The following is a 56598-nucleotide window of genomic DNA, read 5'->3' on the forward strand; positions in this document are numbered from 1 at the left end:
CAAGCGCTTCGACTTCAAATGCCCCATCGAGGTGATGGGAGAGGTCATGCAAAACTCCATGGCAATGCGGCATGATGCTCCGGCTTCAATTCAATAACCGTGTTGCACTCAGCTCCTGCAACCGCCATCTCTAAAATTGCACTCTTACCGGTAGATGACTTCCCGGTAATCACATTAAGTCCCGGATAAAACGGGACATAGTGAACCTTGTCTTGATTATCAATGATGCCAATATACTTTACGAAGCACTTCATAGCGACTTCAGCCCCAACGTCCTGTAAATGGAAACAACTTCGATATCAGCAAAAATAGCCGCCAGCTTCTTGCTCATCTTCAAAAGATCAGCACGTGCGCTCTTTTCGTGGATCTGACTAATAGAGGTCAATGCCATGCCCTCTCCCATCGCAACCCTTTTCTCAGTCAGTAATATTTGCAACGCAGAATTGGTGAGGGACTTGAACTCCTGAACACGAACATCCAAGCCAATAAGGCGGCGATGATCATCGCACATCGTTCTCAACGTGCTTCTTTTGTTCGCTCCTTTTAAAAAAGCCTGCATGGGCGGATAGAGCAATAAGGGCAAAATCAGATAGCTGAGTAGTATGCCGTTTTCTTTTACCTCAGCTTCGTCGTGAAATGCATGCAGCAAGGGAGCCATGGCAAATGGCGTACGGTGCAATGTGTAAATATGATCAGCAGCACCCGTTGTCATTTCCACAGCCTCCAATGAAACTCGTCATCCTTGTCTTCTGGCTGGATCTCCGCCAGCAGATGATAAACACCGTTACGAAACTCAAGTGTCGTATTTTCAAAGCTACAGAGCTGTTCGGCTTCCAAGGCATGCCTTGCATGGTAAAACTTCAGCGACTCAAGCCTCAGTTCATCCGGTTCGCTAACCTTACGAACCTCGATCATTTGCTGGGCCCGGTGACTCAGGTGACTGTTCAGTTGATTGCTTTGGTAACGGGCTATATCTGGCTTCTGAAGTCGACACTCACCTAGCAGCTCAGAAATCGTCTGCTCGGCTATTAATTTATGCAAAGCCGCCTTCTTGATATAATCGTCCCCACCTACTTCCTGAATTTTCTTAACAAACGCATGCCCCATAAGGTCGGAAACATTGATAGTTCGTTTCAGGTAGTTGGTGTCGACTTCCGGAAATTTATTTGAAAACTTCATGTGCCGAGCATTGAGCTCGCTGAATTTGTCGTCAAACATCAACCGGGTTATTTTCCATCCGTTCGCCACAAGCTCAGTACTGCTCATGAACCCCAACAACTCATCAATGAACTGTTGCTGCTTGTCAGTGCGGATAGCCGTCAATTGGTTCTTTTTGAATCGATGCAGACGCCCTACCAACGTTTCCGCATTGGTGGTTATCACAACCTTTTCGAGAATCTGGATCAGATCCCCCCGGCGCGCAGAATCCATAACAAGGCGCTGAAGTTTCAGAGAAGCAGGAATGCTGGTCTTTTTTGAAGCGGCGAATCGCTCTTCTGTGCCCTGGAGAATCGCTTCCATCGCGGATACTTTGTCCGCCACTGTCCGAGTGTTCCAGCCGGCCAGAGTGGCTTGATTACCAAACTCCTGGGTGGTCAGCAAGACTAACGTCTTGTACGCCGTGTGGTCGAACTTTTCGTTCATCCAGTTTTTTAGGGTGTTCCAGAAATTCGAATGCCCATCAGTGAGGTCACCGGTATAAAACTTTACTTCAACCTGGGCCTTGCCGGGGACAGTCACATCCCCATACACCTCCAACCAAACGCACTCATCTTTCTCAAGCTCAAAACAATGATCAACCGCGACAAGCAACTGATATTGGAGCGCCTCGAAAAGCTTCGTCGCATCGACGTTCAGCTTGCTATCCATACAATTTCCACGGCCGTCTTCGAGACCCAATGATTTTTCCGTATCAATTTATCGGAGCTCGAAGAGATTTCCATTGTGAAGTGAATGCCATTGCTAGATCGCGCTTTGAACCAGCCCAGCAGACCACTGTATATAATTACAGGCTATATAAATTGGATCACATCCATGGTAACAGCACTATAAACATGGTCGCAAAGCGCTATTACTCTTCATGGATCGCTCTGAATGCTTTTATCGATTTGCTTGCTTTGATCGCTATGGCTGTCTTGCCCTGGATCGAGAGGGAAATGCATTCGGGATGGTCAGGTGATTAGGCGGTGTTCCCGAGCAGAATTCTAAGGGTATGAGCCCAACCATGACTTCATTATCCAATGCCCCTGTTCGCTGCAAGATATGAGCTTTGGAAACAGGTAATGGATGCAACACGGTGGTAAAAATGCGAAAACGTAAACCCTGAAACCCAGTAATTACGAGGGTTTTGGACTTGGTGACGCCTTCAGGAGGGGAGTGACCGGGGTTGCGAGGACGATTGGGTTTACAAAAGGCTGAAAAATAATTGGAAAAGGGGCTTGTTTACGTTTTAGATCTAGTGAATGCTATAAATACGACAGAAGAACTCAAGTCATCGGCTGGAGACCCAAGCTTCACGGGCTCTCAAGCGTCAAAGCGGTTTTTCAGGTGCTTGGAACGGTAAAACGAAAGAAGTTTACCTACCAACAAAAGAGAAACTAGCGTTTCGGTGAAGCGATCACACAGCACCACCGCACCGCGGGCCAGTGCCGGGCGAATCACCTCGGCCAGATGCTGAGCACGCGCGGCGAACACCAGCAGCAGTTCGGTATCCGGGTTCATGACTTCGTCGGCCGGGGCCAGCAGCACATCGCGAATCCGCTCTGCCAGTGGCGTACCGCCGGGCTCGCGGGTCAGCACGACCTCGACACCGGCGGCGCGCAAACGCTCGGCGAGGTATTCGCGATTGGTGCTCTTGCCGGCGCCTTCCGGGCCTTCCAGGGTGATAAACAAGCCAGTCACAGGCAGTCCTTAATAAAAGTCATTGCGTGTTTTGTGGTGCGTCGGCGTCAGGAGTCGGCGCGGATTCCTCAGTCGGAACCTGCGGCAGCGACTCGGGCGCAGTATTAGGCGATGCCGCAGGAATCGACTCCTCGGCGGCCGGTGCCGCTTCCGGCGTAGTTGCCGGCGCCGGGCTGGAGCGGTAATCGGCACGGCGCTTGAGCTGAAATTCACGCACCGCATTGTTATGCGCATCGAGATCGTCAGAGAACACATGGCTACCGTCGCCACGGGCAACAAAGTAGAGGCTGGTGCCTCCCACCGGGTTCAGCGCCGCGTGAATGGCTTCACGCCCGACCATCGCAATCGGCGTCGGCGGCAAGCCGGGAATCACGTAAGTGTTATACGGCGTCGGCTCCTTGAGGTGAGCGCGGGTCAACTTGCCGGTGTAGCGATCGCCCAAACCATAGATCACTGTCGGATCGGTCTGCAGCTGCATGCCCAGCGCCATCCGGCGCACAAAAACCCCGGCAATCTCGCCGCGCTCCTGCGGTACACCGGTTTCCTTCTCGACCAGGGACGCCATGATCAGCGCTTGATAGGGTTCTTTGTACGGCGCATCGGCAGCGCGTTTTTCCCACTCTTTGGCCAGCACTTCGTCGAGACGCTCAAAAGCCTTTTTCAGCAGCTCGGTATCGGACACGCCGCGCACGAAGCGATAGGTATCGGGGAAGAAACGGCCTTCCGGGAACAGACCTTTGTGGCCAATCTTCGCCATCACGTCGCTGTCGCTCAAACCATTGATGGTCTGTTCGATTTTTGCATCTTTCGCCAGCGCAGCACGCACTTGGTGGAAATTCCAGCCCTCAACCAGCGTCAGGCTGTACTGAACCACGTCGCCACGCTTCCACGAATCGATCAGACCGTTGACGGTCATCCCGGGCTGCATGCGGTATTCGCCAGTGTGGATCGGCGTGCCAGCAAGATTGAAACGCCAATAGACCCGTAGCCAGAAAGCGTCTTTGATGACGCCATCGCTTTCGAGTCCAAGGAAGGTACGGGTCGGTGTAGAGCCTTTCGGCACATCCAGCAGTTCTTCCTGCGTGATGTTCAGGGGCTGTTCCAGCGCGGAGTGGATCTTCCAGGCGCTGGCGCCCAACAGCAGCCCCGCCAGAACCAGTCCGGTTTCCAGCAGCAGCAATAATTTACGTCTCACAAATCAGGCATCCAGTAGGGCGCGGGCAATGGCTTGCAGTTTACGGGTGAGCGGGCCAACCGGCCAGCTCAGTGCAGCGTAGGCGCGTACCGGCCAGACGCCATATACGCTGTTGCAGACAAACACTTCATCGGCCCATTGCAGCTGTTCCAGGCCGATATCAACGGTTTGGGTGGGGATGGCCAATGACTCGGCCTGAAACAATATTTCCGCGCGCATCACACCGGCGACACCGCAGCGTTTCAGATCGGGCGTGATCAACACACCATCGCGCACCAGAAACACATTGCTGAACACCCCTTCGATCACTCGACCGGCCTGATCGAGCATCAAGCCCTCAGCGTGCTCGCTGTCTTGCCATTCGGCGCGGGCGAGTACTTGTTCCAGTCGATTGAGGTGTTTGAGTCCGGCAAGCAATGGCTGCCTGGACAGACGCGTATTGCACGGAAACAGGCGGATGCCATGTTCGGCATGCGCAGCAGGATAAGCCGCCGGCGGATTGCCTTGCAGAATGCGTCGACCCGGCGCCGCAGGGTCAGGCGCGTAACCGCGCAAACCGTCGCCACGGGTGAGGATGAGTTTAAGCACACCCTCGTCCATCGCGGCAGCGTAGCTCAGCAGTTCGTGGCGAATCATTTCGATATCGGCAGCGATAGCCAGACGCGAGCAGCCATCGGCCAGCCGCGTCATGTGTCGATCAAGCAATACTGGCTGGCCGTCACGCACGGCAATGGTCTCGAACAGACCATCGCCGTAAGCCAGGCCGCGGTCTTTCAGCGACAGAGTGTCAGCCGGTTGACCGTCGACCCAGCTGTCCATCAACCTGCGAACCGACGGAACGCCAAGGTACCGTTGGTGCCGCCAAAGCCGAAGGAGTTCGACAGCACGACATCGATGTCCATGTTGCGCGCGGTGTGCGGCACGAAATCGAGATCACAGCCTTCGTCCGGCTCATCAAGGTTGATGGTTGGCGGCGCCACCTGGCTGTTGATTGCCAGGATGCTGAAGATCGCCTCGACCGCTCCGGCCGCACCCAGCAGGTGGCCCGTCATGGACTTGGTGGAGCTGACCGCCAGTTTATAGGCGTGCTCACCGAACACCGACCTGATCGCGTTGGCCTCGGCAAGGTCGCCGGCCGGGGTCGAGGTACCGTGGGCATTGATGTATTGCACTTGATCGGCGTTGATCTTCGCGTCGCGCAAGGCGTTGGTGATGCAGCGAGCTGCACCCGCGCCGTCGGCAGGTGGCGAAGTCATGTGGAACGCATCGCCACTGGTGCCGAAACCGATCAGCTCGGCGTAGATGGTCGCGCCGCGCGCCTTGGCGTGTTCGAGTTCTTCAAGCACCAGTGCACCGGCACCGTCGGACAGTACGAAACCGTCACGCCCCTTGTCCCAGGGACGGCTGGCGCGAGTTGGCTCGTCGTTGCGGGTCGACAGCGCACGGGACGCGCCGAAGCCGCCCATGCCCAGACCGCATGCGGCCATTTCGGCACCGCCGGCAATCATCACGTCGGCTTCGTCGTACATGATGTTGCGCGCCGCCATGCCGATGCAGTGCGTACCGGTGGTACACGCTGTAGCAATGGCGTAGTTAGGCCCCTGTGCGCCCAGATGGATGGACAGGAAACCGGAAATCATATTGATGATCGAGCCTGGCACGAAGAATGGCGAGATTCGACGCGGGCCCGTCTCATGCAAAGTACGGCTGGTTTCTTCGATATTGGTCAGACCGCCGATGCCCGAACCCATGGCCACGCCAATGCGCTCGCGGTTGGCGTCAGTGACTTCCAGGCCAGCGTTGCGTACGGCTTGAAAGCCAGCCGCGAGACCGTACTGAATGAACAGGTCGAGCTTGCGCGCTTCCTTGACCGACAGGTATTCCTCGACATTGAAGCCCTTTACCGAGCCGCCAAAGCGGGTGGAATAGGCAGAAAGGTCGGTGTGTTCGATCAGACCAATGCCACTGCGGCCAGCCAGAATGCCCTGCCAACTGCTTGGCACATCCGTGCCCAGTGGCGACAACATACCCATACCGGTGACTACGACGCGTCTACGCGACACAGCACTCTCCTTTTTCAAATGACGACTTTGCATCAGGCCTAAAGAAAAAACCGCACGCCGTGATGGCAGTGCGGTTTTTCCATGACAGCAAGCAACGATTACAAGCTATTAAGCCTGGTGGTTTGTAACGTAATCGATTGCAGCTTGTACAGTAGTGATCTTCTCAGCTTCTTCGTCAGGGATTTCGGTCTCGAATTCCTCTTCCAGAGCCATCACCAGCTCAACGGTGTCAAGGGAGTCGGCACCCAGGTCTTCTACGAAGGAAGCGGTGTTAACCACTTCTTCTTCTTTAACACCCAGTTGCTCGGCAACGATTTTCTTGACGCGCTCTTCGATGGTGCTCATACCTTGTTTTCACTCCTAATGGACAAATTCAGGCAGCTGGCCAGTGGGTAAGTGTATAGAAAGACTTTTCAGTTTTTCAACTGAAAGCTTCACTCCTCAAACCCTGCAGCCCTCTGCCTATAAATAGATTGCAGCTTTATAACGGATTTTAGACAGCTCGTATGACATTTTTTTGAAGCAATCCGTCACATTTTACTTACATGTACATCCCACCGTTCACCGGGATTGTAGCCCCAGTAACGTATGCCGCACCGTCGGATGCAAGAAAAGCGACCACAGACGCGATCTCTTGAGCTTGTCCCAGACGACCCAGCGGAATCTGCGTCTGCAAGGCTTCACGCTGTGCTTCAGGCAGTTCGCGGGTCATATCGGTGTCGATAAACCCTGGGGTTACCGAGTTGACCGTAATCGAACGCGAACCGACTTCACGCGCCATTGCACGGCTGAAACCTTCCAGACCGGCCTTGGCGGCTGCATAGTTTACTTGGCCTGCGTTGCCCATGGCACCCACCACCGAGCCAATACTGATAATTCGACCCCAACGGGCTTTGGTCATGCCGCGCAGAACGCCCTTGGACAGGCGATACAGACTGTTCAGGTTGGTATCGATCACGTCGTACCATTCGTCATCTTTCATGCGCATCATCAGGTTATCGCGGGTGATGCCGGCATTATTGACCAAAATCGCCGGTGCACCGAACTGCTCCTGAATGGTCGCGATCACTTTGCTGACGGATTCGTCGCTGGTGACGTTGAGTTCCAGACCGGTACCCTGAATGCCGTGCTCTTTGAGCGTGGCGGCAATCGCCTCGGCACCCTTGGCGGAGGTTGCGGTACCCACAACGATGGCGCCCTGACGGCCCAGTTCCAGTGCGATAGCCTGGCCGATACCGCGGCTTGCACCGGTGACCAGTGCAACTTTACCTTGCAGACTCATGCAAGTTTCTCCTGATTCAGGCCTGCGCTGCACGAGCGGCAGCGAAGGCGTCTGGGGTATTGAGGTTGGAAGTCGAAACGCCTTCGGCGCAACGTTTGTTCAGACCAGCCAGTACTTTGCCCGGACCACATTCGACCAGATTGGTCGCGCCCTTGGCGGCCAGTGTCTGTACGGACTCGACCCAGCGTACTGGCTTGTAGAGTTGTTCGAGCAGATCACGCTTGAGGGTTTCCAGATCGGCCGGCACTTGTGCGCTGACGTTCTGTACCACCGGGATCTGCGGCGCCTGCCAGTTAATGGCGGCAATGGACTCGGCAAAGCGCTCGGCAGCCGGACGCATCAGCTCGCAGTGCGACGGCACGCTCACCGGCAGCGGCAGGGCACGCTTGGCGCCACGCGCCTTGCAGCCCTCAATGGCGCGCTCGACGGCAGCCTTGGCACCGGCCACTACAACCTGACCCGGGGAGTTGAAGTTGACGGCGCTGACCACTTCGCCCTGTGCCGCTTCAGCACAGGCCGCCAGCACGTCAGCGTCTTCCAGACCCAGAATGGCAGCCATGCCGCCCTGCCCGGCCGGAACCGCTTCCTGCATCAGCTGGCCACGGCGCTCAACGAGCTTTACCGCATCAGCCAGACTCAGGCTGCCGGCAGCCACCAGCGCGCTGTACTCACCCAGGCTGTGACCGGCAACAAATGCCGGACGCGCACCACCTTCAGCCAGCCACAGACGCCACAAGGCGATCGATGCGGTCAGAATGGCCGGCTGGGTTTTGTCGGTTTGATTAAGCAGCTCTTCCGGCCCCTGCTGGGTCAGTGCCCACAGGTCATAGCCCAGAGCAGCGGAGGCTTCTTGGAAAGTTTCGAGGATCAATGGATGTTGCGCGCCCAGCTCGGCCAGCATGCCGAGGGACTGCGAACCTTGTCCTGGAAAGACGAATGCGAGGGAAGCAGACATGTAACAAGCCCCTAATGATCTTGTCGTCGGAAAATGACGCCCCACTGGGGGACGCAAGAAACTGACAGTTGGATGGCCCTTTGAACCGGGCGGTCACATTTAAGCATTGTCCGACGAAAACGCCTAAGACAACAAATCCTCCAGACGCCCATGAAGGCGCTCGGGCAGGTTCTCCTGAATCTCGATCAGCGCACGCTGAATCGCACTCTGAAAGCCCTGAACTCCCGCCGAACCGTGGCTTTTCACCACAATGCCCTGCAAGCCAAGGAAGCTTGCGCCATTGTGTCGCGCCGGTGCCAGATCTGCCTGCAAGCGTTTCATCAATGGCAGCGCCAAGGCACCGATTGCGCGCGAAGCCATGTTCTTTTTGAACAGCGCCTCAATGCGCGCAGCAATCATCGTGGCCAGGCCTTCACTGGACTTGAGCAGAATGTTGCCGACAAACCCGTCGCACACCACCACATCCGCCTCACCGCGATACAGGCCGTCACCTTCGACAAAACCGATGTAGTTAATGCCTCTGGCCGCCTGCAACAGCGTTGCCGCCAACTTGACCTGTTGATTGCCCTTGATGTCTTCGGTGCCGATGTTCAGCAACGCCACCCGAGGGCGAGCAATACCCAGCGTCTGCGCCGCCACCGAACCCATCACCGCAAACTGCAACAGATGCTCCGCACTGCAATCGACGTTGGCGCCAAGATCAAGCAACTGGCAATAACCTTTCTGCGTCGGAATGGCGGCAACCATCGCGGGACGATCGATACCCGGCAAGGTCTTCAGCACATAGCGCGACAGCGCCATCAACGCTCCGGTGTTGCCGGCACTGACACAGGCTTGAGCCTTGCCATCACGCACCAGTTCAAGGGCAACACGCATCGACGAGTCCGGCTTGCCACGCAGGGCCTGAGTCGGTTTTTCGTCCATGGTGATGACTTCGCTGGCCGCAACAATCGTCAGGCGCGCGCGATCGGCAGCCGATTGGCCATTGATCAATTCTTCAAGAAGGGAGGGTTGACCGACGAGGGTCAGGTGCAGCGAGGGTGTAGCAGACAGGCAAGCAAGGCTGGCCTGAACAATGCTGCGGGGACCGAAGTCCCCGCCCATTGCGTCAATCGCGATGACTTGAGCAGACAAGTGATTACTCGTCAGCGCCCTTGTCGATCACTTTACGGCCACGGTATACGCCTTCTGGCGATACGTGGTGGCGCAGGTGAATTTCACCAGTGGTTTTTTCTACAGACAGAGTGCTCGCCGTCAGGGCGTCGTGCGAACGACGCATGTCACGGGCAGAGCGGGATTTTTTGTTCTGCTGAACAGCCATAATTGATTAACTCCTAAACGTTTGGGTCACGCTTTAACTGCGCCAATACACTGAACGGGTTGGACCGCGTTACCTCGTCCTCGCTCGGTTCGGGCTCATCTGACCCCGCCGGCTGCTGGCATTCTTCCGGATGATGAGCAGGCACGATAGGCAAGGCAAGCAAAAGCTCCTCCTCGACCAGTGACTGCAGATCCAATGGATCTTCGCCCAGTTCCAGCACGTCATAACCTTTCGGTAACGACTGGGTATTCGCACCCTCCTTAACCACAGCGTAACTGCATTCGCTGTGGATCGGCAGGGTGACCAGCTCAAGACAACGCTGGCAAACCATTTTGACCTCGGTGTCGATAAAGCTGTGGATTACCACAGATTTACGTTCATCTCGTTCAAAAACGAATTTCGCCTGCACCGTACCGACAGTGTCGGAAAGCGGGTCGCAGAGTCTCTTCAAATCGGCCAGTAGCAGCTCACCCTGGATGGTGGTGCCACGATCAGCCAATTTGCGCGGGTCAACGTGAGGTGGAATCGGGTCATTCAACATAGGCGCAGCATTATAGGGATGCCCCCACCCATGTCAAAGGAAATTGTGCCCTGTCCGTCACTTGCGTGCCTCCGCTAGAATTCACATCTGCCTCAGGAGACGCAAATGCTGCCTTTATTACTTGCTTCAAGCTCGACTTATCGCCGGGAATTGCTCTCCCGCCTCCACCTGCCATTCGTCTGCAGCTCGCCAGATATCGATGAAAGCCACCGTCCCGGCGAACCGGCAATCGAGCTGGTCAAACGTCTTGCCGAACAAAAGGCCCGAGCACTGGCCGACAGCCACCCCGCTCATCTGATTATTGGCTCCGACCAGGTGGCCGTACTCGGCGACCGGATCATCGGCAAGCCGCACACCTTCGACAAGGCCCGCGAGCAACTGATGGCCGCCAGCGGCGCCAGCGTGACTTTTCTCACCGGCCTTGCGCTGCTCAATAGCCAGACAGGGCAATGCCAGGTCGACTGCGTACCGTTCACCGTGCACATGCGCCAGCTCGATCAGGCACGGGTCGAGCGTTACTTGCACATCGAGCAGCCTTACGACTGCGCGGGCAGCTTCAAGGCTGAAGGTCTGGGCGTGAGCCTGTTCCAGTCCACCGAAGGCCCTGACGCTACCAGCCTGATCGGCCTGCCACTGATTCGCCTGATCGACATGCTGCTACTTGAAGGCGTACAGATTCCTTAAAGCAAAAAATCGCAGCCAGCGGCAGCTCTTACAGGGTTCGCGTCATCGCAAATAATGCGAATGAACATCGAACCTGCAGGCGCTGCCGCAGACTGCGATCTTTTGATCGCTACAACCAATTAACGCAACGATGGCCCGTGGAAGCCCATCCACATCGCCAACTGCTCGGCCACACTGGCGCCAAGTTTCTTCGAGAAGCGGTCAAACGGCGACTCCTGGACGGTGAAGTCCACCAACTCTTTCTCGCCGACCACATCACGCGCAACCGAACTGGCACTGCCCAGACCATCGATCAAGCCCAGCGGCAGCGCCTGCTCGCCAGACCAGACCAGCCCGGAGAACAGTTCCGGATGCTCTTTGTCCTTCAGGCGATCGCCACGGCCCTGCTTGACGCTGTTGATGAACTGCTTGTGCGTGGTGTCCAGCACACTTTGCCAGAACGCCGTTTCTTCAGGCTTCTGCGGCTGGAACGGATCAAGGAACGATTTGTGCTCGCCAGACGTGTACGTGCGACGCTCGACTCCCAGCTTCTCCATGGTGCCGACAAAGCCGTAACCGGCCGCCGTTACACCAATGGAGCCCACCAGACTCGCCTTGTCGGCATAGATCTGATCCGCAGCACTGGCGATGTAATACGCACCAGACGCGCCGAGATCGGAAATCACCGCATACAGCTTGATCTCGGGGTGCAAGCCACGCAGACGCTTGATCTCGTCATACACATAACCGGACTGCACAGGACTACCGCCCGGACTGTTGATCCGCAGGATGACACCCTTGACCTTCTTGTCCTCGAACGCAGCGCGCAGGCTGCCGACAATGTTGTCGGCACTGGCCGGTTCTTTGTCGGCGATCACGCCGGTGATGTCGATCAGCGCGGTGTAGTTCTCGCCGCGAGTCGCGCTTTTTTCCATGTCCATCAGCGGCGTGAACAGAATCAGCGCGACAAACAGGTAAACAAATGTCAGCAGCTTGAAGAAAATCCCCCAACGCCGCGAACGACGTTGTTCCTGCACACCCGCCAGAAGGGTCTTTTCCAGCAGCTTCCAGCTCTTCTCGTCACCGTCGTCGGCACTTGCCTTGGCCGGTGCTTTCCATTCGTCGGTCATGCCATCCACCCCAGCAAAAACGTATTAAGCCTGCTGTGCCAGCCAGGCATGCAATTCGGAAAAACGGTCGATCGACAGACGCGGCTCGAACTGTTGCAACGATTCGATCGATTGCGCGCCATAACTGACAGCTACCGAATCCATCCCCGCGTTACGCGCCATCAGCAGATCGAAGGACGAATCCCCGACCATCAGCGCCTGTTCGGCACGCACACCGCAATGAGCAAGTATCTGCTCCAGCATCAGAGGGTGCGGCTTGCTCGCAGTTTCATCGGCCGCGCGGGTAATGTCGAAATACTCTTCCCAGCCATTGGCCTTGAGCACCCGATCCAGTCCGCGCCGATTCTTGCCGGTCGCAACAGCGAGGTGATAACCCTGCTCACGAAAGGACGCCATTGATTCGACGACCCCCTCAAACAGCGGCGAAGGCACAGCCTCTGCCGCAATGTAGTGATCAGCGTAATACTCACGAAACAAGGTCATTTCGGCGTCGCTGATTTCGGGATACAAGGTGCGGATCGCCTCGGGCAAGCCAAGACCGATGATGCCTTTGACGGCAAAATCATCACGCAATTGGAAACCGGAGCGCCCGGACGCCGAATGCATGGCCTCGACGATCCGATGAATGGAATCGGCCAGCGTGCCGTCCCAATCGAAAATCAGCAGTTTGTAATCAGATGGGCGCACTCAATCGCTCCACGGTCTTGGCCCACATTTCATCGACCGGCGCCTGCAGGGTCAGCTTGTCGCCATCCGGCAGCGGCACGGTCAGCATGTAAGCATGCAGGAACAGGCGCTTGCCGCCCAGATCGCGGATTTCCTTGGTGAAACCCTCGTCGCCATACTTGCTGTCACCAGCAATGCAATGCCCGGCATGCAGGGTGTGAACGCGAATCTGGTGGGTGCGACCGGTCACAGGCTTGGCTTCGACCATGGTCGCGAAGTCGCCAAAGCGGCGCAGCACCTTGAACAGGGTCAGGGCCTCTTTGCCTTCTTCATTGACTTCAACCATGCGCTCGCCGGAACGCAAGTTGCTCTTGAGCAATGGTGCGCTGACTTTCTTGATCGAGGTCGCCCAGTTGCCGCGCACCAGCGCCATGTAGCGCTTGTCGATGCCATCGCCGCGTAACTGCTCGTGCAAATGACGGAGCATGCTGCGCTTCTTGGCAATCATCAGCAGGCCGGAAGTGTCGCGGTCGAGACGGTGAACCAGTTCCAGCTCTTTGGTATCCGGACGCAACTGACGAAAGGCTTCGATCACACCGAAGTTCAAGCCGCTGCCACCGTGAACCGCAATGCCCGCAGGCTTGTTGATCACGATCAGGGCTTTGTCTTCGAAGACAATCGAGGCTTCCAGGCGCTGCAACAGGCCCTGGGCCAGAGGCACCGGTTCGTCACGCTCAGGCACGCGAACGGGCGGCACGCGCACGATATCACCGGCCTGCAGCTTGTATTCGGGCTTGATCCGACCTTTGTTCACACGCACTTCGCCTTTGCGCAAAATGCGGTAAATCAAAGTCTTGGGCACACCTTTGAGCCGGGCGAGGAGAAAATTGTCGATTCGTTGGCCGGCATACTCCGGCGAGACTTCAAGCAGTTGAACGCCTGGAGTCGAAGGGGCAGTAGTTGTCATGGCGCGGATGATAACAATTTTTATGGATTTGAAGCACTTAATCATTGCTGCTATAGTCGCGAACGCCGCCAAAAGCGGCCTGGACAGCGGCACCACGGTCAAAAACCGGCCCTGACCAACGCAATTCACCAGGACGCGAGGCCGTCCTACGGGGCTTTCGCTACGTAACGGTGGAGTTTGCAGTTGTAACAAGCGCAGGTGACATAAGGCCTGAATCACACCGCCGAGCAGAGTTTTTACTCGCCTGGCAGGCAAACATTCAAGGCCAGTTCACAAAGTGCAGTCAGCTGTGAATGACCCCGAGCGAAGGCTTCGGAAACAACGCCTAAATTAGCCATGATGCGTGACCTCCCCTTTCGGAGCTCACGGTAAATGCCAACCCGTTGCGGATTCTGCGCGCGGCAGCACCCGAATTATCAGGGATACGTGTAGGGTGGAGATGCACAACCGCTGGACTGTGTAGCATTAGGCTTTATCAAGACGCTTCATCTCGTCCACAGCCGCTGGTTGATTCCTCCTCCTGACTGAGTGCTTAAGTAGCCACAGCAAGCAGGACGCGTACGTCGCGGTCTCGGCCCAATTGGTCGCAATCGCTAGACACGGGAATGGCCAACCACTCCCGACGCACCTGACACCGACCGTGAGAAGTCGTGTGTGCCGAACGCCGTTTCCGGCAGCCCGGAAACCGACGGTACTACATGAAAAGAATGCTGATTAACGCAACTCAACCCGAAGAGTTGCGTGTTGCACTGGTAGATGGTCAACGCCTCTACGACCTGGACATCGAATCCGGTGCACGCGAGCAGAAAAAAGCCAATATCTATAAAGGCAAGATCACTCGCATCGAACCAAGCCTTGAGGCTGCCTTTGTCGACTTCGGCTCTGAGCGCCACGGCTTCCTGCCCCTCAAAGAAATCTCCCGCGAATACTTCAAGAAAGCCCCTGAAGGCCGCGTCAACATCAAGGACGTCCTGAGCGAAGGCCAGGAAGTCATCGTTCAGGTCGAGAAAGAAGAACGTGGCAACAAGGGCGCAGCCCTGACCACCTTCATCAGCCTGGCCGGTCGTTACCTCGTACTGATGCCGAACAACCCGCGTGCCGGCGGTATCTCCCGTCGCATCGAAGGCGAAGAGCGCAACGAACTGCGTGAAGCGCTGAACGGTCTGGTTGCTCCAGCCGACATGGGTCTGATCGTGCGCACTGCAGGCCTTGGCCGCAGCAGCGAAGAAATGCAGTGGGACCTCGATTACCTGCTGCAACTCTGGACCGCCATCAAAGAAGCCTCGCTGGATCGCGCCGCGCCATTCCTGATCTACCAGGAAAGCAACGTGATCATCCGCGCTATCCGCGATTACTTGCGCCAGGACATCGGCGAAGTGCTGATCGACAGCGTTGAAGCCCAGGACGAAGCCCTGACCTTCATCCGCCAGGTGATGCCGCAGTACGCCAGCAAGATCAAGCTGTACGAAGACAGCGTTCCGCTGTTCAACCGCTTCCAGATCGAAAGCCAGATCGAGACCGCTTTCCAGCGCGTCGTCGAACTGCCTTCCGGCGGCTCCATCGTTATCGATCCGACCGAAGCCCTGGTGTCCATCGACATCAACTCGGCCCGTGCCACCAAAGGCAGCGACATCGAAGAAACCGCCCTGCAGACCAACCTTGAAGCGGCTGAAGAAATCGCCCGTCAGTTGCGCCTGCGCGACATCGGCGGCCTGATCGTCATCGACTTCATCGACATGACCCCTGCCAAGAACCAGCGCGCCGTGGAAGAGAAAGTCCGCGAATGCCTGGAAGCCGACCGCGCTCGCGTGCAGATCGGCCGTATCTCGCGCTTCGGCCTGCTGGAAATGTCCCGTCAGCGCCTGCGTCCATCGCTGGGCGAAAGCAGCGGCATCGTTTGCCCGCGTTGCAACGGCACCGGCATCATCCGCGACGTTGAATCGCTGTCGCTGGCGATCCTGCGCCTGATCGAAGAAGAAGCACTGAAAGACCGCACCGCCGAAGTCCGCGCCCAGGTGCCGATCCCGGTTGCTGCGTTCCTGCTCAACGAAAAACGTAACTCGATCACCAAGATCGAACTGCGCACCCGTGCCCGCATCATCATTCTGCCGAACGATCACCTCGAAACCCCGCACTTCGAAGTTCAGCGTCTGCGTGATGACAGCCCGGAAGCCGCGACCAACCAGTCCAGCTACGAAATCGCTGCAGCCGCTGCCGAAGTCGAAGAAGTCCAGCCAGCCGCTGCGACCCGCACCCTGGTTCGCCAGGAAGCCGCGGTCAAGACTGCTCCGGCTCGCGCCAACGCTCCGGTTCCGACCGAAGTTGCAGCACCTGCCGCACCAGCGCCTGCTCCAGCTGCCATACCAGAACCAAGCCTGTTCAAAGGTCTGGTGAAGTCGCTGGTCAGCCTGTTCGCTACCAAGGAAGAGCCAGCCGCTCCGGTGGTGGTTGAAAAACCGGCCACCGAACGCCCGGCCCGTAACGAAGAGCGCCGCAACGGTCGTCAGCAGAGCCGCAACCGTAACGGTCGCCGCGATGAAGAACGCAAGCCGCGCGAAGAACGTGCACCGCGTGAAGAGCGCGCCCCACGTGAGCCGCGTGAAGAGCGTCAGCCTCGTGAAGCCCGTGAAGTTCGCGAGCCTCGTGAAGCCCGCACCGAAGCGCCAGCCGCCCGCGAAGAACGCGCACCACGCGCCCCGCGTGAAGAGCGTGCACCACGCGCTCCACGTGAAGATCGCAAGCCACGTGGCGAGCGTGAAGAACGTGTTCGTGAACTGCGCGAGCCACTGGATGCCGCTCCAGCTGTAGCCGCAGCCGCTGCCGTGACCGCTGAAGAGCGTCCGGCCCGCCAGCCACGTGAAGAGCGCGCACCGCGTCCACCGCGTGAAGAACGTCAACCGCGCGCCGAGCAGGCCGCTGCTGCCGTTGCCGATGAAGAAGAAGTCATCAGCAACGAAGAGCAACTGCCGGAAGACGGTTCGGAGAGCGCCGAAGGCGATCGCCCACGTCGTCGCTCCCGCGGTCAGCGTCGTCGCAGCAACCGTCGTGAGCGTCAGCGTGATGCCAATGGCAACGTGATCGAAGGTTCGGAAGAGTCCGAGTCCGACGAAAACGCTGAAGGCCCAAGCACTGCCGATCTGGCCGCTGGCCTGGCCGTGACTACCGCCGTTGCCAGCAGCGTGATCAGCGCTCCGGCTGAAGCACAAGCTCACGAGCAAGCCGAACGTGCCACCGCCGCTACTCTGGAAACTGCTCCAGTAGAAGCACCGGTTGTTGAAGCCACCACTCCAGTGGAAGTGACAGCAGCTCCGGAAGTTGAAGTAGCACCGGTTCGCGAAACCAAGGCTCAGTTTGAAGCTTTTGCTGAACCTGCCGCCGAACCTGCACCAGTCGTCGAGGCGCCAGTCGTCGCTGCAGAGCCGGTTGTCGAAACCGTCGCTGAAACCGTGACCGAAACCGTGCGTGAAGTTCGCGAAGAGCAGACTGCATTCAACTGGGTAGCTGAGCCTGCCGCCGCTGAAACACCAGCGCCTGCATACGAAGCACCAGTGGTTGAAGAAGCCAAGGTTGCCGAACCGGCTCCAGCGCCAATCGTTGAAGCGCCAGTCGTCGAGGCTCCAGTGGTTGCCGAAGCACCAGCCCCAGTGGTTGAAACTGCACCGGTCAGCGCGCTGACGCCAAGCGGCCGCGCGCCGAACGACCCGCGTGAAGTGCGTCGTCGCAAGCGTGAAGAAGAGCGTCTGGCGAAGGAAGCCGAGCTGGCAGCAGCTTCTGCTCCGGTTGTTGCCGAGCCAGTGGTTGCTGAAGTGATTGAGGCAGCTCCTGCCCCGACTGCCGAAGAAGCTACCGTTGAATCGGTAATCGCTGAAGCGCCACGCTCCGTTCAGGACGCGGCACAGCAACACGAAGAGGCCCAGGAAAAAGAACACGAGCCTAAACCACTCGTCTGATTCCGTAAGCCACTAAAAAGCCCCGCCTGAGCAATCAGGCGGGGCTTTTTTATGCGGTTTGGAAGATCAAAGATCGCAGCCTTCGGCAGCTCCTACAGGGGATCGCATTTACATGATCGTTCCCAGGTGGAGCGTGGGTACGATCAATATCAGGGATGCGATCCCCCTGTAGGAGCTGCCGAAGGCTGCGATCTTTTGACTTTGCTGTTACTTAAATACCAGAGCTTCAGGAACGTCGATATCCCACAACACCCCTGGATCATCCACCAACACTTCCACCACCCTTCCCTGCTTGAACAAAGGCCTGGCTCCGCGATCACCGCTCAACGCCAGCAACCCCGAGCCAAACGAACGCCCAAACCCCACAGGATGCCCAAACTCGCCATCCTGCACCGGCACACTCACCGCATCGTCCGCCATCGCCGCCATCACCCGCTCGATACTCGACGGCAAGATAAACGGCATATCTCCCAGCACGATCAGCCAGCCATCAACATCCGGACACGCCGCCACGCCTGCGGCAATGCTGTCGCCCATGCCGGTCGACTCGATCAAGACCACATCACAGCCATAAGCCTGCGCCATGCGCATCGCCTGCGGTCGCGCTTCAGTCGTCACCAGCACGCGCTTGTCGAGACTGGCCGGCAGGTTCACCAGCACGTGCTCGATCACCGAACGCACGGCGCCGTCGCGACCGGTACAATCGGCCAGCAACTTGTCCTTGTCCGCGCCCGCCACCTGGCGAAAGCGGCTGCCCTCGCCTGCTGCCAACACGATCACTGCGACGGAGTGACTCATGCGCCCTCCACTGGCTTTTTCTGTTTCAACTCGACCCCGTTCTTGATCGCCACGATCTCCGCGAGCAAGGACAAGGCAATTTCCGCCGGCGAGTGACTGCCGATGTGCAGACCGATCGGCCCATGCAAACGCTTGATCGCGTCGACTGACAAGCCTAGCTGAGCGAGATTCTCCCGGCGTTTCTGACTGTTGACCCGTGAACCCAGTGCGCCGACATAAAAGGCCGGCGAATCGAGCGCAGTGAGCAACGCCATGTCGTCCAGCCGCGGATCGTGGGTCAGCGCGACAATCGCCGTGCGCTCGTCGGTCTGGATGTTCAGCACCGCATCATCCGGCATACCCGGAACGAAACGACCATGCTGTTCTTCCCAGCCGTAGACGAACTCGGTGCGCGGATCGCAGATCAGCACCTCGAAATCCAGCAGTCGCGCCATGTCCGCCACATACCGCGACAACTGACCGGCGCCGATCAACAGCAGACGCCAGCGCGGGCCGTAAATCGCGCGCAGGGTTTTGCCATCGAACTCCAGCGCGTCGGATTTGCTCGCGGGCGTCAACACCACTTCACCCGTTTCAATGTTCAACTCACGGGCAACGATCTCGTGGGCTTCACATCGCGCAAGCAGTTCGGCGACCCACCCCGGGTCGCCGACCCGCTCTTCTGTCAGGCGCAACGTGCCGCCACACGGCAAGCCGAACCGCGCCGCCTCTTCACGCGTGACGCCATAGGTGATCAGTTGCACCGGTGGCCCGTCGGTGGCAATGCGCCCGTCGTGCAGCCGGGCAATCAAGTCATCCTCGACACAGCCGCCGGACACCGAGCCAATTACCACGCCGTCCTCGCGCAAGGCGAGCATGGCGCCGGGCGACCGCGGCGCCGTGCCCCAGGTCTGCACCACACTGAACAGCACCACCCGCTGACCGGCGCGGCGCCATTCAAGCACGCTGCGCAGGACATTCAGATCCACGCTGTCCATCAGGTTTGTGCCTTCTGCCAGCCCTGCAACTGATAACGCACCGGCAGGTTGCGGATGCGTTTGCCGGTAGCGGCGAAGATCGCATTGCACAGTGCCGGCGCAATCGGCGGTACGCCCGGCTCACCGACGCCGCCCAACGGCACATCGCCCGGTGGCGTGACCAGGTGCACGGCAACTTCCTTCGGCGCCAGCGACATGCGCGCCACTTCGTACATATGGAAATTGTCCTGCTGAACCTTGCCGTCCTTGAAGCTGATTTCACCCAGCACGGCGTTACCCAGGCCCATCACGCAAGCGCCCTCGAACTGCGAGCGAATACGTTCAGGATTGATCTGCGGCCCGCAATCCACGGCGATGTCGGCCTTGTGCACGATCAGCGTGCCATCGTCCTTGACCTCGACTTCAATCACCGCCGCCACGTAAGTGACGAAGCTGTAATGCACCGCCAGCCCCAGGCCACGACCCTTTGGCAGTTGACGACCCCAACCGGCTGCCTTGGCCGCGGTTTCCAGCACGGCGCGCATACGGCCGGTATCGATCGGATAACGCTCAGGGGATTCGCCGTAGTTCCACTCTTCGCTCAAGGTACGAGGATCGATCTGCCGGTCCGGGCCAAGCAGCTTGATCTGATATTTGAGCGGATCCACACCGGCCTTGTGCGCCAGTTCATCGACGAAACTCTGGATCGCGAAACCATGAGGAATGTTCGACACCGAGCGATACCAGCCGACCCGTGTGTGTACCCTCGCTTCCGGGTTTTCCAGACGCACATTGGGAATGGCGTAGGCCATGTTGGTGAAGCCCATGCCCAGTTCGAACGCGGCTTCGTGGTTCATGCCCGGCGCAAACAGCGCGGTGATGCTCGGCGCCACGGTGCGATGCAACCAGCCGGACGGCATGCCGTCCTTGCCCACGCCCGCCTTCAGGTATTCGGCGGACACGGTATGGAAATACGAGTTGTGCACGTCGTCCTCGCGCGTCCACTGCACCCGCACGGCCTTGCCAGGAAACTCCTTGGCGAGGATCGCCGCTTCAATGACGAAGTCCGGTTTCGACTTGCGCCCGAAACCGCCACCCAGCAGCGTCACATTGACTGTGACGTTATCGAATGGCAGCCCCAGGCGCTCAGCGATGCGTTCACGCGTCACCTGCGGTGCCTGGCTCGGCGCCCATGCCTCGCAAACGCCGTTGTTGAAACGGGCGATGGCCACCATCGGCTCCATCGGTGCCTGCGCCAGATGCGGCAAATAATAAGAAGCTTCCAGGCTGCTGGCAGCACTGCTCAGCGCCTTGTCGATATCGCCGGTGTTGCGCACCACTTTGCCGGGCTTCAGCGACGCGGCTTCCAGTTCCTTGCGATAAGCGATCGAGTCGTAACTGGCGTTCGGGCCATCGTCCCATTCGATCTTCAGCGCCTCGCGACCCTTGATTGCCGCCCAGGTGTTGCTGGCAACCACGGCCACCCCGCCCAACGGTTGAAACTCCGAAGGCAGTGGACGGCCTTCGATCTGCATGACTTTTATCACGCCAGGCACTTTCAGCGCCGCGCTGTCATCCAGCGATTTGACCTTGCCGCCGTACACCGCCGGACGGGCGATGGTCGCGTACAGCATGCCGTCGAAATGCACGTCGGCGCCGTATACCGCGCGGCCTTTGACGATGTCGTCACCGTCGATGGCTTTGGTGCCTTCCTTGCCGATATAGCGAAATTCCGACGGCTGCTTGAGGCGCAGACTGTCGCGCGCCGGTACCGCCAACGCACTGGCTGCAGCGGCGAGCTCGCCATAACCCAGCTCACGCCCGGACGGCTTGTGAATGACTTTATGCAATTGCGCATGGCATTCGCCCACCGGCACCTTCCATTGCGCTGCCGCCGCTTGCTCAAGCATCGTACGGGCTGCCGCGCCGCAACGGCGCATCGGCTCGTACCAGTGACGCATGCTGCGCGAACCGTCGGTGTCCTGATTGCCGAAACGCACTTCATCGCCAGGCGCCTGCTGCACTTTGACGTGCGCCCAATCAGCCTCCAGTTCGTCGGCGACAACCATGGTCAGACTGGTGCGTACGCCCTGGCCCATCTCGGAACGGTTGCACACAACAGTCACCGTGCCGTCGGTGGCGATGCTGATGTAGACCTTCGGATCGTCGATCCAGCCATTGGGCATGCCATCGGCACCGAACTGCTTAGGCTTGTCTTCGGCCAACGCATCCTGCCAACCCCAACTCGCCGCCAGCACCAATGCACCGGTGGCGGTTGCGCCTTTAAGGAAGCCACGGCGACTGAGATTGCTCAGGGCGAAATCATTCGGCAGGCGACTCATGCCTTGGCCTCCTTCAGGTGGGTGGAAGCCTGGCGGATCGCGGTTTTGATCCGGTTATAGGTGCCGCAGCGGCAAATGTTGCCGACCATGGCTTCTTCGATCTGCTCGTCGCTCGGGTCGGGATTGGTCTTGAGCAAAGCGGTGGCCGACATGATCTGCCCGCCCTGACAAAAACCGCACTGGGCCACGGCGCTGTCGAGCCAGGCTTGCTGGACGACTTGCCCGACAGGGTCGGCGTGCAGGTTGTCGATAGTAGTGACGTTCTGGCCGACTACCGAGCCGATCGGCGTGATGCAACTGCGCGCCGGCAAACCATCGATATGAATGGTGCAAGCGCCGCACAGGCCCATGCCGCAACCGAATTTGGTGCCGTTGTAACCGGCGATATCACGAATCGCCCACAACAGCGGCATGTCTTCGGTGACATCGAGTGAATGGTCTTGGCCATTGAGTTTCAGGGTAATCATGGGCACGCCCGCATATTTTTGGAGGTTATGGGGTCGAGCAATCTGCCGCCGGAAAGTCAGCGGTGGGTTCGCGCAGATCGACTCAGGCTAATGGGCTCTCTTGTGCCGACGGAAAGGTCTGCACCGGGCCTTTGGTGGAGCAAATGAACGGTATCGTTAGCTCGCTAAGTTAACCCAGGATTAACAAAAAAGCCCTGCTGAGACAGGGCTTTTCAGTTACGAGCTTTTAGCTACATGCTGCAAAGTTGCTAGCTATAAGCTACAAGCTGCAAGAAAAAGCGGTTTGGCACTCATGACGCAGTGTAGCTTGCCGCTTGAAGCTTATAGCTTGTAGCTGCCTCAATACCGATTGGGCTCCATTTCCAGTTCGACATTGAAACGTTCGCTAATGTCTTTCTGGATACGCTGCGCCAAGTCGAGCAACTGCAGGCCGGTCGCCGCGCCGTAGTTGACCAGCACCAGCGCCTGCAACTTATGCACGCCAGCATCGGCCTCACGGAAACCTTTCCAGCCGGCACGTTCGATCAGCCAACCGGCGGCGAGTTTCATCTGCCCGTCCGGTTGGGCGTAGGCCACCAGATCCGGATGCAGCTTCTTGATCTGCGCCACCAGCGCTGCCGGCACCAACGGATTCTTGAAAAAGCTGCCGGCATTGCCGAGCACTGCCGGGTCCGGCAGTTTTTCGCTGCGGATGCTGCAGATTGCGCGGCTGACGTCAGTGGGCGTCGGTTGCTCGATACCCTGCTCGGTCAGGCGCTGACGCACCGGGCCGTATTCCAGATGCAGATGCGCGGCGCGGTCGAGCGTAAAACGCACCCGCAGAATCAGCCAACGCCCCGGTTGCTGCTTGAACACGCTGTCACGATAGGCAAAGTTGCATTCTTCGAGGCTGAAATCGCGCAGTTCGCCAGTGTGGCGATCCAGCGCGGTGAGCCCGGCGAACACATCCTTGATCTCGACGCCGTAGGCACCGATGTTTTGCATCGGCGCAGCGCCAACGGTGCCGGGGATCAGGCTGAGATTTTCCAGCCCGGATAATCCCTGCGCCAAAGTGTGCTGCACAAAGGGATGCCACGGCTCGCCCGCTTCGGCTTCGATCACCACGCGACTGCCGTCATCGCTGATCACGCGGATACCGCGCGTGGCCATGCGCAGCACCAGCGCCGCAATGTCAGCGGTCAGCAGCAAGTTGCTGCCGCCACCGATTACCAGCAGAGGCACATCGTGAGACTCGGCATACGCCAGCGCTTCGCGGACATCGGCGTCGCAATGGGCTTCGGCGAACAGCTGCGCGTGAACGTCCACGCCAAAACTGTTGAACGGTTTCAGGGAAACCCGGGGTTGCACCAGCAGACTCATAACCGGCCCTTTACTTCGATCAGCAGTTGGTCACAGGCCGCTTCGATCAGATCCAGCACCTGCTCGAAACCCTGGTCGCCGTCGTAATACGGATCAGGCACTTCATCGACGACACCGGCATAACGCCGCAGGAACAGATCCAGCTCGGCCTTGCCAGTGGACGGTTGCAGCGCCTTGAGGTTGCGCAGGTTGCTGTTGTCCATGGCCAGGATCAAATCGTAAGTGGCGAAATCGGCACGGCTGACTTGCTGCGCGCGCTGCGCCGACAAATCATAACCGCGCACCTTGGCCGCCGCCTGGCTACGCTTGTCAGGCGCGTTGCCAACGTGCCAGTCACCGGTGCCGGCGGAGGCCACTTCGACCTGATCGGCCAGCCCCGCTTGACGCAGTTTGTGGCGCAACACCCCTTCGGCCGTGGGCGAACGGCAAATGTTGCCCAGGCACACAAACAAAACCCGCATCAAGCCTCCAGCAGGCGACGAACGCGCTCAAGGTCTTCGACGGTGTCGACACCGGTCGGCGGCGCGATCAGCGCGTCGGCGACATGAATCCGCACGCCGTGCCACAGGGCACGCAGTTGCTCCAGCGATTCAGTGTTTTCAAGCCAGCACGGCCCCCAACTGACGAAGTCCTGAAGGAATCCGGCGCGGTAGGCATAAATGCCGATGTGGCGACGATACGGTACGCCATCAGGCAATTGCTCGCGGCTCTTGGCAAATGCATCGCGCGCCCATGGCAAGGTTGCACGGCTGAAGGTCAGCGCCAAGCCATTAAGATCGCTGACGACCTTGACCACGTTCGGGTTGAACAGGGTTTCCACATCTTCGATCGGCTCGGCCAGCGTGGCCATGCGCGCTTCGGTGTGGGCCGCGAGGTTGGCGGCGACCTGATCGATCACGCTTGGCGGAATCAGCGGCTCGTCGCCCTGCACATTGACCACGATTGCGTCAGGCTCAAGGCCCAGTTTCGCCGCGACTTCGGCCAGACGATCGGTGCCGGAGTTGTGATCTTCACGGGTCAGTACCACTTCGGCGCCAAAGCTTTTGCAAGCCTCGACGATGCGCGCATCGTCGGTTGCCACTACCACACGAGTGGCGCTGCTTTTGCTCGCCTGTTCCCAGACGTGCTGGATCATCGGCTTGCCGGCAATGTCCAGCAGCGGTTTACCCGGCAGCCGTGTCGAAGCGTAACGCGACGGGATGACAACGGTGAAGGCAGTGGTCATTTATCCAGACGCTCATCGGTGGTCAGGGTGCGGGCTTCACTTTCGAGCATGACCGGGATGCCGTCACGGATCGGGTACGCCAGGCCGGCGCCCTTGCTGATCAGTTCGGTCTTGTCGGCGCTGAGCTTGAGCGGGCCTTTGCAGATAGGGCACGCGAGGATGTCGAGCAATTTGGTGTCCATGAACATTCCCTGAATAAAAGAGTTAAGGCAAAAGACGATCCGGCAACAGGCGTATCAGCTGTGTGTCGAACCAGGCCACGAAGGCCGGCGACGGCACGGCATCGACCGCCAGATACCACCAGTCGGCAGCCGCGAAGGCACGGCACTTCACCGCGTCCTTTTCAGTCATCACCAACGGCAATGACGGTGTGAAATTCAAGGCCTGCACGCTGTACTCGGCGTGATCGGCAAACGCATGGGGGACTGGCCGCCAGTCTAGCGCTTCGAGGGTATTGAAGAAACGTTGCGGATTACCGATCCCGGCCACCGCATGCAGCGCCTGCCCGGCCGAAAAATGATCAAGCGGCTTGCGTTCGCCACTGCGCAGATTGATCAGCGCGGTGGGTTGCAGGCGGAAAGCGAAACCGTCGTCGCGGTCCTCGGTGGCACCGTTGAACAGCACGCCGTCAACGCTTTGCAGACGTTCGATCGGCTCGCGCAAAGGACCTGCCGGCAAGCAGCGCTTATTGCCCAGGCCACGGGCGGCGTCGATCAGCACCAGCTCCAGATCCCGCGCCAGTCGGTAGTGCTGCATGCCATCGTCGGAGAGGATCAGATCCAGCGGTTCACTGGCGCACAAGGCTTTGACGGCGGCGCTGCGATTGGGGTCGATCATCAGCGGTACGCCCGTGCGTTGCACGATCAGCAATGGTTCGTCGCCAGCAATGTCGGCGCTTTGATCGGCCTCGACTCGCCAGGGCAACTGCGGTGGTTTGGCGCCGTAACCACGACTGACCACGCCGACGCGCAACCCCCTGCGCCGGCAATGCTCGATCAACCAGAGAATCATCGGCGTCTTGCCGGTGCCGCCGACCGTGATGTTGCCAACCACGATCAATGGCACTGGCGGCTGATAGATTTCGCCTTCACCGTCGAGAAAACGCTGGCGCTTGCCGATGACGACGCGCCGATAGAGCATTTCCAGCGGCCGCAACAGCGTCAGGGCCGGGTGCCCCTGATACCATGCGGCGAGCAAACGATCGGACAGGCTCATCAGGATTTAGGCGCCGCCTCGACCGTGGTCATGCGCAGATGGCTGAAACCGAGCTTGCCGGCCGCGTCCATGGCGGTGATCACTGATTGATGCTGAGCCTTGCCATCGGCACTGATCGACAACGGCATGCTGGTATCGCCGTTGGATTCTTTCTGCATGGCTTCCATCAGCGTGGCCAGATCGTTTTTCGGCAAAATCTTGTTATTCACCGAAAACACGCCCTCGGCGCTGATGGCGACATCCAGTTGCTTGAGTTGCTGATCTTCGGCCGGCGAGCCGCTGACCGCTTCCGGCAGATCCACGCGCAATTGGGTTTCGCGAGTAAATGTGGTGGTCACGACGAAAAACAGCAGGAGGATGAACACCACGTCGATCAGCGACGCAAGGTTGATGTCTACGGTTTCCCGGGGCTTGCGACGGAATTTCACGCGCGGCCCTCAGCCAGGTCGACGTCACGGTCGCCCTGCACCACTTCAACCAGTTTGATCGCTTCCTGCTCCATGCCCACCACCAGCTCATCGATGCGGCGTTGCAGGAAACGGTGGAAGAACACCGCCGGAATACCGACCATCAGGCCCGCAGCCGTGGTGATCAGCGCTTTGGAGATACCACCGGCCAGAACCGAGGCGTTGGTGGTCATGCCGGAACCGGTGAACGCGCTGAAAATGTCGATCATGCCGAGCACGGTGCCGAGCAAACCCAGCAACGGCGCCATGGCGGCGATGGTGCCGAGTGCATTGATGTAGCGCTCGAGCTCGTGAATGACCCGGGCAGCGGCCTCTTCGATGCACTCTTTCATGATCTCGCGACCATGCTTGGAGTTGGCCAGGCCTGCGGCGAGGATTTCCCCCAGCGGCGAATTGGCGCGCAGTTCCTTGAGTTTTTCTTTATTGAGCTGCTTGTCCTTGATCCAGACCCAGACCTGGCCCAACAAGTGCTCGGGGGTGACGCGACTGGCGCGCAGGGTCCACAGGCGCTCGGCGACAATCGCCATGGCCGCGATGGAACTCAGAATGATCGGCAGCATCATCCAGCCGCCGGATTTGACCAATTCCCACACAGTGACAGTCCCCTCGAAAAAGTGCGCCACTTTACCATATAGGGTAAAGATTAAGACCCGCCGCTCCGACGACCGTGATGTCGCCTCCACGCTTGCCTCGCTCAATGGGAGGACAGCGGCGGTTCACGCCAGAAACGCAGGTACTGGCGCATTGTCCACGGTGGCTTGAACGCCCCAAGTTGCAGATGAATGGCACCGTGCTCGACGCTGTCGTAAATACGCAGCCCTTGCTGGCGATAACGCGCAATGACGGTCGGATGCGGATGACCGAACGAGTTGCCTTGGCCCCGAGATATCAAGACTGCGTCGGGTTTCAACGCTTTGAGCAATGCCATCGATGATGAACTGCGGCTGCCGTGGTGCGGGGCTTGCAGCCATTGAGTAGCCACGTTCAGAGGGCCTTGCAGAAAGACTCGCTCGGCGTGTTTATCAATATCGCCGGTCAGCAGCAGGCGCTCACCATTGGCCTCGATCTGCAACACGCAGGAGCGCTGATTGCTGTCCTGAGCGTCCGCCCATTGCCAGAGTTGAAAACTGACACCGTCCCACTGCCATTGCCGGCCACTTTCACACGCCTGCGCGTTCAGTTCGGCTGGCAGCCCCGGCGGATCGCCGCTGATGACTTGCTTCACCTGCAAACGGCGCGCAACGGCCAAAGCACCACCGGCATGATCGGCGTCGGCATGGCTGAGCAGCATCAGGTCCAGTGTCTCGACATTCAATTTGCGCAGGGCCGGCAAGACAACACGTTCGCCAAGATCGAAATCGCGGAACCGCGGCCCGGCATCGTAGAGCAGCGCGTGATGACGAGTACGGATCAGAATCGCCAGGCCCTGGCCGACATCGAGTTGCCAGACATCGGCCAGTCCGGCGTCCAGCCGCTCCCGGGGTGGCATGACCAGAATCAACAACAATGGCCAGCCCAAGGGACGCAGCGGTACCCCTCGCGGCAACAGCAACAGCGCGGCACCGAGACTGCCGATAGCCAACGCCCAACCGGGAAGCGACGGCGCAATCCACGCCGGCCACTGCCCGGCGATCAGCGCCAGGCCGCGGAACAGCCAGTCGATCAAACCACCCGCCAGCCACAACAGCCCTTCGCCGACATACGGCACTGGCAACAACAGAGTCCCAAGCAATGCCGGGGGCAGTACCACCAGACTGACCCAAGGCACCGCCAGCAAATTCGCCAACGGCCCACTGAGGCTGATCGGCAGATTCAGCGCCAACAACACCGGGCAGAGGCCGATCGCGATCAACCACTGCGCTCGCGTCCAGGTCTGCCACCAGCGCCATGCCCCAAGGCGCCCGCCAAAGGTGAAGATCAGCACCGCCACCGCCGCAAATGACAACCAGAGGCCGGGGCGCAGACTGGCCAGCGGATCCAGCAACAGCACGCCATTAAACGCCAGCAACAGTGGCCACCAGGCGCCGAGATGCCGAAAGCGCAGGCGCCACAACAGCACCAGCCCGACCATCACGCAGGCCCGTCGCACCGGCACATCAAATCCGGCGAGCAAGCCGTAACCCAGTGCCGCGGCGAAGGCCAGACCACAGGCCCAAGGCAGCCACGGCCAACGCAGCGGCCACAGACCAAATCGGGCCAGCCCGGCGACCAGCAAGTACATCACCGCCGCCAGCATGCCGATGTGCTGGCCGGAAATCACCAGCAAATGAACGGTGCCGGTGTCTTGCAGAGTCTGCCAATCCTCGCGACTCAGGCCCGAGCCATCGCCCAGGACCAGCGCCGCCAGCGCCCCTCCCCGGCCCTGCGCGTCGACCGCCAGCAAGCGCTGACGAATGCTGTCGCGCCACGCCCATCGCGCCTCGCCAAGGCGCTGACCCTCCTTGACCGTGCCCGTTGCGCCAATGCGTTGGGCGAGTAGCCAGGCTTCGTAATCAAAGGCGTCCGGATTGAGTAAACCGCCCGGGCGCTTTAGCTTGACCGCCAGGCGCCAGCGCTCGCCGCTGTTGACCGGCGGCCCGGCGTACCAGGCCAGGCGCATCAGTGACGGCAGTTTGCCGTGGCGCGAATGGGCGTCCGCCAACTCGAAACGAACCACGCCGTCGCTGTTTTGCGGCAACCCGACCACGCGCCCTTCGAGCCAACGGGTCTCGCCATCCAGCGCCACCGGCAAGCGATCCTGCAACGCCCAATGCGCGCTGACGCAAGCCCAGGTGAAACCAAAAAGCAGAAAAGCCAATGGATAGCTGCGAAACGGCAGCAGCATCAAAGCCACGACCGCCAGCAACACCATCAACCAGACCGGCGGTAAGGCCGGCATAAATATCGGAGCAAGCAAACCGACTGCCAGCGCCATCATCCCTGTGCGCATAAGCCCGTCCTTGAGAGTCCCGAACTTAGGCATAGCGGGTATTTGGCACGACCGCCGTCAACAATTGTCACAAAGTCTGAATGGGCCGTTCATGGAATCCAGACATACTTGCCGCCTTAACCGACCGAGAAGCCTTATGCCCCGGCGCTTATTCAAACGTTACATGCCCGACCCGACGAGCATCAGGGAACACAAATCCTTACGCTTTCTCGGCAAGTTGCTGCATGACCCAAACCTCTGGCACCTCAATCGCCACTCGGTGGCCCGAGGGATGGCGGTTGGGCTGTTCGCCGCTTTCCTGCCGATTCCCGCTCAGATGCTGGTCGCCGCGGCACTGGCAGTCGTGGTGCGAGGCAACATGCCGATTGCCGTCAGCCTGGTGTGGCTGACCAATCCGATCACCATGCCGGCGGTGTTTTTCTGCACCTATCAGGCCGGCGCCTGGTTGATGGACGTGCCGGCGCGGCACTTGCCGGATGAGCTGACCTGGGAATGGATCAGCAGTGAACTGTCGACGCTGTGGCAACCGTTTTTGCTGGGCTCGGTAGTGGTCGGGCTGGTGCTTGGCGTCATCGCCTATTTCGGCGTGATGATGTATTGGCGCTGGTGGGTGTCCCGGCAATGGGCGCGGCGCAAGAAAAAACGCATGTCGTGAATGCAAAACGGCCTCCGCAATGGAGGCCGTTTTTTGTGTTGCCTGAACTGACAACAATCCCACTGTAGGAGCTGCCGAAGGCTGCGATCTTTTGATCTTGCCTTTAAAAACCAGATCAAAAGATCGCAGCCTTCGGCAGCTCCTACACGGGCATTACGTACGCATCCCGCGCCCACTCACCAGCAACCGCGCACAGCCGATATACAACACCACCGTCGCCACCAGCATGAACGTGATCGCGATGCCGATGCGGATATCCGACACCCCGAGAATGCCGTAACGGAACGCATTGACCATGTGCAACACCGGGTTCGCCATCGACACGGTCTGCCAGAACGGCGGCAGCAGAGTGATCGAGTAAAACACGCCACCCAGATACGTCAGGGGTGTCAGCACGAAGGTCGGGATAATCGAAATATCATCGAAGTTGCGTGCAAACACGGCGTTGATGAAGCCCAGCAGCGAGAAAATCGTCGCCGTCAGCACCACCACCAGAATGGTCACGCCCAGGTGATGCACCTGCAAATCAGTAAAGAACAGCGACAGGATGGTCACGATCACCCCGACCATCAAACCGCGCAACACGCCACCGCAGGTGTAGCCGATCAGAATCGTGTGCGGTGATACCGGCGAGACCATCAGTTCTTCAATCGAGCGCTGGAATTTGCTGCCGAAGAAGCTCGAGACCACGTTGCCATAGGAGTTGGTGATCACCGACATCATGATCAGCCCCGGCACGATGTACTCCATGTAAGTGAAGCCGCCCATCTCGCCGATCTGCCGACCGATCAGGTTGCCGAAGATCACGAAGTACAAAACCATGGTGATCGCCGGCGGCAGCAGCGTCTGCGGCCAGATCCGCGTGAAGCGTTTGACCTCGCGGTAAACGATGGTCTGGAGGGCGACGAGGTTGGGACGGAACTCGGAACTCATACCGCCACCTTCGACAGATTTTTCTCCACCAGGGACACGAATAGCTCCTCAAGGCGATTGGTTTTGTTACGCAGGCTCAGGACTTCGATGTTCTGCAACGCCAATTGGCCGAACAGCGCGGTAATGCCCATCGATTTGTCGACCTGGACTTCCAGCGTGTGCGCATCCACCAGACGCGCCGGATAGCCGACCAGTTGCGGTGCGGCAGCCAGATCACCTTTCAGGTCGAGCAGGAAGGTTTCCACATGCAACTGACCGAGCAGTTGACGCATGCTGGTGTTCTCGACAATGGTGCCGTGATCGATGATGCCGATGTTGCGGCACAGTTGCTCAGCCTCTTCCAGATAGTGCGTGGTGAGGATGATGGTGATGCCTTTCTGATTAAGTTCGGTGAGGAACGTCCACATCGAACGGCGTAGCTCGATGTCGACGCCGGCAGTCGGTTCATCGAGGATCAGCAGACGCGGCTCATGCACCAGCGCGCGGGCAATCATCAGCCGCCGCTTCATGCCGCCGGACAGCGAACGCGACGGCACATCGCGTTTGTCCCACAGACCGAGCTGGGTCAGGTACTGCTCGGCACGCTCCTTGGCGATCTTCGCCGGAATGCCGTAGTAACCGGCCTGGGTCACGACGATGTCGAAAGTCTTTTCGAACTGGTTGAAGTTGAATTCCTGGGGCACCACGCCAATCGAGCGCTTGAGCTGCGCAGGGTTCTTGTCCAGGTCATGACCGAAGATATTCACCGTGCCGCTGGTCTTGTTCACCAGAGTCGAGAGAATGCCGATGGTCGTGGATTTGCCGGCGCCGTTGGGGCCGAGCAAGGCGAAAAAGTCACCTTCGGCGACGTCCAGATCGATACCACTCAAGGCCTGGAACCCGTTGCCGTAGGTTTTGGTTAGCTGCCGGATGGACAGAGCGGAACTCATATCTGATTTACGCACCATGGTGAAGGGAAGAAAGAACTGAATAAGGGCGCGCGACGGCGAATTCAACCGCGGCGCAAGAGCGCAATGGTGCGTGCCGCCGCCGCACAAGTACAGTCAAGCGTGTCGATAGTAGGTATTAAGTCAACGCGGTCATAACTGCTTTGCGGTAAGCCGGACGCTGCTTCAGGCGCTCGTACCAGGCTTGCAGATGCGGTTGCGGCGCGCGCTCGATGGGCATCTCGAACCAGGCATAAATGAAACTGCCGAGCGGGATATCGCCCATGCCGATTTCGTCACCGGACAAGTAGGGTTTGTCGGCGAGGGCCTGATCGGCCATGGCCAGCAACTCGGTGCACTCCTTGATCGCGGCGCGGATGGCCGGCCAATCCTGCTGGTCCGCCGGAGTACGCAACACGCCCCAGAACACGGTGCGGAAAGGGCTGGCAAAACTCGCAGTAGCCCAGTCCATCCACTTGTCGGCAATCGCGCGCGCTTGCGGATCTGCCGGATACCAGTTGCTGGCCGGCGCATGCTTGGCCAACAGATAGCGGACGATGGCATTGGATTCCCACAGCACGAAACCGTCATCTTCGATCACCGGCACCCGACCGTTCGGGTTCATCGCCCGGTACTCAGGCGTGTCGACCACGCCGAATGCGCCACCGGCATCAAGCGCCTCGTAATCCAGGCCCAATTCCTCGGCGGCCCAAAGCGGCTTTCTGACATTCGATGAGTTTTTCCGTCCCCAGATCTTCAGCATGACCGCCTCTTTGCACTTGAGTGGGCAGGCAGCATACGCCGGATCAGACTCTCCTGACATCACTCTGCATGTCGCCCAACAGTGGCGGCAAGTGATCACCGAACAGGTGCGGATAGCATTTTTCCAGGTGTTCGAAGAAGAAGGTTTCCGGCACATCGGTGAACTGGCCGTGATCGACCAGATACTCCATCAGTTGCGCGCCGTCACGGTTGAACGGGTGAAAAACACTGTCATTGATGCCATCGAATTCCAGCGGTGCGACGTTGAACATCTCGCAGAGTTGCTGGTTGAACGCTGGGGTCGCCTTGACCCAGCGACCATCGAGTAATAGCTCCGTGTAGCCGTGCATGGCGAACACATCGCTTTTCAGCAGTTCAAGCAATCGCGGGGTCGACAGGTGATTTCTGACATCCGCCAGGCCGATGCGCGCAGGAATACCGCAATGGCGCGCGCAGGCGGCAAGCAGCGTGGCTTTGGGCACGCAGTAACTCTCCCCCGTCGCCAGCGCATAGCTGCCGCACAAGGTTTGCGGGTCACGGCTGAAGGTGTACGGGTTGTAACGCACTGCCTCGCGCACGGCGTAATAAAGGCTGATCGCCTGCGCCAGCGGATCGCGGCTGGCACCACGATGCAATTCGGCGAACTCCATCACCGCCGGGTGGTCACTATCGATGAAGCGGCCGGGATTCAGATACTCGCGCATGACGACAGATCTCCTGGGTGAGAGCCGAGTCTAGCGATAGCCAAAGCACAGAGATAACGACGTTTCGGCCAAACTTGGACGCAAAGGCGCGGGATAAGCGAACGATTTCCCACACGTGTTGCCCACCGAACCTACGAAAACCATCCGGGGTTTCCCACGATTTCAATCACCATGCTCTGACCACCCGGTTTCGCAGATGCCGTCTAAGCTGTGGAGGGTCGATTTGCCTTGGTTCACGGAGGACTGAATATGCTGTTGTTGTGGATACTGGTTTTGATCATTGGTGTGGCGTACCTCGCCCACCGGCGCGTCGCCCCGCTGCCCGCGCTGGGCATCGTTGCTGTTTATCTGGTGGCCATGGGGATTTTCAGCCACGCGCCAGGCTTGCTGCTGCTGGTGCTCTGGGTCGTCCTGGCGGTAGTCGCGGCCCCCTTGCTGCTGCCCGACCTGCGCCGTAAACATTTCAGTGCGCCGCTGTTCAACTGGTTCCAGAAGACCCTGCCGCCAATGTCCCAGACCGAACGCGACGCGATCGATGCCGGCACCGTGTGGTGGGATGGCGAGCTGTTCAGTGGTCGTCCGGACTGGGACAAACTGCTGGCTTATCCCAAGGTTCAATTGAGCGAAGAAGAACAGGCGTTCATTGATGGCCCGACCGAAGAACTCTGCGCAATGGTCACGGACTGGCAGATCGGTCAGTCGATGGACCTGCCGCCAGAAGCCTGGACGCACATCAAGGAGCACGGCTTCTTCGCCCTGATCATTCCCAAGGAATTCGGCGGCAAAGGCTTTTCGGCCTATGCCCACTCGCAAGTGGCAATGAAGCTCGCCACGCGCAGCGGCGACCTCGCTTCCACCGTGATGGTGCCCAACTCCCTCGGCCCGGCCGAACTGCTGCTGCATTACGGCACCGACGAACAACGTAATCACTATCTGCCACGGCTGGCCCGAGGCGACGATATCCCGTGCTTCGCCCTCACCGGACCACTGGCCGGTTCCGACGCCGGCGCGATGCCCGACACCGGGATCATCTGCAAAGGCCAATGGGAAGGCGAGGAAGTTCTCGGCCTGCGCCTGAACTGGGAGAAGCGCTACATCACCCTCGGCCCGGTGGCCACCCTGCTCGGCCTCGCGTTCAAGGCCTATGACCCGGATCACCTGCTGGGCGACAAGACCGACCTCGGTATCAGCCTGGCGCTGATTCCGACCGATACAGCCGGCGTGGAAATCGGCCGTCGGCACTTGCCACTGGGGGCTGCGTTCATGAACGGGCCGAACTCGGGCAAAGACGTGTTCATCCCGCTGGACTTCCTGATCGGCGGTCAGGAAATGCTCGGCAAAGGCTGGATGATGCTGATGAACTGCCTATCGGTCGGGCGCTCGATTTCGTTGCCTGCCGTCGGCACCGGCGCGGCCAAGTTCACCAGCCTGGTGACCGGCCAGTACGCGCAGATTCGCGAGCAATTCAACGTGCCGCTGTCGGCATTCGAAGGTATTCAGGAAGCGCTGGCACGCATCGGCGGTAACGCGTGGATGATGGACGCCGCGCGGATGCTCACCGCCAACGCTGTGGATCTGGGCGAAAAACCTTCGGTGCTGTCAGCGATCCTCAAGTATCACCTCACCGAACGCGGTCGCGAATGCATCAGCCACGCCATGGATGTACACGGCGGCAAGGCGATCATCATGGGCCCGAACAATTACCTGGGACGCAGCTGGAACGGTGCACCGATCTTCATCACCGTGGAAGGCGCGAACATTCTCTCGCGCAACCTGATGATCTTCGGCCAGGGTGCCATTCGCTGCCACCCGTTCGTGCTCAAGGAAATGGCCCTGGCCGGTCGCGAGGACAAGGACCAGGCACTGAAAGAGTTCGATGGCCTGCTGCTCAAACACATCGGCTTCGCCGTGGGCAACGCCGCCAGTACGCTGGTGCTGAACCTCGGCTTCGGTCATTTCGAAAAAGCACCGGGCGACAAGATCAGTCAGGGTTACTTCCGCGCACTCAATCGTCAGGCGGCGGCGTTCGCCATGCTCGCCGACTTCAGCATGATGCTACTGGGCGGCGAACTGAAACGTCGCGAACGCCTGTCGGCACGCCTGGGTGATGTATTGAGCAATCTGTATCTGGCGTCGGCCTCGCTCAAGCGTTATCACGATCTGGATTCGCCGGCCTACATGGAGCCGTTGTTCAGATGGGCCATGGAAGAAAGCCTTGGCCAGTCGGAACGGGCGCTGGATGAACTGCTCAGCAACTTCCCGAACAAGGTCTTCGGATGCCTGTTGCGCGTGATCGTGTTCCCGTTCGGTCGTCGTCACAAAGGCCCGTCGGACAAACTCGGTGCCGAAGTGGCAGGTGTCATCGGCCGCGCCAAAGGTGATCCGGCGCTGGAAGAACTGCTTGCCGGCTGCTATCGCCCGCAATCGGCGGACGATGCTGTCGGTGCGCTGCAACACGCCAGCGATCTGCTGAATGCCGCGCAGCCACTGCACAAAAAACTGCACACTTCGTTGAAAAGCGGCCAGGTCCAACCGGTGGCGGGCGAGCACGCCATTGATGCGGCCCTGGAAGCAGGTGTGTTGCAACCGCTTGAAGCGCAGAGCCTGCGCGATGCCGAAGCAGCACGGCGCAAGGTGATCGATGTCGATGACTTCGACAAAGAAGAACTGCTGCTGACAGAGGGCAAAGTGCGCTGATCGGCGCTACCGCCTAACCGTTAGCCGTGAAAAAAGGGCGCAGGAGCTTTATACTCCTGCGCCCGTTTTGCTCTTGAGGACTTATTTCGTGTCCAACGTCGTTGCCGATCATCTTGTGTTACTCGACCATCTGCGCAGTATTCTGGTCGCCGTAGGTGAGGCCGAACAGGTTCCCGAAGAAAGCCATGCCTTGTTCCTGGAGCGCTTCGACGAATTGCTCGCTTCACTGCCAATCGAACCGATCGAAAGCCAATACCTGGGCCAGGACATCCTGACTCAAGTGATCAGCCGCTATCCGCAGATTGCCCACCTGATTCCACGGGATCTGCTGTGGTTCTTTGCCGGCGATTGCCTGCACTACCTGTCTGATGAAGAGATCGACATGTATCAGGCTCTGGAAGAGCGTCGCTTCGAAGCTGAACAGAACGATGAGCCGTTCGACTGGAATCAGGAAAAACAGCTGTTGGCGATGTCCGCTCAGGACAGCAAGCACTGATTTTTATCTGCTGAAGATCAAAAGATCGCAGCCTTCGGCAGCTCCTACAGGAGAGTACGTTCCCATGTAGGAGCTGCCGAAGGCTGCGATCTTTTGCTTTTGCGCTACAACAACCCCTCGCTTTCCGGTAACTCATACGCCATCGCTGCGTTGATAACGTCACCCGATTTCCCCGGCTTACTCAACGTCGGCTCTTTCTCCAGACACGCCACCAGATAGTCGATAAACACCCGCAACTTTGGCGGCAGGTAGCGCGTTGGCGAATGCAGCAACCACAACCCCCCGTGGTATGAAGCCAGGAACGTCCAGTCTGGCAGCACCTGCACCACTAACTTCTGCTCCAGTGCATAGCGCGCGGTGAAATACGGCAGGCTGCCAATACCAATGTGCTGCAACACCGCGCCCAGGCGCACACCGGTGTGATTGGCAGCATAGCGCCCGCGCACCCCCACCGTTACTGCTTTGGTGCCCTTCTTGAATTTCCAGCGCGCATCGCTTGGGGTTTCGCCCAGATAAATGCAGCTGTGATTGAGCAAATCGTGGGGATGCGTCGGCGTACCGTGCTCGGCCAGATATTGCGGGGAAGCGCACAGCAAATGATCGATGGTCAGCAGTTGCCGCCCAACCAACCCGGCCGGTGGCCGATCCGTGATGCGGATCGCCAGATCGACATGGTCGTCAATCAGGTCGACCTGCCGGTCTTCCAGCAACAACTCGACATCGACCTTGGGGTAACGCCGCAGAAACTCGGGCATGTGCGGATGAATCACGAAACGCCCCACCGCCTTCGGCACACTGACGCGTATCAGGCCCTCGGCCTCATGGGTGAACTGGCCGCTGATCTCCATCACCGACTTGGCGGCGCTGACCATCTCCTGACAACGCTTGAACACCTCTTCCCCGCCGTCACTCAGCCGCAGCTTACGCGTGGTGCGCTGTAACAGCCGCGTAGCCAAAGCCTTTTCCAGCCGAGAAATGCTGCGACTGACCGCCGATGGAGAAGAGCCGAGCTGGCGCGCCGCCTCAGAAAAGCTGCCGGTCTCCACCACCTTGACGAAAATCGCCATTTCGCCAAGCAGTGGTAGCGGTAGATTGATGCTCACAGCGCACAAGTCCTTTGATGTTTGAACGGATTATCACGTTATTGCACGATTCATATAATAAAAACAGAAACTTTAATAAGGGCATGGAATATGACGCTTCGCCTCTTTTTCCATAGTGATGACCTCAAGGCCAATGTGGAAGTCCTCGACTGCACGCCCCAAGAGAACGAATTCGCAGTAGTGCTGCGCGCCACTTTGTTCCATCCGCAAGGTGGCGGCCAGCCGTGTGATACCGGCTGGATTGGCGAGAGTCTGGTGCTGCGCGTGGTGCAGGAACCGGATCGAATCATCCACTTCGTTGACCGACCGGTACCGCTCGGCATGACCTGCATCCGCGTCGACGAACAGCGCCGCTGTTTTAATACCCGCATGCACTCGGCCGGTCATTTGATCGGGCATTTCATTCAGACGCTGGGCTGGACGCCGATCAAGGCGCACCACTGGCCAGACGAAGGACGCGTGCAATTCAAGCCGGGCGATGACGCGCAGGAGATCGACGCGCAATCCGTTCAACTCGGTATCGATCAATGGGTAGAACACGATCTGCCACGCCTGACGTCACTGCGCGACGGCGCGCGGGAAATCGGTTTTGGCGAGCTGCCGGCCTATGGCTGCGGCGGCACCCACGTACGTAGCCTGAAGGATTTGGGCACAGTCACGATCGCGTCCCTTTCGCAGAAGAAAGGCACGCTGTCCGTCCACTACAGCGTGGATTGAGCATTTCGGCCACTGCCCCGCGCAGTGGCCGGCGCGGGGGAACCGCACGCGCGGATTCCGTTGACTATCGATAGATGGACCTAAAAAAAAATGATGCTAGACGTCGAGCGTCTCGATGAGACGTGCATAAAAAAACTGGCCAACGAAGAAGTCCTCGCCATCCGCGTCAAAGGCTTTTTGCCCGAGCCGCTGGCGATCCAGATTGGCGACAGGATTCTTGCTCCAGGCTTTGAGGGCTACATCAACGCACCGAGTATCGGCCGCATCGGCATGGCGTTTTATGAAGCGGAAAACCAGCCGCTACTGATCGAGGATTATTTCGAACGGGCCACCAGCAACATCGCAGAACTGCGTCAGCGCTGTGCGCCCTACTCTTCGCCTGTCGACACGCTGCGTTGCATGCTCGACGAATCCTGGCCAGCCGGCGCACATCTGGAAAACCTCTACGGACGCAAAATGTATGTCGGTCTTTCGCGCGTGGTGAAACCCGGCGTGTGCTTCCTGGCCCACCACGACATTTTCGCCAAGGACGCGCCAGAGAGTTTTCAGGCCCGCAGCCTCGAGGCGCAATTTGCCTGCAACGTATACCTGAACATGCCGACTGAGGGCGGCGCGTTGCAAATGTGGGATGACGACATTACGCCGGATCAATTCGACGAAATGCGCGGCGATAGCTACGGCATCGATCCGGCACTGCTCGGCCCGCCAACCCTGGAAGTACAGCCTGAGCCCGGCGATTTCATCATGTTCAATTCGCGCTGCATGCACTCGGTCACGCCGGGCGTGGCCGATCCGCGCTTGAGCCTTTCCTTCTTTGTCGGCTACCGCGGCAATGCTTCACCCCTGACCTTCTGGAGCTGAGATGTTATCGAACTACCTGGGCGAGTTTTTGGCGCTGGCCACCATTCACTTTCTGGCCGTTGTCGCTCCCGGACCGGATTTCGCTGTCACCATTCGCCAGAGTGTGCGTTTTGGACGCTTGGTCGGGATTTGCACGGCATTGGGTATCGGCGCCGGCATTTCCGTACATGTGCTGTACACCTTGCTGGGCGTCGGCGCATTAATGCATACCACCCCGTGGCTGTTGACGGTCGCCAAGGTGATTGGCGGTGCCTACATTTTGTATCTGGGTATCAGCCTGCTGCGCAGCAAGCCGAAATCGACACTCGAAGGTGACAAAACTGCCGATGAACCCGTCGCCGAACAAACGTTGTTCAAAGCCTTCAGTACCGGTTTTCTGACTAATGCCACCAACCCCAAAGCCACGCTGTTCTTCCTCGCGATATTCACCACCATCATCAGCGCCAGCACACCGCTGAAGATTCAAGCGCTTTACGGTGTGTGGATGTGTTTTGTGAATGCGCTGTGGTTTGTGGTGGTCGCGCTGTTTTTTTCGAGCAGCAAGGTACGGTTGTTGTTCATGCGCATGGGGCACTGGTTCGAACGCACCATGGGCGTTGTGCTGATTCTGTTTGCCGGTCGACTGATGCTGTCCTGGTAATCTGTCCCGCAACGCAAAAAGGCCCACCGATTTTCATCGGTGGGCCTTTTTTTGCCTGGAGATACCTGGGAGAAGAATCCAAATAACACGCATACAAAAACGCCGCTCATCACTGAGCGGCGTTTTTGTGAATTTGGAGCGGGAAACGAGACTCGAACTCGCGACCCCGACCTTGGCAAGGTCGTGCTCTACCAACTGAGCTATTCCCGCAAATGGCGTCCCCTAGGGGACTCGAACCCCTGTTACCGCCGTGAAAGGGCGGTGTCCTAGGCCACTAGACGAAGGGGACACGCTACCCGGAACACATGGTGTGTGTTTCGGTGTCCAGATCCGAGCCCGAAGACTTGGTTCTGGTTTCACTCAGCCCCGCCCGAAAGCAGTGCTGTTTAAAAATGGAGCGGGAAACGAGACTCGAACTCGCGACCCCGACCTTGGCAAGGTCGTGCTCTACCAACTGAGCTATTCCCGCATTGGCGTCCCCTAGGGGACTCGAACCCCTGTTACCGCCGTGAAAGGGCGGTGTCCTAGGCCACTAGACGAAGGGGACACACTACAACATTCACTCCCTACCGCGTTTCGCTGTGTGCTTTACGCTGTAAGTGGCGCGCATTCTATGGATGGATTGGGAGGTCGTCAACCCCCTGATATAAATTTATTTAAATCAATGACTTCGACCTGCTTTAAGGCACCGATCCGACTTTTCCGTCGCCCGACGATTGACGCCTATATTCCGGCAGTCGCCAAGACGTTATAGTCCACCGCACAGTGATGGCAATCTGCACATCATGCGCCAGCATTCATATAAGCGGTGTATGGCCGATACAGATAGAACCCGCCGCGCCAGCTCGTCGAACGGCGCTAGGCGCGTAAATCTCCAACCACTACACTCGCATGCGAACCCTATAAAGAGGTCTTACCGGTGACACCACTCATGATCACCCTGCTAGTAGTAGCCGGGATCGCAATTCTGATCGCCATTGGCTACATGAACCATGTGGTGGAAAACAACAAACTGGAAAAGGCCCGCACCAAAGTCGAACTCAACGACCGACTGCGCCGTTGCGGTGAACTGACCGAGACCTTCCCCGGCCAGTTCATGACACCGGCCCTCAAGCTGTTACTGACTCGTCTGGAACTCAACGTCTGCCAGCGCCTGCTGAACCTTGAGAAAACCAGCGCAGCCACCAAAGCCCGCATCACCGAACTGAATGCACTGGTAGCCCAAGGCGAATCGATCCCGGTCAACAATCCACCGGCGCCGATCCTGACCGAAGCCAAAGCCAAAGACGTACGCTTCCTCCTCGAAGCCCTGCACGGCCAGATCACCCGCGCCGCCCATGACGGCTTCCTGCCACCGAACGAAGCCAAACAATGGATTCGCGAAGTCCGCCACATTCTGGTACTGCTGCACATCGAGTTCTTCAACAACCTCGGCCAACAGTCCCTGCAACAAAACCAACCCGGCCAGGCCCGCCTCGCCTTCGAACGCGGCGTGCAATACCTGCGCAAACAACAAGACCCGAAAATGTATGCCGAACAACTGGAGTACCTGGAGAAACTGCTGGCTCGCGCCAACGCCCAGGTCATGGACAAAATCGCTCCAGTGGAAGGTGAAGAGAACCAACTGACTGCAGGGCTCAAAGACGTTGAAGCCGATGCGGACTGGAAGAAAAAAGTCATCTACGACTGATCGCAGATGCTGAAAGAGAAGCCACCGATAGGTGGCTTTTTTGTGGGCTGATGTTGGTGTTTCATTTGCACAAGCAAGGCGAATGACAGATCGCCATCGCGAGCAGGCTCACACCTACAGTTTGGAATGGATGCATTCAACTAGGAATTGGCCAGCTCACACAAAGAGCAACAGCAAAATCAAAAGATCGCAGCCTTCGGCAGCTCCTACAGGGAGTCCCCACCGAGAGATTGGTTGGCTGGCAGACCCGCTCCCAAATACAAGCAAAACAGCAAGCAGCACCACCGCGGCGCAGCCGCCCCACTCAACAGAATGAGCGTTAGCTCGACTGCAGCTCTTGATCTACAAGGCCCCGTCGGCAGGCTGAGAGGATGGATCCCGGAACGAAGGAACCCCGAGCCCCAGCGAGCGGGCCGAACGTTGGGGCCCAGACCTTTGGTTCCTTTGGAGCGTTTGCCAAAGGGACTCGCTGTAAAAGCGAAACCGCCAGCCGCAACACCAAAAAAAACGGATATTCCCCCCAACCCCCACAACATGGTCGGCCCAAAGGCCGCCAAGTCAAAAGCGTCAAAGCCGAAAATGCCCAACCATCCCCCGCAACTCACTCCCCAACTGCGCCAGCTCAATACTCGAAGCCGCGTTCCCACGCATCGCAATCGACGACTGATCCGCACTCGCGCGAATACTCGTCACACTGCGATTGATCTCCTCCGCCACCGAACTCTGCTCCTCCGCCGCCGCCGCAATCTGCTGATTCATCTGCTGAATCAACGAAACCGCCGCCGCAATACTCCCCAACGCACTTTCAGTCTGCAACGCATCACTTACCGCGAGCTTCACCAACTCACCGCTGCTTTGAATTTGCTGCACCGACGAATGCGCCGCCGAGCGCAACGCGCTGACCAGCCGCTCAATTTCTTCGGTCGATTGCTGCGTGCGTCGAGCCAATGCGCGAACCTCATCGGCCACCACCGCAAAGCCCCTGCCCTGCTCCCCGGCCCGCGCCGCTTCGATCGCCGCGTTCAATGCCAACAGATTGGTCTGCTCGGCAACGCTTTTGATCACACTCAGCACCGTACCGATATTCTGGATTTCGGCACTGAGACTCTCGATGCTTGAGCTGGCCGAATTCGCCGATTCCGCCAGTTGCTCGATCCGCGCCATGCTCTGGCGCACCACCTGCTGACCACTCTCGACCTTGCCATCCGCCGTCTGCGCCGCAAACGCCGCTTCTTCAGCGTTGCGCGCGACATCGTGGACGGTGGCGGTCATCTGGTTCATGGCCGTGGCCACCTGTTCGGTTTCTTCCTTCTGACTGCTGACCTCAAGATTGGTCTGCTCGGTGACTGCCGACAGCGACTGCGCGGAGCTGGCCAATTGTTCGATACCGGCCTGCAACCCACTGACAATTGTGCTCAACCCCGCGCCCATCTGCTGCATCGCCAACATCAGTTGACCAATCTCGTCACGGCGGGTGACCTCCACGGTCGCACTCAAATCACCGGCCGCAATGCGCTGCGCGACATTGATCACACTGCGCAACGGCGCGACGATCAGCCGAGTAATCAGCCACGCCGCAATCAAACCGACCAACAGCGCCAATGCCGAAGAACCCACAATCAACAGTGAATTCTTTTTCAGCTCGGCCTGCATGGCGGCGTCTTCGGCAACGTAAGCCTGATCCACCCGCTCCATCACTTGTGCCGCGCGCTGATGCAATTGCTCGTAGACAGTTTTTTCCTGTTCGAGCAATCCGGTGTACTCGGCCAGCTTGTCGTTGAAACCGGCAATGTGCCCCGAGACTTCATTAAGCACCGTCAGATACCCATCGTCCTTGACCGTGGACTTCAGCGCTTCGGCCTGGCTCTGCGCTTGCGCGGCCTGTTCGATATTGCCCTTGCCAGCGCTGTCATCGCCCTTGCGACTTTGATCCAGACGAACCCGCGCCTCATTCATCGCTTGCAGCATCAGCCTCGACACCTGGCTGATCTGATTGGCCTGTTCGATGAACTGCGCACCGTCCTTGCCTTCGGTGTCCTTCAAGGTATAGGCACCGTCGTCCGCCAGCCCGGCCTGCAACACGTCGAGGTTGTTGGCCACGCTTGAGACCGACCAACTGGCCATTTCCAGCGCCAGATCCTTGGTCTGGGTCAACGAAACAAACTCGTCGAACGCCTTGCGATAGGCGCCCAGCGACTGCTCGACATCCAGCATGACCGGGACGTTGGCCGGCGATTGCGCCTTGAGCTCGTTGGCCAGGGCAATCAAGCCATCCACGCCCTCACGCAAGGCGTCGGCCGTTTTCGGATTACCGCGCAAGGCATACTCCTGCTCGAGCAAACGCACCTTGAGCAGGCCGCTATTGAGCGAGGACATCTGTTTCAGTCCGTCGAACCGGTGGCTGATGGTTTGCAGGGACCAGACGCCAATCGCCGCCACCAGTGCGGTCAGCAGCAAAACCAGCACAAACCCGATACCCAGTTTTTTCGCCATACCGAGGTTGGCAAAACGTCCTTGCACGGCCGAAATCATTGCGCGTAGTCCCCTGCCAAAGTCAGTTGACGAAGAGTCGCAATGGCCATGAACAAGCACAAGTCTCTGGCGTCGGAATAATGGCAAAAAGCTACGCCTGCGTCGTTTTCAGAACATTTGAGGTCGATCCGAACCGGTATGCCGAAAAAACTGTCGAGCCCGCGGATCACAGGCGTAAGCCACGTTGATGCGATGCCAGTCGCCACCTTCGCCACTGGGGCTGAAGGCGTCCGGGGCGGACAGCAAAACACCGCAACGCTGAGCCTGTGCGCGCACTCGCGCCTGATCCGCTACCCGCGCACGTGCCCAGATGAACAAGCCGCCAGTCGGTTTGCCGAACACTTCCCAGTCGGCGTCTTCCAGTGCCTGCAACGCCGCGGCGCGATCGGCATTCAAACGCTGCCGCTGGCGCTGCACCAGTTTGCGATAAGCACCGGTCGCCATCAGGTTGGCCAGCGCCGCCTCGGAAAACCTTGAGGCCCCCAGACCACTGATCATCTTGACCTGGGCAAGCCGCGCAACAATCTCGCTGTCGGCGAGAACAAATCCGACCCTTAACGAACTGCTGAGTGTCTTGGAAAAACTGCCGACATAAATCACCCGCCCTTCATCGTCGAGCGCCGCCAGTCGAGTACCGTTGCCCGTGTGCAGGTCGGCGTAGACATCGTCTTCGATCACGCGCAAATCGTAGGTCTTGCTCAATTGCACGATGCGCTGCGCCACCGCCGGCGTCAGGCAACTGCCAGTCGGGTTCTGGTGATGGCTGTTGATGAACAACGCCCTGGGCTGAAACTGGCGCAGCAACGCCTCGAGCGCGACGGTATCTGGCCCGCTCGGGGTGCGCTGCACTTCAAGCATCTGCACCCCGTGCAGCCGCAACAGGTCGAACAGCGGCGCGTAACCGGGGGTTTCGACTACCACGCAGTCGCCGGCCTTGAACAAGGTTCGAACGATCAGGTCCAGCGCGTGACTGGCGCCGCTCGTGCTCAGCAACTGCGTGCTGCGAGCCTCGATACCGAACAGTCGCAGGCGTTTGACGATCTGCTCGCGCAATGCCGCAAGGCCCAGCGGCGTGCTGTAGTTGAACAGGCTGGCCATGTCGGTGCGCGCCACCTCTCGCAGCGCATAGCTGAGATCGTCAGGCTCGCGCCAGCTCTGCGGCAAACCGCCGCCGCCAAGTTTCAAACCACTCGCGGCCCCACACACCGCATCACACCAGGCAAGCCGGTCCTCGAAGGGCACCGACTCATCCTCTGCGTTCGCCGTCGACGGCGACGCTGCCACGATAAATCCCGCGCCCTGACGGGTGGTCAGGACGCCCTGCGAAACCAACCGCTCGCACGCCTCGACGACACACGACTGGCTGAGCAGATTACCCCGGGCGATTTGCCGAACCGAGGGCAAACGGGTGGCTGGCGGTACCCCGCTTTGCAGGATCCACTCAGTCAGCCCGTCAACAATCTGCTGTACGACGGGCACCATTGCCTGTCGGTCAATTCTCAATTCCATGAGCAAGCAAACTCCTGTCCGTTTTGCTGGCGGCAGTTAATCACAGCCACGCGGCACAGGCTGTGCGACAACGCCGTCAAAAGCGACTGTTCTAATCATTTGATACACATTGTTTAGTGGTTTAAGTGAACTCAACGCAGCCCATAAAAAAACCCGCACGAATGCGGGTTTTTTCAGCCATGTGATTCAGAACGCGGTAACGCCACCATCCACCGCCAACGAATGGCCCGTGGTGAACGCTGCACCGTCGCTGCACAGGTACAACACCGCGCTGGCGATTTCCTCGACCTTGCCGATGCGCCCCACCGGATGCATGGCATTAGCGAACTCGCCTTTCTTCGGATCGGCCTCATAGGCACGACGGAACATGTCGGTGTCGATGACTGCCGGACACACCGCGTTGACGCGGATTTTCTTCTTCGCGTACTCGATAGCCGCCGACTTGGTCAGACCGATCACCGCGTGTTTCGACGCGGCATAAATGCTCATCTTCGGCGCCGCCCCCAGGCCTGCCACCGAGGCGGTGTTGACGATCGCTCCGCCCCCCTGAGCCAGCAACAGCGGCAACTGATATTTCATGCACAGCCAGACGCCTTTGACATTGACGCCCATGATCGCGTCGAACTCGTCCATGGAACCGTCGGCCAGTTTGCCCTTCTCGATTTCGATCCCGGCATTGTTGAAGGCATAGTCGAGACGGCCGTAGGTATTGATCACCTCGTCCATCAGATTTTTCACTTCGCTTTCGACGGTAACGTTGCAGCGCACGAAGGTAGCGTCTCCGCCGGCTGTACGAATAAGCGCGACAGTGCCCTCCCCTCCGGCAGTATCCAGATCGGCCACCACCACTTTCAGACCTTCGGCGGCGAATGCCTGGGCCGTGGCGCGGCCGATGCCGTTGGCGGCTCCCGTGACTACGGCGACCTGACCGGAAAACGTCATGCTCATTGTTATGTCCTCGAACGGATAGATGCAGGGGGGCTGTGTAGACATGCAGCGCAGTTGCAGCATAGCGACAAGGGTTTGCCGGACGTCAGCACTATCAGAGGGCTGTTTATGCGCCCATGCGTCGCAGTGATAAATCCATGCCTATGACTATCACTGCATTGGATCGGCGAGCATTCGCCGCATCAGCCAACCTTGCGGCATCGCCCATGAAGGTCTATCAACAAGGCTTCATTCAACTTGAGTGCCTGTCATGACTTCCCAGACCAATCGCCAGTTCCTGCTCGCCAAACGCCCGGTGGGTGCCGCCACCCGCGAGACCTTCACCTATCAGGAAGTGCCGGTCGGAGAACCTGCGGCAGGACAGATTCTGGTCAAGAACGAATACCTGTCCCTCGACCCGGCCATGCGCGGCTGGATGAATGAAGGCAAGTCCTACATTCCGCCGGTCGGTATCGGCGAAGTCATGCGCGCCTTGGGCGTAGGCAAAGTCGTCGCATCGAACAATCCGGGCTTTGCAGTCGGGGACTACGTCAACGGCGCCCTTGGCGTGCAGGATTACTTCCTCGGCGAGCCCAGAGGTTTCTACAAAGTCGATCCGAAACTGGCGCCGTTGCCGGTTTATCTCTCTGCGCTGGGCATGACCGGCATGACCGCCTACTTCGCCCTGCTCGATGTCGGCGCACCGAAGGCCGGCGAAACCGTGGTGCTTTCCGGCGCGGCCGGTGCGGTGGGCAGCATTGCCGGCCAGATCGCCAAGATCAAAGGTTGCCGCGTGGTCGGCATTGCTGGCGGTGCCGACAAGTGCAAATTCCTTATTGATGAATTGGGCTTCGACGGCGCCATCGACTACAAGAGCGAAGACGTGGTTGCAGGGCTTAAACGTGAATGCCCGAAAGGCGTCGACGTCTATTTCGATAACGTCGGCGGCGATATTCTCGACGCGGTGCTGAGCCGTTTGAACATGAAGGCGCGAGTGGTGATCTGCGGTGCGATCAGCCAATACAACAACAAGGAGGCGATCAAAGGCCCGGCCAACTACCTGTCGCTGCTGGTCAACCGTGCGCGGATGGAAGGTTTTGTGGTGATGGACCATGCCGCACAATTCGCTGCCGCCGGACAGGAAATGGCCGGCTGGATGGCCAAGGGCGAACTCAAGAGCAAGGAAGATATTGTCGAGGGGCTGGAGACGTTCCCGGAGACGCTGATGAAATTGTTCAGCGGAGAGAATTTCGGCAAGTTGGTGTTGAAGGTCTAAAGCAAAGTCAAAAGCTCAGCCTGTAGGCAGCCCATGCAGGAGCTGCCGAAGGCTGCGATCTTTTTACCGCTTGCAGCCATTTATATCAGCTGAGGGAAGATCAAAAGATCGCAGGCTGCACCAGCTCCTACAGGGTTTTGTGCAGGGTCTGATCAGGCGATTTCGGCGACGACGGAAGCCAACGCCTGCGCCGGATCAGCCGCCTGGCTGATCGGACGGCCGATCACCAGGTAATCGGAGCCTGCATCCAGCGCCTGACGCGGGGTCAGAATGCGCCGTTGATCGTCCTGCGCGCTGCCCGCCGGGCGAATCCCCGGGGTCACCAGTTGCAGCGACGGATGCGCAGTTTTCAGCGCCTGGGCTTCCAGTGCCGAGCACACCAGACCATCCATCCCGGCTTTCTCGGCCAATGCTGCCAGACGCAGAACCTGCTCTTGCGGCTCAATATCCAGACCAATACCTGCCAGGTCTTCGCGCTCCATGCTGGTCAGCACAGTGACGCCGATCAGCAGCGGCTGCGGACCGCTACGCTTGTCCAATACTTCACGGCAGGCCGCCATCATGCGCATACCGCCGGAGCAGTGAACGTTGACCATCCACACGCCCATCTCGGCAGCCGCTTTTACGGCCATCGCAGTGGTGTTGGGAATATCGTGGAATTTCAGATCAAGGAATACTTCAAAACCCTTGTCACGCAGGGTGCCGACGATTTCAGCGGCGCAACTGGTGAACAGCTCCTTGCCCACTTTGACCCGGCACAGTTTCGGGTCCAACTGGTCGGCCAGCTTCAGTGCGGCGTCACGGGTGGGGAAATCCAGGGCGACGATGATAGGAGTCTGGCAGACGGACATTGGGAGGGCTCTCAGGCAGGTCGAAATCGGCGCGCATTGTAGCGGAACCGGCGGCGGCGCGGCACCCGATGATCGGTAAAATCGTCGCACCAGCCGAGATCAGCATAGCGCTCGCTGCTATTGTGTCGACTTCGATACACAACCGACATGTCGCCAACACGCGCCCGCGCTAGCCTCGCCAGCCGCAATACGTCCTTACATCAGCACTTCCCGCCTCACCGCCGGACGCCTATGCTGAAACCACCACCTCGCAGCCCATCTTTGTGGTTGGCGGCCTACTGGCAGATGAACAGCCCCATGCACAACACCCAAACCACCGTGACGGATGAGCAAAAAGACGACAAGCGCTGGAGCATTCGTGCACTGATCGTCGACGACGACGTGCCGATCCGCGAGTTGATGATCGACTACCTCGCGCGTTTCAACATCCATGCGAGCGGCGTCACCGATGGCACAGCGATGCGCCAGGCCATGCAAGCCGAGCATTTCGATGTGGTGGTGCTGGACCTGATGCTGCCCGGCGAAGACGGTTTGTCGCTGTGCCGCTGGCTGCGCGCCGAATCGGACATCCCGATCCTGATGCTCACCGCACGCTGCGAACCCACCGACCGCATCATCGGCCTGGAACTCGGCGCCGACGACTACATGGCCAAACCGTTCGAACCGCGCGAACTCGTCGCGCGGATCCAGACCATCCTGCGCCGCGTGCGCGATGATCGCACCGAGCAGCGGGCGAACATCCGCTTCGACAACTGGCGCCTGAACAGCGTCCTGCGCCAACTGGTCGCCGACGACGGCCTGGTGGTGCCGCTGTCCAACGCCGAATTTCGCCTGCTCTGGGTGTTTATCGAACGTCCGCGTCGGGTGCTCAGCCGCGAACAATTGCTCGACGCTGCGCGCGGTCGCTCAATCGAAGCGTTCGACCGCAGCATCGATTTGCTGGTCTCGCGCCTGCGACAGAAACTCGGCGATGATCCGAAAGCCCCGCAGTTGATCAAAACCGTACGCGGTGAAGGTTACCTGTTCGACGCCCGAGACATCGGCTGATGCGGGCGCGCTTCGACACGCTGTTCGGCCGGCTGTTTGGCGTGCTGTTCGTGGCGATCGTCCTGGCGCACTTGCTCGCTTTTACCTGGTTCCGCCTCTACGGCCCGCCCCCGCCTCCGCCGCCACCGGAATTCTCCCAAACCATCGAAGGCCAACCGTCGCCGCACGATTCTCGCTACCCGCCACGCCCAACGCGCCCCTGGTTCGGTGGCCCGATCGTGCCGCTGACTTTTCAGTTCATCACCTTGATGGTCGCCGCCTGGTACGGCGCCAAGTTGCTCAGTCGGCCGATCCAACGCCTGAGCGACGCCGCCGAACGTCTCAGCGAAGACCTCGACAGCCCCCCGCTGGACGAGTCAGGCCCACGCGAGGCGCGGCAAGCGGCGCATACCTTCAACCTGATGCAGCGGCGCATTCGAGAACAAGTCCAGCAACGTGCGCGCATGCTCGGCGCAGTGTCCCATGACCTGCGCACCCCCTTGTCACGACTGAAATTGCGCCTGGAGAACATCAGCGACGACAAACTGCAAAGCCAGATGCGGCAGGATTTGAACGACATGATCGCCATGCTCGACGCCACCCTCACCTACCTGCATGAGCAACGCACCAGCGAAGCCCTGCAGCTGATGGACGTGCAGGCGCTGGTCGAATCATTGTGCGAAAACGCTCAGGATCAAGGTGCGGACGTACACGTCAGCGGACATTGCGCACCGCTGCCGGTACAACCGATGGCACTGCGTTCCTGCCTCAACAACCTGATGGATAACGCCCTGCGTTACGCCGGGCAGGCGCGCATCGAATTGCACGATCAGCGCGAGCAACTGCTGATCTGCGTGATCGACCATGGGCCGGGGATTGCCGAGGACAAACGTGAAGCGGTGTTCGAGCCATTCTTTCGTCTGGAAGGATCGCGCAACCGCAATTCCGGTGGCGTCGGGCTGGGCATGACCATCGCCCGGGAAGCCGCGCAGCGACTGGGCGGGCAATTGAATCTGGAAGAAACACCGGGCGGTGGTCTCACCGCCATCATTCGCCTGCCGCGCACCTGAAAAGCCCCCATCCCGGTAGGCGTGAGCCTGCCGGGATGGGGGCTTTTCAGTCGACATCAAGATCGACGGATATACCCCAAGCCAAAAACCTTGAAGCGTCCTTAAACCCGAGCCTGACTCTTACTCCAATCCGTCAACAAACTATAAGCCACCGCCAAAAGCGTAGGCCCGATAAACAGCCCGATAAACCCGAACGCAATCAACCCGCCAAACACCCCAAGCAACACAATCACCAACGGCAAATTCCCGCCTCGGCTGATCAGATACGGCTTGAGCACGTTATCAACGCCACTGATGATAAACGTCCCCCAGATACCCAAAAATACCGCCATCCCATACTCGCCCTTCCAGGCCAGCCAGGCGGTGGCCGGCACCCACACCAACGGTGGCCCCATCGGAATCAGACTCAGCAGAAACGTGACGATACCCAGCACCAACGCCCCGGGCACCCCGGCAATCAGGAACCCGATCAACGCCAGAACCGCCTGCGCCGCTGCCGTGCCGATCACCCCGTTGACCACTCGCTGCACGGTCCCGGCAACCAGTTCGATATAGTACCCGGCGCGATCGCCAATCAAACGCTCCAGCAAACCGTGCACGAACGCCGCCAGACGCGGCCCGTCGCGATAGAAAAAGAACACAAAGACAATGCTCAGTGACAGCTCGAGAATCCCGCCGCCGATCTGCGCACTGCGCGCCAGCAACCAGTTACCGACCTGCCCCAGATAAGGCTTGATCGACACCATCAACGCGGCGCCCTGCTGATCGATGCTGTCCCAAATGCCGACCAGCCGTTCGCCCACAAGCGGAACACTGCCGAGCCAGGTCGGCGCCTCCGGCAAACCATCGACCTGCACGTCCTTGATGAACGCCGTCGCGTCACGCACGTGATCGGCCAGGTTGAAGCCCAGCCAGACCAACGGTACCGCCACCAACAACATCCAGCCCAGGGTCAGAACCGCCGCCGCCAGCGATTCACGGCCATTGAGCAGCCGGGTCAAAAGACGCATCAGCGGCCAACTGGCGAACGCCAGTACTGCGCCCCAGAACAGCGCCGACCAGAACGGCGCCATCACCCACAGGCTGGCGCCAAACAACACCAGCAGCAGGATCTGCACCAGCAGTCGATCGTTATTGAGCATGTAAGGTCTCGAAAAAGTCAGTCAGGCAAAGAGTAGGCGAACACGCGGCGCGCGCTCGCCCGATGCAGCTTATCGCAACAAATCAATGCGCAAACCTACGCCATCGACTTTGCCGGTTTCCATCCGTGCCGCACGCACGCCCTGATTGATCAATGCCTGGCGCCAGGCCTCGGCTTTCGGCCCGGACACTGTCACTCGCTGCGTGGTATCGAGATTCAGTCCACGGGAAATCAGGCGTAACCACGTGTCATCCGGGTCATTGACGAGTTTGGGGAAATCCAGCTCGCCGGTGCTCTTGAGCTGGCGCAACAGGGTCGCCGAGGTCGGCAGCAGCTCACCCAGCGGCGCAGCCGCTTCGAACTCTTCGACATGCAGATAGGCTTTGCGATTGCCGCGCGTGATGCTGTAGAGCGCCACCAGCGTGTTGTCCCGCGGCGCGGCCAGCCTCAGCAACAAGTACGCCTGTTGCTCGTCGGAACCGTACAGTTTGGCATTGCCGAACACCTCGTTGGCCCAGAGGCTGCTTTCGCCGCAGTCGCGGGCCTGGCACCAGAACAGCAACTCGGCGTCCTGCTTTTGCAGGGCCTCGCGGGCGGCGGTGAAGGCTTCGGTGGCGGCGTGTTCGGGTGGCAACTCATAAGTGACCGAGGTGGTCTGGCCACGGGCAGTGACCTGGCCGTCAAAGCGCAACTGGCCGCTGATCTTGCGGATCGAGCCCAATGGGTAAATCCGCTCCTGCTCTGCCGGAGGGCGATAGTCGACGATTTGCGCGTCGGCCAGTCGCGGCACGATCTGCAGGTCCTGACTGCCCGGCACATCGGCGGCGAACGAAATGGAACTGAAGCAGCACAGCGCCAACAGACTGAGTGATCGCATAGTCAGGCTCATCGGATCGGCATGGCTTGGCGGATCGGGGTCGTAGCGGTATAGAAATCCATCGTGGTTGTCTCCCATTTCAACCCGCCCAGCCTCGACAGTTGCCCGGTGCAAGTCAAGGAATGGCGAAGAACCGATTGAAACAGTCTGCGACAAGATCCGCACCGGGCTCGTCGTTCAGGTGCAAATGGTGCCCGCCGGGCAGCTGTTCCCGGCTAAAGGGTAGACGCTCCAGCAGCTCAGGATGTTTGGCCAGCATGCCGTCCGCCGCAACCACCAATTGTGCTGGGCAACCGATGCGCTGGACGAAGGCCATCGCCTGCTCCTGCGTCAGGCGCAGCGGCGATGGCAGGGTCAGGCGATTGTCGGTGCGCCAGGTGTAACCGCCGGGAACCGGCATCAAGCCGCGCTGGGCCAGCAACTCTGCGGCCTCCCGACTGACCGCGACCAGGCCTTTCATCCGCGCCTCGATGGCACGGTCGAGGGTGGTGTAGACCGGTTTGCGCTTCTCGCGCAGATCCAGTTGCGCTTGCAGGGCCATGCCCATGCGCTCGGCAGCGTTTTCGCCCTTGTCTGTAGGAGGAATCACCCCATCGATCAACGCCAGATGAGTGATCCGATCCGGCAACGATCCCGCCAGCACCATGGAAACAATCGCGCCCATGGAATGCCCGAGCAGGCCGAAACGCTTCCAGCCCAGTTGCTCGGCGACTTGCAGTACGTCATGGGCGTAGTCCCACAGCGCATACCCGGCGCCGTGCGGCCGATGCCCGGAATGCCCGTGCCCAGCCATGTCCAGCGCGATAATGCGCAGGCCTTTGAGCTTCGGCGCGAGACGGGCAAAGCTGTTGGCGTTGTCGAGCCAGCCATGCAAGGCGATGACCGGCACACCGTCCTCGGGTCCGAACAAATGCGCGGCCAGTTCGATATGCGGCAGGCTCAGGCGCACTTCTTCGAAGGTCGGGCTCATGCGCAATCCTTGTCCTGGCGGTTTTCCCAGCGGCTAAACAGGTTTTTCAGCAAGCGTGCCGTGTCCTGTGGACGTTCAAGGGGAAACATGTGCCCTCCGGGCATGCTCAGCGCCTCACCTTGGGCAAGCCGCGAAACGAAGCGCGTGTGATGGCGCATGACCACCCGGCTCGTGTGCCCACGCACAACCGCCAGCGGCACCTGCAACTGGCGGGTGCGGCCGGGGCTGGTGTGCGGCACGCCGCGATAAATGCTGATTTCGGTGGCCGGGTCGAAGCGCAGGCGCAGTTTGTCGCCCACCTTGTGCAAGCCATGTTGCAGGTAAGCATCGAAGCATTCCGGGTCGAACCCGCGAAACAGGCTCTTGCCCGCGAAATAGCTGCGCGCACTGGCGAGGTCGGTAAATTCTTCACGTCGGCCAAGGGTGCGGCCGGCCGGGGTCAGTCTGTCGATGAAACCGAAGCGCTTGGCCGCGCGGATCACCCATTGGTCGGTGCGAGTCAGCACCGGCGAATCGAGCATCACTACACCGCGATACAACTCAGGGCAACGCAACGCCGCATGCAGGTGCAGCACACCGCCAAAGGAGTGACCGACGCCCCACACGGGCTGATCTTGCTGCTGCAAATGGTGGATCAATTCGTCGACAAGGTTGTACCAGTTGTCATCCGCCGGAAAACGCGGGTCATGAGCGTGCTGCTCCAGATGCGCGACCCGATACTCGGGCGCCAGCGCCGCGAACAACTTGCCGTAGGTGCCCGAGGGAAACCCGTTGGCGTGGGCGAAAAAGATAGGTTGCGACATGCGGGCAAATCCATGAGCGGGAAACGTGGCGTTGATTGTCCGTAAGACCGCGCCCGGCGGCAATGACTGTAACTGCCAGGAATGGTGACAGTCTGGTCAGGGTTATGGTGTGCCAAGCAAATCCCTCCCCCTCACCCCAGACCTCTGGACGGTCCGACGTGTCTAGAGGGCCAGAGCTCTGGGGTGAGGGGCTTTTTCGATGTCACCGTGCTGGCGGCTGCTCACCTAGCGGCACTACCGCCATGGTCAACCGCGACACACAACTGGCCTTGCCCTCATCGCTGGTCAGGCGGATATCCCAGACATGCGTGGTGCGACCGATGTGAATCGGCTTGGCCACCGCTGTCACCCGGCCACTGCGCAGACCGCGCAAATGGTTGGCGTTGATCTCAAGCCCCACGCAATAAAACTTGCTGGCATCGATGCACAAATAGCTGGCCATCGAACCGACGGTTTCCGCCAGCACCACTGACGCGCCGCCGTGCAGCAAGCCATAAGGCTGATGCGTACGGTGGTCGATGACCATGCTCGCGGTCAGCGATTCTTCGTCGAACGCTTCGAAACGGATGTCGAGCACTTCGCCGATGGTGTTTTTCTGAATCGCGTTCAACTGCTCGATGTTGGGAGTGGTGCGCCACAAGCTCATCGCAGACTTCCTTTGTTGTTTTAGTCGTCGCTCAATCCTGCCACAGCACTGCCTCGCTGCGCGCGCTCCATTCTTCGAATCGGGCGCCGTAGGTGTCTTCGATGACGTTGCGTTTGATCTTCAGGGTCGGCGTGAGAAAACCGTTTTCCACCGCCCAGCTGTCCTTGACCACCACCAGCCGGCGCAGTTGCTCGTGCTTGTCGAGCACGGCGTTGACCTCCTCCAGCAGCTTTTCCAGGCTCGAATGCAGGCTCGCTCGTGGCTCTTCCTGATTGACGCTCGAGAGCACGCACAGGCCCAGCGGCGCACTCAAACCATCACCGACCACACATACCTGTTCGATGCGCGAGTGCACGGCCAAACGGTTTTCGATTGGCGCCGGGGCGACGTATTTGCCTTTGCTGGTCTTGAAGATTTCCTTCAGTCGCCCGGTCAGGCGCAAGCGCCCTTCGGCATCCTGTTCGCCCTTGTCGCCAGTGCGCAGAAAGCCGTCTGCGGTGAGGGTTTCTGCAGTTTTCTGCGGCTCCTTGAAATAGCCAAGCATGTTCGCCTGACTGCGCACCTGGACCTCGCCGGATGCATCGATGCGCACCTCGACATCCGGGCACGGTTTGCCGATCCAGCCCTGTTTGTATTCGCCGGGCAAACAGATGTGCGAGTAACCGCAACCCTCGGTCATGCCGTAGACCTCCAGCACATCGAGGCCGAGTTTCTGATACCAGGCGAGCAATGTCTGCGGCACAGGTGCTGCACCGGACAGAGCCACGCGCAAGGCGTCCAGCCCCAGGCCCGCCAACACTTTGTGCCCGACCCGCTTACCGATGAAGGGCAGACCGAGCAGCAAGTCCAGACGTTTCGCCGGGATCTTGCTGTAGACGCCCATCTGGAATTTGGTCCAGATCCGCGGCACCCCGAACATTGCTGTCGGCCGCGCCCGCTTCAGATCGGTGATGAAGGTGTCGAGGCTTTCGGCAAAGAACACTGTCTGCCCGGTATAAATCGAAGCCATTTCAACGAACATGCGTTCCGCGACGTGGCACAACGGCAGGTACGACAGCAGCCGATCGTTTTCGTTGAGCCCGAACAGTTGCGTGCCACGGCTGGTGGCGAACCCCAGATTGGCGAAACTGTGCATCACGCCTTTGGGCAGGCCAGTGGTGCCGGAAGTGTAGATGATGGTCGCCAGTTGCTCGGCGGCGGGACGCGGGTCGTCCTGGATCGGCGAACTGCGTTGCAACTCAGCCCAGCTGAAATCGAAATCGCCGGGCGGATGCAGCGGCAGGCTGATGGTCGGCAAGCCCGCCGGCACGCCGATCGACATGCTCGGCCAATCGTCAAGTTTGCCGATAAATGCGAGCACGCTCTCCGAGTGATTGAGCACTTGAGCGACGGAG

General features: G+C 59.3%; 53 protein-coding genes, 4 tRNA genes and 2 pseudogenes (1 of these 59 only partly in view). 12 read left to right on the forward strand and 47 right to left on the reverse strand.

Going from position 1 to position 56598, the window contains the following annotated elements:
* Nucleotides 1-250: 250 nt before the first annotated feature.
* From JJD74_RS22625 to JJD74_RS22680, 12 genes and pseudogenes are all read right to left on the reverse strand, one after another.
* Complete coding sequence (locus JJD74_RS22625) at nucleotides 251-712, reverse strand: three component ABC system middle component (protein ID WP_200616872.1); 462 nt, start codon at nucleotides 710-712, stop codon at nucleotides 251-253.
* Nucleotides 709-1869: a hypothetical protein gene (locus JJD74_RS22630; RefSeq protein WP_200616873.1), complete on the reverse strand. Its 1161-nt coding sequence runs from the start codon at nucleotides 1867-1869 to the stop codon at nucleotides 709-711. Before JJD74_RS22630 ends, JJD74_RS22625 begins: the two co-directional genes overlap by 4 nt.
* Nucleotides 1870-2604: 735 nt before the next feature.
* Nucleotides 2605-2901: pseudogene (tmk, locus tag JJD74_RS22635) on the reverse strand (dTMP kinase); the annotation flags it as partial.
* A 19-nt stretch (nucleotides 2902-2920) separates the two neighbouring features.
* Nucleotides 2921-4096, reverse strand: a complete 1176-nt coding sequence (gene mltG / locus JJD74_RS22640; RefSeq protein ID WP_200616874.1) for an endolytic transglycosylase MltG — start codon at nucleotides 4094-4096, stop codon at nucleotides 2921-2923.
* A gap of 3 nt (nucleotides 4097-4099) precedes the next feature.
* Nucleotides 4100-4915: an aminodeoxychorismate lyase gene (pabC, locus tag JJD74_RS22645; protein ID WP_042560431.1), complete on the reverse strand. Its 816-nt coding sequence runs from the start codon at nucleotides 4913-4915 to the stop codon at nucleotides 4100-4102.
* On the reverse strand, nucleotides 4915-6159 hold the full coding sequence (gene fabF, locus JJD74_RS22650; RefSeq protein ID WP_042560432.1) for a beta-ketoacyl-ACP synthase II: 1245 nt from the start codon (nucleotides 6157-6159) through the stop codon (nucleotides 4915-4917). Before fabF ends, pabC begins: the two co-directional genes overlap by 1 nt.
* A gap of 108 nt (nucleotides 6160-6267) precedes the next feature.
* Complete coding sequence (gene acpP / locus JJD74_RS22655) at nucleotides 6268-6504, reverse strand: acyl carrier protein (protein WP_003442511.1); 237 nt, start codon at nucleotides 6502-6504, stop codon at nucleotides 6268-6270.
* A gap of 196 nt (nucleotides 6505-6700) precedes the next feature.
* Entirely contained in the window at nucleotides 6701-7441 is a 741-nt protein-coding gene (fabG, locus tag JJD74_RS22660) for a 3-oxoacyl-ACP reductase FabG (RefSeq protein ID WP_042560433.1), read from the reverse strand.
* A 16-nt stretch (nucleotides 7442-7457) separates the two neighbouring features.
* Nucleotides 7458-8396, reverse strand: coding sequence for an ACP S-malonyltransferase (fabD, locus tag JJD74_RS22665; RefSeq protein ID WP_042560434.1), 939 nt, complete (start codon nucleotides 8394-8396; stop codon nucleotides 7458-7460).
* A 123-nt stretch (nucleotides 8397-8519) separates the two neighbouring features.
* The gene (gene plsX / locus JJD74_RS22670) at nucleotides 8520-9530 is read right to left on the reverse strand and encodes a phosphate acyltransferase PlsX (protein WP_080896053.1); all 1011 of its coding nucleotides are present in this window, start codon (nucleotides 9528-9530) and stop codon (nucleotides 8520-8522) included.
* Nucleotides 9531-9534: 4 nt separating this feature from the next.
* Nucleotides 9535-9717: a 50S ribosomal protein L32 gene (gene rpmF, locus JJD74_RS22675; RefSeq protein ID WP_008152339.1), complete on the reverse strand. Its 183-nt coding sequence runs from the start codon at nucleotides 9715-9717 to the stop codon at nucleotides 9535-9537.
* A gap of 13 nt (nucleotides 9718-9730) precedes the next feature.
* A complete protein-coding gene (locus JJD74_RS22680; protein ID WP_042560436.1) occupies nucleotides 9731-10258 on the reverse strand; it encodes a YceD family protein in 528 nt (175 codons plus the stop codon).
* Between the two features lie 105 nt (nucleotides 10259-10363).
* On the opposite strand from JJD74_RS22680, the gene JJD74_RS22685 reads away from it, so the two are divergent.
* Nucleotides 10364-10942 (forward strand): Maf family protein, encoded by a 579-nt coding sequence (locus JJD74_RS22685; RefSeq protein WP_042560437.1) that lies wholly within the window; start codon nucleotides 10364-10366, stop codon nucleotides 10940-10942.
* A 119-nt stretch (nucleotides 10943-11061) separates the two neighbouring features.
* On the opposite strand, the gene sppA is transcribed toward JJD74_RS22685, so the two are convergent.
* The 3 genes from sppA to rluC are packed head-to-tail and all read right to left on the reverse strand — an operon-like array spanning nucleotide 11062 to nucleotide 13684.
* Nucleotides 11062-12051: a signal peptide peptidase SppA gene (gene sppA / locus JJD74_RS22690; RefSeq protein WP_115146228.1), complete on the reverse strand. Its 990-nt coding sequence runs from the start codon at nucleotides 12049-12051 to the stop codon at nucleotides 11062-11064.
* A 24-nt stretch (nucleotides 12052-12075) separates the two neighbouring features.
* A complete protein-coding gene (locus JJD74_RS22695) occupies nucleotides 12076-12738 on the reverse strand; it encodes an HAD-IA family hydrolase (protein WP_115146227.1) in 663 nt (220 codons plus the stop codon).
* Nucleotides 12725-13684 (reverse strand): 23S rRNA pseudouridine(955/2504/2580) synthase RluC, encoded by a 960-nt coding sequence (rluC, locus tag JJD74_RS22700; protein ID WP_047302596.1) that lies wholly within the window; start codon nucleotides 13682-13684, stop codon nucleotides 12725-12727. The genes JJD74_RS22695 and rluC overlap by 14 nt, the downstream gene beginning before the upstream one ends.
* Nucleotides 13685-14382: 698 nt before the next feature.
* Here rluC and rne point away from each other — a divergent pair.
* Complete coding sequence (gene rne / locus JJD74_RS22705; protein WP_200616875.1) at nucleotides 14383-17634, forward strand: ribonuclease E; 3252 nt, start codon at nucleotides 14383-14385, stop codon at nucleotides 17632-17634.
* A gap of 207 nt (nucleotides 17635-17841) precedes the next feature.
* Here the strand turns inward: rne and JJD74_RS22710 are convergent, their stop codons facing one another.
* The 12 genes from JJD74_RS22710 to JJD74_RS22765 form a co-directional block, all read right to left on the reverse strand.
* Entirely contained in the window at nucleotides 17842-18432 is a 591-nt protein-coding gene (locus JJD74_RS22710; RefSeq protein WP_200616876.1) for a nucleotidyltransferase family protein, read from the reverse strand.
* Nucleotides 18429-19409: an XdhC family protein gene (locus JJD74_RS22715; protein WP_200616877.1), complete on the reverse strand. Its 981-nt coding sequence runs from the start codon at nucleotides 19407-19409 to the stop codon at nucleotides 18429-18431. Before JJD74_RS22715 ends, JJD74_RS22710 begins: the two co-directional genes overlap by 4 nt.
* Complete coding sequence (locus JJD74_RS22720; RefSeq protein WP_200616878.1) at nucleotides 19409-21730, reverse strand: xanthine dehydrogenase family protein molybdopterin-binding subunit; 2322 nt, start codon at nucleotides 21728-21730, stop codon at nucleotides 19409-19411. Before JJD74_RS22720 ends, JJD74_RS22715 begins: the two co-directional genes overlap by 1 nt.
* A complete protein-coding gene (locus tag JJD74_RS22725; protein ID WP_042560445.1) occupies nucleotides 21727-22197 on the reverse strand; it encodes a (2Fe-2S)-binding protein in 471 nt (156 codons plus the stop codon). The genes JJD74_RS22720 and JJD74_RS22725 overlap by 4 nt, the downstream gene beginning before the upstream one ends.
* Nucleotides 22198-22536: 339 nt before the next feature.
* Nucleotides 22537-23556 (reverse strand): UDP-N-acetylmuramate dehydrogenase, encoded by a 1020-nt coding sequence (gene murB, locus JJD74_RS22730; RefSeq protein ID WP_200616879.1) that lies wholly within the window; start codon nucleotides 23554-23556, stop codon nucleotides 22537-22539.
* Nucleotides 23553-24017 (reverse strand): low molecular weight protein-tyrosine-phosphatase, encoded by a 465-nt coding sequence (locus JJD74_RS22735; protein WP_047302609.1) that lies wholly within the window; start codon nucleotides 24015-24017, stop codon nucleotides 23553-23555. Before JJD74_RS22735 ends, murB begins: the two co-directional genes overlap by 4 nt.
* Nucleotides 24017-24781, reverse strand: coding sequence for a 3-deoxy-manno-octulosonate cytidylyltransferase (gene kdsB, locus JJD74_RS22740; RefSeq protein WP_042560448.1), 765 nt, complete (start codon nucleotides 24779-24781; stop codon nucleotides 24017-24019). Before kdsB ends, JJD74_RS22735 begins: the two co-directional genes overlap by 1 nt.
* Nucleotides 24778-24963, reverse strand: a complete 186-nt coding sequence (locus JJD74_RS22745) for a Trm112 family protein (protein WP_003174668.1) — start codon at nucleotides 24961-24963, stop codon at nucleotides 24778-24780. The genes kdsB and JJD74_RS22745 overlap by 4 nt, the downstream gene beginning before the upstream one ends.
* 22 nt (nucleotides 24964-24985) lie before the next feature.
* Entirely contained in the window at nucleotides 24986-25996 is a 1011-nt protein-coding gene (gene lpxK, locus JJD74_RS22750) for a tetraacyldisaccharide 4'-kinase (RefSeq protein WP_200616880.1), read from the reverse strand.
* Entirely contained in the window at nucleotides 25996-26424 is a 429-nt protein-coding gene (locus JJD74_RS22755; RefSeq protein WP_042560450.1) for an ExbD/TolR family protein, read from the reverse strand. The genes lpxK and JJD74_RS22755 overlap by 1 nt, the downstream gene beginning before the upstream one ends.
* Nucleotides 26421-27056, reverse strand: coding sequence for a MotA/TolQ/ExbB proton channel family protein (locus JJD74_RS22760; protein ID WP_042560451.1), 636 nt, complete (start codon nucleotides 27054-27056; stop codon nucleotides 26421-26423). The genes JJD74_RS22755 and JJD74_RS22760 overlap by 4 nt, the downstream gene beginning before the upstream one ends.
* 101 nt (nucleotides 27057-27157) lie before the next feature.
* On the reverse strand, nucleotides 27158-29392 hold the full coding sequence (locus tag JJD74_RS22765; RefSeq protein ID WP_200616881.1) for a DNA internalization-related competence protein ComEC/Rec2: 2235 nt from the start codon (nucleotides 29390-29392) through the stop codon (nucleotides 27158-27160).
* 136 nt (nucleotides 29393-29528) lie between these two features.
* On the opposite strand from JJD74_RS22765, the gene JJD74_RS22770 reads away from it, so the two are divergent.
* On the forward strand, nucleotides 29529-30047 hold the full coding sequence (locus JJD74_RS22770) for a DUF2062 domain-containing protein (protein WP_042560453.1): 519 nt from the start codon (nucleotides 29529-29531) through the stop codon (nucleotides 30045-30047).
* A gap of 153 nt (nucleotides 30048-30200) precedes the next feature.
* Here the strand turns inward: JJD74_RS22770 and JJD74_RS22775 are convergent, their stop codons facing one another.
* From JJD74_RS22775 to JJD74_RS22790, 4 genes are all read right to left on the reverse strand, one after another.
* Nucleotides 30201-30980: an ABC transporter permease gene (locus JJD74_RS22775; protein ID WP_042560454.1), complete on the reverse strand. Its 780-nt coding sequence runs from the start codon at nucleotides 30978-30980 to the stop codon at nucleotides 30201-30203.
* Nucleotides 30977-31909, reverse strand: a complete 933-nt coding sequence (locus JJD74_RS22780; protein ID WP_200616882.1) for an ABC transporter ATP-binding protein — start codon at nucleotides 31907-31909, stop codon at nucleotides 30977-30979. Before JJD74_RS22780 ends, JJD74_RS22775 begins: the two co-directional genes overlap by 4 nt.
* A gap of 136 nt (nucleotides 31910-32045) precedes the next feature.
* Entirely contained in the window at nucleotides 32046-32669 is a 624-nt protein-coding gene (locus JJD74_RS22785; protein ID WP_200616883.1) for a glutathione S-transferase family protein, read from the reverse strand.
* Nucleotides 32670-32712: 43 nt separating this feature from the next.
* The gene (locus tag JJD74_RS22790) at nucleotides 32713-33372 is read right to left on the reverse strand and encodes a transglutaminase-like domain-containing protein (RefSeq protein ID WP_200616884.1); all 660 of its coding nucleotides are present in this window, start codon (nucleotides 33370-33372) and stop codon (nucleotides 32713-32715) included.
* A 249-nt stretch (nucleotides 33373-33621) separates the two neighbouring features.
* Between JJD74_RS22790 and JJD74_RS22795 the strand changes: the two genes are divergently transcribed.
* Entirely contained in the window at nucleotides 33622-36069 is a 2448-nt protein-coding gene (locus tag JJD74_RS22795) for an acyl-CoA dehydrogenase (RefSeq protein ID WP_200616885.1), read from the forward strand.
* 88 nt (nucleotides 36070-36157) lie between these two features.
* Nucleotides 36158-36565 (forward strand): PA2817 family protein, encoded by a 408-nt coding sequence (locus JJD74_RS22800; protein ID WP_042560459.1) that lies wholly within the window; start codon nucleotides 36158-36160, stop codon nucleotides 36563-36565.
* Nucleotides 36566-36669: 104 nt separating this feature from the next.
* Here JJD74_RS22800 and JJD74_RS22805 read toward each other — a convergent pair whose 3' ends face one another.
* Nucleotides 36670-37668, reverse strand: coding sequence for a LysR family transcriptional regulator (locus tag JJD74_RS22805; RefSeq protein ID WP_115146217.1), 999 nt, complete (start codon nucleotides 37666-37668; stop codon nucleotides 36670-36672).
* Between the two features lie 90 nt (nucleotides 37669-37758).
* Between JJD74_RS22805 and JJD74_RS22810 the strand changes: the two genes are divergently transcribed.
* From JJD74_RS22810 to JJD74_RS22820, 3 genes are all read left to right on the forward strand, one after another.
* Nucleotides 37759-38385: an alanyl-tRNA synthetase gene (locus JJD74_RS22810; RefSeq protein WP_042560461.1), complete on the forward strand. Its 627-nt coding sequence runs from the start codon at nucleotides 37759-37761 to the stop codon at nucleotides 38383-38385.
* Nucleotides 38386-38475: 90 nt separating this feature from the next.
* Nucleotides 38476-39246 carry a 2OG-Fe(II) oxygenase gene (locus JJD74_RS22815; protein WP_042560462.1) on the forward strand — a complete coding sequence of 257 codons (771 nt, stop codon included), beginning with the start codon at nucleotides 38476-38478 and terminating at the stop codon, nucleotides 39244-39246.
* Between the two features lies 1 nt (nucleotide 39247).
* Complete coding sequence (locus JJD74_RS22820; RefSeq protein WP_042560463.1) at nucleotides 39248-39886, forward strand: LysE family translocator; 639 nt, start codon at nucleotides 39248-39250, stop codon at nucleotides 39884-39886.
* A gap of 134 nt (nucleotides 39887-40020) precedes the next feature.
* Here JJD74_RS22820 and JJD74_RS22825 read toward each other — a convergent pair.
* From JJD74_RS22825 to JJD74_RS22840, 4 genes are all read right to left on the reverse strand, one after another.
* A tRNA-Gly gene (locus JJD74_RS22825) sits at nucleotides 40021-40096 on the reverse strand.
* Between the two features lie 3 nt (nucleotides 40097-40099).
* Nucleotides 40100-40175 (reverse strand) — tRNA-Glu (locus tag JJD74_RS22830).
* Between the two features lie 104 nt (nucleotides 40176-40279).
* Nucleotides 40280-40355 (reverse strand) — tRNA-Gly (locus tag JJD74_RS22835).
* 2 nt (nucleotides 40356-40357) lie between these two features.
* Nucleotides 40358-40433: transfer RNA gene (locus JJD74_RS22840), tRNA-Glu, on the reverse strand.
* Nucleotides 40434-40817: 384 nt separating this feature from the next.
* On the opposite strand from JJD74_RS22840, the gene JJD74_RS22845 reads away from it, so the two are divergent.
* Nucleotides 40818-41576 (forward strand): hypothetical protein, encoded by a 759-nt coding sequence (locus JJD74_RS22845; RefSeq protein WP_047302627.1) that lies wholly within the window; start codon nucleotides 40818-40820, stop codon nucleotides 41574-41576.
* A gap of 567 nt (nucleotides 41577-42143) precedes the next feature.
* Here JJD74_RS22845 and JJD74_RS31545 read toward each other — a convergent pair.
* The 4 genes and pseudogenes from JJD74_RS31545 to JJD74_RS22860 all read right to left on the reverse strand — a co-directional run bounded on the left by JJD74_RS31545 (nucleotide 42144) and on the right by JJD74_RS22860 (nucleotide 46565).
* Nucleotides 42144-43025, reverse strand: coding sequence for a methyl-accepting chemotaxis protein (locus tag JJD74_RS31545; RefSeq protein ID WP_395602948.1), 882 nt, complete (start codon nucleotides 43023-43025; stop codon nucleotides 42144-42146).
* Nucleotides 43005-44108: pseudogene (locus tag JJD74_RS31550) on the reverse strand (HAMP domain-containing protein); the annotation flags it as partial. The pseudogene JJD74_RS31550 and the gene JJD74_RS31545, both read right to left, overlap by 21 nt.
* Before the next feature lie 108 nt (nucleotides 44109-44216).
* Nucleotides 44217-45617 (reverse strand): aminotransferase-like domain-containing protein, encoded by a 1401-nt coding sequence (locus tag JJD74_RS22855; RefSeq protein ID WP_200616886.1) that lies wholly within the window; start codon nucleotides 45615-45617, stop codon nucleotides 44217-44219.
* Between the two features lie 186 nt (nucleotides 45618-45803).
* The gene (locus JJD74_RS22860; protein ID WP_047302634.1) at nucleotides 45804-46565 is read right to left on the reverse strand and encodes an SDR family oxidoreductase; all 762 of its coding nucleotides are present in this window, start codon (nucleotides 46563-46565) and stop codon (nucleotides 45804-45806) included.
* A 250-nt stretch (nucleotides 46566-46815) separates the two neighbouring features.
* Between JJD74_RS22860 and JJD74_RS22865 the strand changes: the two genes are divergently transcribed.
* The gene (locus JJD74_RS22865) at nucleotides 46816-47820 is read left to right on the forward strand and encodes an NADP-dependent oxidoreductase (RefSeq protein WP_042560468.1); all 1005 of its coding nucleotides are present in this window, start codon (nucleotides 46816-46818) and stop codon (nucleotides 47818-47820) included.
* 152 nt (nucleotides 47821-47972) lie between these two features.
* On the opposite strand, the gene pyrF is transcribed toward JJD74_RS22865, so the two are convergent.
* Entirely contained in the window at nucleotides 47973-48671 is a 699-nt protein-coding gene (gene pyrF / locus JJD74_RS22870; protein ID WP_042560469.1) for an orotidine-5'-phosphate decarboxylase, read from the reverse strand.
* Between the two features lie 297 nt (nucleotides 48672-48968).
* Between pyrF and JJD74_RS22875 the strand changes: the two genes are divergently transcribed.
* Together JJD74_RS22875 and JJD74_RS22880 are read left to right on the forward strand one after the other, a co-directional pair.
* The gene (locus tag JJD74_RS22875) at nucleotides 48969-49718 is read left to right on the forward strand and encodes a response regulator (protein WP_042560470.1); all 750 of its coding nucleotides are present in this window, start codon (nucleotides 48969-48971) and stop codon (nucleotides 49716-49718) included.
* Nucleotides 49718-50767 (forward strand): ATP-binding protein, encoded by a 1050-nt coding sequence (locus JJD74_RS22880; RefSeq protein WP_200616887.1) that lies wholly within the window; start codon nucleotides 49718-49720, stop codon nucleotides 50765-50767. Before JJD74_RS22875 ends, JJD74_RS22880 begins: the two co-directional genes overlap by 1 nt.
* Before the next feature lie 101 nt (nucleotides 50768-50868).
* Here JJD74_RS22880 and JJD74_RS22885 read toward each other — a convergent pair whose 3' ends face one another.
* From JJD74_RS22885 to JJD74_RS22910, 6 genes are all read right to left on the reverse strand, one after another.
* Nucleotides 50869-51909 carry an AI-2E family transporter gene (locus JJD74_RS22885; RefSeq protein ID WP_042560472.1) on the reverse strand — a complete coding sequence of 347 codons (1041 nt, stop codon included), beginning with the start codon at nucleotides 51907-51909 and terminating at the stop codon, nucleotides 50869-50871.
* Between the two features lie 69 nt (nucleotides 51910-51978).
* Nucleotides 51979-52785, reverse strand: a complete 807-nt coding sequence (locus tag JJD74_RS22890; RefSeq protein WP_200616895.1) for a DUF4892 domain-containing protein — start codon at nucleotides 52783-52785, stop codon at nucleotides 51979-51981.
* A 115-nt stretch (nucleotides 52786-52900) separates the two neighbouring features.
* The gene (locus JJD74_RS22895; RefSeq protein ID WP_042560474.1) at nucleotides 52901-53755 is read right to left on the reverse strand and encodes an alpha/beta hydrolase; all 855 of its coding nucleotides are present in this window, start codon (nucleotides 53753-53755) and stop codon (nucleotides 52901-52903) included.
* Nucleotides 53752-54558, reverse strand: coding sequence for an alpha/beta fold hydrolase (locus JJD74_RS22900; RefSeq protein ID WP_042560475.1), 807 nt, complete (start codon nucleotides 54556-54558; stop codon nucleotides 53752-53754). The genes JJD74_RS22895 and JJD74_RS22900 overlap by 4 nt, the downstream gene beginning before the upstream one ends.
* 202 nt (nucleotides 54559-54760) lie before the next feature.
* Entirely contained in the window at nucleotides 54761-55204 is a 444-nt protein-coding gene (locus JJD74_RS22905) for a hotdog fold thioesterase (protein WP_042560476.1), read from the reverse strand.
* A gap of 31 nt (nucleotides 55205-55235) precedes the next feature.
* Nucleotides 55236-56598, reverse strand: partial view of an AMP-binding protein gene (locus JJD74_RS22910; protein ID WP_115146210.1) — the 3' portion only. It continues 293 nt past the right edge of the window; 1363 of the gene's 1656 nt are visible here — the last part of the coding sequence; the start codon falls outside the window, past its right edge — the gene reads right to left on this strand; it ends in the stop codon at nucleotides 55236-55238.

The organism is Pseudomonas sp. MF6776 (assembly GCF_016613125.1).
Classification (GTDB): Bacteria; Pseudomonadota; Gammaproteobacteria; order Pseudomonadales; family Pseudomonadaceae; genus Aquipseudomonas; species Aquipseudomonas iridis.

What these genes read in the sequence shown, in the direction of transcription:
- JJD74_RS22625 (WP_200616872.1), bottom strand. Translation starts at nt 712, where the DNA reads ATGACAACGGGTGCTGCTGATCATATTTACACATTGCACCGTACGCCA.
- JJD74_RS22630 (WP_200616873.1), bottom strand. Translation starts at nt 1,869, where the DNA reads ATGGATAGCAAGCTGAACGTCGATGCGACGAAGCTTTTCGAGGCGCTC.
- pabC (WP_042560431.1), bottom strand. Translation starts at nt 4,915, where the DNA reads ATGGACAGCTGGGTCGACGGTCAACCGGCTGACACTCTGTCGCTGAAA.
- acpP (WP_003442511.1), bottom strand. Translation starts at nt 6,504, where the DNA reads ATGAGCACCATCGAAGAGCGCGTCAAGAAAATCGTTGCCGAGCAACTG.
- fabG (WP_042560433.1), bottom strand. Translation starts at nt 7,441, where the DNA reads ATGAGTCTGCAAGGTAAAGTTGCACTGGTCACCGGTGCAAGCCGCGGT.
- fabD (WP_042560434.1), bottom strand. Translation starts at nt 8,396, where the DNA reads ATGTCTGCTTCCCTCGCATTCGTCTTTCCAGGACAAGGTTCGCAGTCC.
- rpmF (WP_008152339.1), bottom strand. Translation starts at nt 9,717, where the DNA reads ATGGCTGTTCAGCAGAACAAAAAATCCCGCTCTGCCCGTGACATGCGT.
- JJD74_RS22680 (WP_042560436.1), bottom strand. Translation starts at nt 10,258, where the DNA reads ATGTTGAATGACCCGATTCCACCTCACGTTGACCCGCGCAAATTGGCT.
- JJD74_RS22685 (WP_042560437.1), top strand. Translation starts at nt 10,364, where the DNA reads ATGCTGCCTTTATTACTTGCTTCAAGCTCGACTTATCGCCGGGAATTG.
- sppA (WP_115146228.1), bottom strand. Translation starts at nt 12,051, where the DNA reads ATGACCGACGAATGGAAAGCACCGGCCAAGGCAAGTGCCGACGACGGT.
- rluC (WP_047302596.1), bottom strand. Translation starts at nt 13,684, where the DNA reads ATGACAACTACTGCCCCTTCGACTCCAGGCGTTCAACTGCTTGAAGTC.
- rne (WP_200616875.1), top strand. Translation starts at nt 14,383, where the DNA reads ATGAAAAGAATGCTGATTAACGCAACTCAACCCGAAGAGTTGCGTGTT.
- JJD74_RS22710 (WP_200616876.1), bottom strand. Translation starts at nt 18,432, where the DNA reads ATGAGTCACTCCGTCGCAGTGATCGTGTTGGCAGCAGGCGAGGGCAGC.
- JJD74_RS22715 (WP_200616877.1), bottom strand. Translation starts at nt 19,409, where the DNA reads ATGGACAGCGTGGATCTGAATGTCCTGCGCAGCGTGCTTGAATGGCGC.
- JJD74_RS22720 (WP_200616878.1), bottom strand. Translation starts at nt 21,730, where the DNA reads ATGAGTCGCCTGCCGAATGATTTCGCCCTGAGCAATCTCAGTCGCCGT.
- JJD74_RS22725 (WP_042560445.1), bottom strand. Translation starts at nt 22,197, where the DNA reads ATGATTACCCTGAAACTCAATGGCCAAGACCATTCACTCGATGTCACC.
- murB (WP_200616879.1), bottom strand. Translation starts at nt 23,556, where the DNA reads ATGAGTCTGCTGGTGCAACCCCGGGTTTCCCTGAAACCGTTCAACAGT.
- JJD74_RS22735 (WP_047302609.1), bottom strand. Translation starts at nt 24,017, where the DNA reads ATGCGGGTTTTGTTTGTGTGCCTGGGCAACATTTGCCGTTCGCCCACG.
- kdsB (WP_042560448.1), bottom strand. Translation starts at nt 24,781, where the DNA reads ATGACCACTGCCTTCACCGTTGTCATCCCGTCGCGTTACGCTTCGACA.
- JJD74_RS22745 (WP_003174668.1), bottom strand. Translation starts at nt 24,963, where the DNA reads ATGGACACCAAATTGCTCGACATCCTCGCGTGCCCTATCTGCAAAGGC.
- lpxK (WP_200616880.1), bottom strand. Translation starts at nt 25,996, where the DNA reads ATGAGCCTGTCCGATCGTTTGCTCGCCGCATGGTATCAGGGGCACCCG.
- JJD74_RS22765 (WP_200616881.1), bottom strand. Translation starts at nt 29,392, where the DNA reads ATGCGCACAGGGATGATGGCGCTGGCAGTCGGTTTGCTTGCTCCGATA.
- JJD74_RS22770 (WP_042560453.1), top strand. Translation starts at nt 29,529, where the DNA reads ATGCCCCGGCGCTTATTCAAACGTTACATGCCCGACCCGACGAGCATC.
- JJD74_RS22775 (WP_042560454.1), bottom strand. Translation starts at nt 30,980, where the DNA reads ATGAGTTCCGAGTTCCGTCCCAACCTCGTCGCCCTCCAGACCATCGTT.
- JJD74_RS22780 (WP_200616882.1), bottom strand. Translation starts at nt 31,909, where the DNA reads ATGAGTTCCGCTCTGTCCATCCGGCAGCTAACCAAAACCTACGGCAAC.
- JJD74_RS22785 (WP_200616883.1), bottom strand. Translation starts at nt 32,669, where the DNA reads ATGCTGAAGATCTGGGGACGGAAAAACTCATCGAATGTCAGAAAGCCG.
- JJD74_RS22790 (WP_200616884.1), bottom strand. Translation starts at nt 33,372, where the DNA reads ATGCGCGAGTATCTGAATCCCGGCCGCTTCATCGATAGTGACCACCCG.
- JJD74_RS22795 (WP_200616885.1), top strand. Translation starts at nt 33,622, where the DNA reads ATGCTGTTGTTGTGGATACTGGTTTTGATCATTGGTGTGGCGTACCTC.
- JJD74_RS22810 (WP_042560461.1), top strand. Translation starts at nt 37,759, where the DNA reads ATGACGCTTCGCCTCTTTTTCCATAGTGATGACCTCAAGGCCAATGTG.
- JJD74_RS22815 (WP_042560462.1), top strand. Translation starts at nt 38,476, where the DNA reads ATGATGCTAGACGTCGAGCGTCTCGATGAGACGTGCATAAAAAAACTG.
- JJD74_RS22820 (WP_042560463.1), top strand. Translation starts at nt 39,248, where the DNA reads ATGTTATCGAACTACCTGGGCGAGTTTTTGGCGCTGGCCACCATTCAC.
- JJD74_RS22845 (WP_047302627.1), top strand. Translation starts at nt 40,818, where the DNA reads ATGATCACCCTGCTAGTAGTAGCCGGGATCGCAATTCTGATCGCCATT.
- JJD74_RS31545 (WP_395602948.1), bottom strand. Translation starts at nt 43,025, where the DNA reads ATGTTGGCGATGCAGCAGATGGGCGCGGGGTTGAGCACAATTGTCAGT.
- JJD74_RS22855 (WP_200616886.1), bottom strand. Translation starts at nt 45,617, where the DNA reads ATGGAATTGAGAATTGACCGACAGGCAATGGTGCCCGTCGTACAGCAG.
- JJD74_RS22860 (WP_047302634.1), bottom strand. Translation starts at nt 46,565, where the DNA reads ATGAGCATGACGTTTTCCGGTCAGGTCGCCGTAGTCACGGGAGCCGCC.
- JJD74_RS22865 (WP_042560468.1), top strand. Translation starts at nt 46,816, where the DNA reads ATGACTTCCCAGACCAATCGCCAGTTCCTGCTCGCCAAACGCCCGGTG.
- pyrF (WP_042560469.1), bottom strand. Translation starts at nt 48,671, where the DNA reads ATGTCCGTCTGCCAGACTCCTATCATCGTCGCCCTGGATTTCCCCACC.
- JJD74_RS22875 (WP_042560470.1), top strand. Translation starts at nt 48,969, where the DNA reads ATGCACAACACCCAAACCACCGTGACGGATGAGCAAAAAGACGACAAG.
- JJD74_RS22880 (WP_200616887.1), top strand. Translation starts at nt 49,718, where the DNA reads ATGCGGGCGCGCTTCGACACGCTGTTCGGCCGGCTGTTTGGCGTGCTG.
- JJD74_RS22885 (WP_042560472.1), bottom strand. Translation starts at nt 51,909, where the DNA reads ATGCTCAATAACGATCGACTGCTGGTGCAGATCCTGCTGCTGGTGTTG.
- JJD74_RS22890 (WP_200616895.1), bottom strand. Translation starts at nt 52,785, where the DNA reads ATGCGATCACTCAGTCTGTTGGCGCTGTGCTGCTTCAGTTCCATTTCG.
- JJD74_RS22895 (WP_042560474.1), bottom strand. Translation starts at nt 53,755, where the DNA reads ATGAGCCCGACCTTCGAAGAAGTGCGCCTGAGCCTGCCGCATATCGAA.
- JJD74_RS22900 (WP_042560475.1), bottom strand. Translation starts at nt 54,558, where the DNA reads ATGTCGCAACCTATCTTTTTCGCCCACGCCAACGGGTTTCCCTCGGGC.
- JJD74_RS22905 (WP_042560476.1), bottom strand. Translation starts at nt 55,204, where the DNA reads ATGAGCTTGTGGCGCACCACTCCCAACATCGAGCAGTTGAACGCGATT.